Origin of the sequence: Paenibacillus sp. EZ-K15 (assembly GCF_002573715.1) — a bacterium.
Classification (GTDB): domain Bacteria; phylum Bacillota; class Bacilli; order Paenibacillales; family Paenibacillaceae; genus Paenibacillus_AQ.
Genome location: NZ_PDHM01000009.1, coordinates 138,292 through 195,962 on the forward strand (window position 1 = coordinate 138,292; position 57,671 = coordinate 195,962).

The following is a 57,671-nucleotide window of genomic DNA, read 5'->3' on the forward strand; positions in this document are numbered from 1 at the left end:
CGCTTGCAGTGGAGCCGAAATTCATCGTGTGCGATGAGCCGCTCTCCGCGCTCGACGTGTCGATTCAATCGCAGATCGTGAAGCTGCTGGAGGAGCTGCAGCATCGTCTGGGCTTGACCTATCTGTTTATTGCGCATGACCTGTCGATGGTGAAGCATATCAGCGACCGCGTTGCTGTTATGTATATGGGCAAAATCGTAGAGCTGGCTGAAAGCGAAGAGCTGTACTCCAATCCGCAGCATGATTATACGAAGTCCTTACTCGCGGCGATTCCGGTACCTGATCCGAAGATCGAATCCAAGAAGAAACGGGTACTGCTGGAAGAACGCACCGGAGAGGACAAATATAATCTCGAGCATTCGGAGCTTGTGGAAGTATCGGAAGGCCATTGGGTGGCCATGCCAACCGGAGCCTAACGAACAATAATAGAACCTGTCCCGACCAGAGTCAGGGCAGGTTTTTTGTTGAATAAGGAGTATGAAGTTCAGAAGTTTACCGTCTTGATCACGCAAAAAAACTTTCGCTAATGACTTCCGCTAGATACGGTCTGTCTTCTGGGAAAGTACGTTGATACACGTTTTTCTCATTCAACGGGACATGCCAAAAAATTTGCTCATAAATCGACGATTTCCGTGGTACATAAAAAGGAATTGAGCCTTGGACGGCAAATATTTAAATGTTAGGAAGCGTTCTCACGAGAAATGAGCCTACGAAATGCCAATTGTACGTACATTAGCAACATACCGATGAGGAGGAAGTGGAATGAATCGTTTGCAGCAAGGGGATGTCGTATTATTTCAAGGGGACAGCATTACGGATTGCGGTCGTGACCGGAACTTTTCCGGCAGCTTGGGTAACGGCTACCCGCTATTGATCGACTCGTTGTTTGGCATGAAATTTCCTGAGTTAAATGTAACCTTTTTGAATAGAGGGATCAGTGGAAACCGGGTCGTCGACTTGAATGACAGATGGCAGGAGGATTGCCTGGACCTGAAACCGGACTGGGTATCCATCTATATCGGAATCAATGACACTTGGCGCCGGTATGATAGCGGGGACCCGACAAGCACCGAGGACTACAAAGCTGGCTACCGTCGATTGATCGAACGCACCAAAGGGGCGCTGGACGCCAAGCTGATTCTGGTTGAACCGTTCGTGCTGCCGCATCCGGAGGATCGCAGAGTTTGGCGCGAGGATCTGGATCCGAAAATCACGGCGGTTCGCGAATTGGCGGTGGAATACGGGGCGCTGCTGGTTCCGCTGGACGGATTGTTCGCTGCGGCGTCGGTGCGCCGCGAAGCTGCTTTCTGGGCGCCGGACGGCGTGCATCCGTCACCGGCCGGACACGGCCTGATCGCGAAGGCTTGGCTTGAAACGATGGGCGTTCGTTTGGATTAATTCATTTATCAGCGAAAAGCGGAATGCAAGATGAAAGATAAGCTTGATGCGCTGATCGATTAAGATGAGAAAAGAGCTCGAGGGTGAATCACTGGCCTTTCGAGCTCTTTTTTTGATCATGCATTAAAGCGAGAAAATAAGGGTTGACGCCTCCTGTTAAATCCTATAGGATTACTTGTATTAATAGTCGTCCTTTTAACGGAAAACAGGGGGAGAGAGAACATGAAAGGCAGTAAACATGTAAGGAAATTAACGACGCTGGTGCTCGCGTTTATGATTGTCTTAACCGGTTGTGCCGAATCGGGCAGCGGTGGCGGTAACGGAGCCGGAAATCTGGCGGACAAGGTCGAGAACCTGCCGGCAGGCATCGCGGAGAAGGATCCTGTGAAATTGATGGTCGTCCGGAAAATCGGGGGCGATGATCATACGGCGCAATTTTTGGCAGGCGCGAAGCAGGAAGGCGAGGCTCTCGGGTTTAAGGTAGATACCTTCTCGGCGAACGGGGATTCCGCCAAATTTCATGATGCGATCGCCCAGGCCATTGACAGCGATTACGATGGATTTATCATTTCGCACGGAGACGATCCTGCATCGGTTCAAGACGTGAAGAAGATTACGGATAAAGGGATTCCTGTCGTCACCTTTGACTCCCTGCCGGAGATTGGCGACATTGCAGGGGTAACCCAGACATCGCAAGATGATGAGCAGCTGGCGAAGCTGGCACTGGACAAGCTGGTTGAAGAGCAAGGGCCGGAAGCCAACATCGTCTATCTCTGGGTAGACGGATTCCCGCCGATGGTACGACGCAATGCCGTATATCAGGAAACGCTGAAGAACAACCCGGGCATCAAGGAATTGGAGCGTTTTGGTGTAGCGAGTAACCAGACTTCACTGGAAACGCAAAATGCAGTATCCGCCATCCTGACGAAATATCCGAAGGGCGAGCTCGATGCGATCTTCGCTACCTGGGATGCCTTCGCCATCGGTGCAGCCAGAGCGCTGGAGGAAGCGGGACGCACCGAGGTTAAGATTTACGGCATCGACGTATCCAATGCAGATTTGGAGCTGATTCAGAAGCAAGACAGCCCATGGGTGGCAACGGCTGCCGTGGATCCGAAAACGATCGGCGCGATCAACGTCCGTTTGCTTGCTAAAAAGATCGCCGGCGAGGAAACGCCTGCTACGGTCAATCTGGAGCCTGTATTGATCGAGCGCTCCGGCCTTGCGGGTGCAACCGAAGCGGTCAACATGGTCAACCTGGCGGACATTATCCCTAGCTGGGGAACAAGCACCGAATTCGAAGAGGACTGGATGAAGGCGTTGAAAGAAGCAGGCGGCAAATAAACAGCACGTTTCATACAGGCGCTCTTGTCGGTCATCGATAAGGGCGCCCTATCCTATTTGAAGGGAAGAATGCACTTGCGAAGCGTTATGGAGCCAACAACTGCCACATTGACCGACGTGTCGGGTGTGGCACCCTTACTTCAAATGAAGCATATCTCGATTTTCTTTCCGGGTGTTAAGGCGTTGACCGACGTTGATTTTCAGACGAGCGCGGGAACGGCCCATGCGTTGATCGGCGCGAATGGCGCAGGGAAATCTACATTAATGAAGATTCTATCGGGAGCTTACAACCATTACGAGGGTGAGATCTGGATCAATGGGAGCAAGGTGCACATTCGTTCCCCGAAGGAAGCGAAGGACTTGGGCATTCAGATCGTCTATCAAGAGGTGGATACGGCGCTCATTCCGAACCTGACGGTCGGGGAGAACATTATGCTCGACCGGACGGTTCACGATATGGGCAAACGGCACTTGATCCGCTGGAAAGAACTCCATCAGGAAGCCGAATCGATTCTTGCACGGATGAATATCCGTGTTCCCGGCAAGAAGCTGATCTCGGAGCTGACGCTGGCGGAGAAGCAGATGGTGCTGATCGCAAGAGCCGTCTCCAAGCAGTGCCGGATTCTGGTGCTGGACGAGCCGACCGCGCCGCTCAGCCACAGCGAGACGGATCAGCTGTTCAAGCTGGTGCGCAAGCTGAAGCAGGATGGGGTCGGCATTATATTCATATCGCACCGGCTGCCGGAGCTGTATGAAATTTGCGATGATATTACGATCATGCGGGATGGTCAGCTGGTGAAGAGTGACCGCATTGCGAATATCGATCAGCCGAAAGTGGTGGAGTATATGCTGGGCTCCAAGATGGAGCAGCAATTTCCCCACGTCGAGCGGGACATCGGATCCACCAGGTTCGAAGTGAAGAACATGTTTGACCCGGGCAAAATAAACGGCGTTGACCTGCACATTCGCAAGGGGGAGATCGTCGGCCTGGCCGGGCTGGTCGGGGCCGGGAAAACCGAGCTGTGCCGAGCGATATTCGGAGCATCCGACACATCGACCGGCGAGATCGCGCTGAACGGGAAAAAGCTGCGCATCCGCTCGCCGCATGATGCCGTTTCGCAGGGCATTGCGCTGGTCCCCGAGGAGCGCCGCCGCGAGGGCGTGTTCGTGGAAGAGCAGGTGTCCGTCAATCTAACGGCTGCGGTGCTGTCCCGTTTTTCCAGATGGGGATCCTGGCTCAGCTTCGGCAAGGAAAAGCAGGCGGCAAGGGAGATCATCCAGTCGCTCGGCATTAAGACCCCGAATGAGCGGGCCAGAGTGAAAAACCTGTCCGGGGGCAACCAGCAGAAGGTGGCGATCGGCAAATGGCTGCTGGTCGACGCGGATGTGTATATTTTTGATGAGCCGACCAAAGGGGTTGACGTTGGCGCGAAGCGGGACATCTTCCATCTGGTGGCCGAGCTGGCCAAGCGGGGGAAATGCGTGCTGTACGCCTCAAGCGAGCTGTCCGAAATCGTTGGCATCACGGATCGGGTGTATGTGATGTATGACGGCGGCATCACGAAGGAGCTAACGACGCAGTCATCCAACGAAGAGGAACTATTGCTTTATTGCACAGGAGGCGGGTTGACATGAATACAGTAAGACCTGTTAAGGAGAAGCCGGCGGCTAGTTTCGCTTTTGATTTTCTATATAAATACGGCACGTTGATTACGGTATTCGTACTTATTCTCGTATTCGGGACCGTCGCCGACAATTTTTTGAATACAAGCAACATTATTAACATACTCCGTTCGATCTCGATCGTGACGATTATTGCCGTGGGACTGACCGTATCGTTGGCCGTTGGCGGCTTTGACCTGTCTGTCGGCTCGACGGCTTCTCTGGCGAACGCTCTGGTTATTTCCATGTTCGTCTGGCATGGGCAAAATATCGGCATCGGGATTGGGCTCACGCTGCTGTTCTGCCTGGTTGTGGGATTGATCAACGCCTTCCTGGTCATCAATTTCAAAATTGACGATATGCTGATGACGTTGGCCACGATGTTTATCTTTCAGGGCGTTGCACTCACGTATACCCGCGGCGCTACCATTTCCCAGAATATGATCCTGCCGAGCGGAGACTTTGCCACCGGTAAAATTCCGGCGGTGTTTGAGAAGATCGGGCAAGTGCCATGGATCATTATCATCATGGTTCTCGTGGTCCTCGTGGTCCATCTGTTCCTGACCTATACGAAACACGGACGGTATATGTATATGATCGGAGGCAACCGTGAAGCGGCGGCTTTATCCGGGATTCCGGTGAGCAAATACCGTTTGATTGCTTACCTGGTCTCCGCATTGTTTGCCGCCATCGGCGGTATTATCCTTGGAGCTCGCGTCATGACGGCTGAGGTTAACTCCGGCGGACCTTATCTGATGGATGCCGTCGCCGCGACTTTCATCGGATACTCCGTATTCGGTGCCGGCAAGCCCAACGCGCTCGGGACCTTTGTCGGCGCAGTGCTGATCGGTATATTGCAAAATGGCCTGATCATGCTGTCCGTGCCGTATTATGCGATGGATATCGTGAAGGGCGCCGTGCTGGCGTTGGCGCTTGCTTTAACCTACTATAAGAAGCGACATTGATCGCTTAAGCTGCGCTTTCTGTAACCGAACCTTGTTCCATTCATACTTATCGAGACCATCCCTCCAGTGACCCAACTTCGGAGTGGGTGGTCTTTTTTCATAGCCAGCTGCATTTAGACAACGTATGGGATAAGCAAAATTTCAAGCCTTATTCTACGGGCGAATTCGGCGGATTATCCATGATTTGGTTATTTAGTTGACGGACTCAACTTGTATTCATTATCCTTGTAGAAGACTGATTATAATTGTACATACATTTGCCTCATACAGTGCGTGTTCAAAAAGTCGGGTTTTCAGCACCGAGAAGGTTGGATGAAGCTAGGGACTGAGGAGCGGAGCGTAGGCAAAACCTACGTGAGCACCGGAAGGCCCGGCAGAATTCAATATTCGATGTCGATTAAGCTTCTTGTACTGCTTCGTGATCAAAAGATGACTTTTTGAACAACCTCCTATAAAGAGAAAGGGGACTCATCATGAAAAAAACAACCTTCATACAACCGGATCCCAAGACTTGGCTGGACACATTTCACTTTGAAATTCCGATAAAGATAAGGTATTGCGAAACGGATATGCTGGGTCATGTCAATAACGTCAGTTATTTCATGTATTTTGAGCAAGGACGCATTGAGTACTTCGAGAACCTGGGATTGACTGAGGATCTGTTCAGCGACAAAAAGGTGTCGGTGGTTGCGGATCTGGAATGCCAGTATCTTGCTCAAATGTATCTGAAGGACCCGCTTAAGCTTCATGTCCGGGTGGCTGAGATCGGGCGTTCCTCGATGGACGTCCAGTATGCGATCGTGGTGGATGGCACCTTAAAAGCGGCCGGTCGCGGAACCATTGTCCTCATCGATACCGCGTCAGGCAAGAGCACACCGATTCCGGATTCGGCACGCGAGCGAATTTCGACTTTTGAAGGATGGATGTAACGAAAAGCGAAAGATCAATCATAATCAGATAAGAAGGGAAGGGATTAGGGATGAACATCCGTTTTGCCGTTATCGGCACAAACTGGATTACCGAGCGGTTTCTCCAAGCTGCTCTGGAGACAGAAGAATTTATTCTTACTGCCGTATACTCTCGTACAGAAGAGAAGGGCAAGGCTTTTGCGGCCAAATACGCGGATCCCAAAGTGTACACGGATCTTGTGACGATGCTGCAGGATGACGAGATTGACGCGGTGTACATTGCGAGCCCGAATTCCTATCACGTAGATCAGGCGATATTATGCATGAACCACGGGAAGCATGTTCTCTGCGAGAAGCCGATGGCTTCTAACGCAGTCGAAGTGTCCGCCATGATTGAAGCTGCGAAGAATAACAACGTTCTGTTAATGGAAGCCCTGAAGTCGACGTTGATGCCGAATTTCAAGACCGTCAGGGACAACCTGTACAAGCTGGGTCCGATTCGGCGTTATTTTGCAAGCTATTGCCAATACTCCTCCCGTTATGATGCGTACAAGCAGGGGACGGTACTCAATGCATTTAATCCCGAATATTCCAACGGTTCACTCATGGATCTGGGAATTTATTGCCTGTACCCGATGGTCACCCTGTTCGGTAAACCGGACTCCGTTAAAGCTTCCGGTTATATGCTATCCTCCGGGGTTGATGGCGAGGGCAGCCTGTTGTTGTCCTATCCCGAGATGGATGCCGTTATCATGCACTCCAAGATCAGTGATTCCTATGCCCCTGCCGAAATCCAGGGCGAGAACGGCACGATGATTATCGACAAGATCAATCAGCCTTACGATGTGAAGATCCATTACAGAGACGGCACGATTGAGAACGTCACCCAGCTGCAGACCCATGAATCGATGTATTATGAAGCCCGGGAATTTATCGATTTAATCCAATGCGGCGAAAGGGAAAGTGCAATCAATACCCATGCCAACTCACTCATTACGGCTGAAATCATGCAGGAAGCCAGACGCCAGGTAGGACTGCGGTTTCCGGCCGATTTCCGCACCGATATATGATATTTGTCATACTCCCGAAATGACGTTTATGACTACGACACGCGTGACATTCTAACTATAATTAAGTTAGACAAGTGCGTGATACATGTATTACGTCCTTGCGCCATTTCGAGGAGGAAGACAACTATGGCTAAACCCGATAACAAACTATCCAGCTTAAAAAAGAACGTTGCCCCTTATGAGGAAATTGACACAAAGGCGAGTATTGGTCAGCTTTTCAATACACTGGTTCCCTTGATATTGCTATGGTATGCAGCTTATTTAAGCCTATCCGTATCGTACTGGCTTACCATTCCCATAGCGGTTATTGCATCGGGGTTTGTTGTCCGGACGTTTATCATATTCCATGACTGCTGTCACGGATCTTTCTTCAAAAGCCGCAAGGCGAACAAAATTCTCGGCACGATTACAGGCGTAATTACATTGTGCCCTTACGAGCAATGGAAGAACACGCACGCGATTCATCACGCGACGAGCAGCAATCTCGATAAGCGGGGAATCGGTGATATGTGGGTATTAACCGTTGAAGAGTATGGAGCGGCTTCTTTTTGGCAGCGTTTATACTACCGGGTATACCGCAATCCGATCGTGATGTTCGGACTGGGTCCTATTGCTATTTTTCTGATAACCTACCGTTTTAACCGTAAAGGTGCGAGACGCAAGGAGAAGATCAGTAACTATATAACCAATATTTCGATTGTTGCGCTGTATGCATTGCTGTGCTGGGCGATTGGATGGCAGGCATTCCTGCTCGTTCAAGCTCCTATATTCATGGTATCAGGGATGCTTGGCATTTGGTTGTTCTATGTACAGCATCAATTCGAAGAAACGTACTATGAGCATGATGAAGAGTGGAGTTATATCAATGCAGCCGTAGAAGGCAGCTCTTATTACAAACTTCCGAAGGTCCTACAATGGATCACGGGTAACATCGGCTTCCATCACGTTCACCATCTTAGCCCGAAGGTTCCTAATTACAACCTGGAGAAGGCGCATGAAGCCGCTCCTCCGCTGCAAAAGGCAACAACGATTACACTGAAGACCAGTTTGAAGTCTATACGTTTCCGTCTGTGGGATGAAGAGAAAAAGGTGTTCGTCACGTTTAGGGAAGCAAAGAAGTCGCTCCGTAAACCGCAGGAATCGGTATTGGCGAAAGCCGAGAAGAGCCTGGCGAGCAGCAGACGCAGAGTGCAGGGCGAGTAATTCCTTGCGGCTACGAGGTTATAATAGGAAAATAAGAATACGCGTTAGGCAGAAATAAGGACGAAGCTTGAACCGACAGAAGGTGGGACTCCATGCAGAAATGGTATCAGATATTTCATAAAAGTACGGGGCTGAGCCCTTATGTATGGGTCGTCTTCTACATCCTTCCGTTCTATTTCATCTTCCGGTCGACCTCTACCTATCAGGTCGTCTTCGGCACTCTGATGATTGTGATGTTCTTTGCCTTCTATGTACTTTCATTTCTGGCCAAAGGCTGGCTCGTCTACTTCTGGACGAGTCTGCAAATTCTGATATCGATTACGATGTCAGTGGTGTTCGGGTATGTTTATTTCTCGTTGTTCCTCGCATTTTTCATCGGGAACATCAAGAATAAGGCCGGGTTTATCACGCTGTATTCGATCCATCTGGTCACGACCATTATAACGGTCAATTATGGATTGTTAACGCGGAATCCGTTCTTTATCACACAGCTGCCATTTATGCTAGTCAGTGTAGTAGGGGTTATTCTGCTGCCCGTGACCAACTATAACCGGAATAAGAATGATCAGCTGCAGGGTCAACTGGAGGATGCCAACAAACGGATTTCGGAACTGGTGAAGCTGGAGGAACGTCAGCGGATTGCCCGCGATTTGCATGATACGCTCGGACAAAAGCTGTCTCTCATTGGCCTCAAAAGCGATTTGGCCGGTAAATTGATGACGCAAGATACGGAAAGAGCCCAGGCCGAGATCAACGATGTGCGCCAGACAGCCAGAACCGCACTCAAGGAAGTGCGCGAGATGGTGACGCAGATGCGGGGGACCCGGCTTACGGACGAGATTTTCCGTATTCAGCAAATTCTAAAGGCTGCCCAGATTGAATTAACCTTTGAGGGAACTCTGGAGCCGGAAAATCTGTCGTTAATGAATGAAAATGTGATCAGCATGTGCCTGAAAGAGGCCGTGAATAACATAGTGAAACATAGCAATGCCACGGCTTGTTCCATTGTGATCGAATCCACGGAAACGGATCTGGTTGCGAGGGTGAAGGACAATGGAACAGGGTTCGTGACCGATGCGAGAAACCGCGGAAATGGACTGCGGGGAATGAGAGAGCGGCTTGAATTCGTAAACGGAAGCATGGAGCTCACTTCCGGCGAGGGAACTACGCTGGTCCTTCGTGTACCTAATGTGCTTAGAATGCCGGATAAGGAGGCGGGAATATGATCCGAATTGTCATTGCCGAAGATCAGCGGTTGCTGCTTGGAGCCCTGGCCTCTCTGCTTGATTTGGAAGAAGATATGCAGGTGGTCGGGACGGCAGGTAATGGGAAGGATGCCGTACAGCTTGTCAAACTTCATAAACCGGATATCTGTATCATGGATATTGAGATGCCGATGATGAACGGACTTGAGGCTGCCGAAGAGCTTAAGGGCTATGGCTGCAAGGTAATGATCTTGACGACCTTTGCCCGGCCGGGGTATTTCGAGCGTGCCGTGAAGGCCGGCGCCAACGCCTACCTCCTTAAGGACAGCCCGAGCGAGGAACTGGCTGCGTCCATTCGGAGCATTATGGCAGGCAGACGAATATACGCCTCGGAGCTTGTGGATGAAGCGTATTCCGGTGAAGAGAATCCGCTGACGGAGCGGGAAAAGGAAGTGCTGGGCCTGATTGCGGACGGTAAGAATACGAAGGAAATTGCCAATCAGCTGTTCATTACGACGGGTACTGTACGGAATTATATTTCCGTTATTCTTGATAAGCTCGGCGTCAGCAACCGGATCGAAGCGATCACGCGTTTTAAAGAAAAAGGTTGGTTTAAATAATCAAATAAATATAGCCAGAAGCCCCGTGGTTGCAGCCACCGGGCTTCTTTTTCGTGTGGATAAAGAGAAAGGAGATAGGCTCGAAAAGTTCGCGATATATGTATTTTTTTACCTGATATAGTATTCGTTTTTGTGCATAAATATTCATAATCTTTTGTGTGGTAAAGTATTTGGATATAATTTATATTTTTTGGAAATGATAAAATCACTAATAAAATTAAGCCTGTACTTTATGTAAATAATTTAGTATCTATTGGGCTATCAAGCAAGAATATTGCTGTTGCTTTGTAAATGTATGCATTTTTATGTATAATAGTAATGATTGCCAGAAGTCAAATTTGAGGAGGAGGAGGTCTTCTATGGACCATATGATGTTTGAGGTTGGAACTGCTCTGATCCTGGTTGCTATAGCCTCCATAATTGCAGGAAAGCTCAAGTTCTCGATTATACCGTTCTTGATTGTACTCGGGATGCTTGTAGGTCCGCATGCACCAACGATAGGAATTCTTGACTTTAAGTTTATTGAGAGCCAGGGAATCATCGATTTTCTGGGACAGATCGGTATTTTATTCCTGCTCTTTTACCTAGGTCTAGAATTCTCTGTTCAAAAATTAATCAAGTCCGGACGAAACATTGTGGTAGGCGGAACCATATATGTCATACTAAACTTTGCCCTGGGCCTGGCTTACGGATTTGTGATCAACATGCCGCTGTATGAGACGTTAATCATTGCAGGGATGTTGTCCGTTTCATCTACTGCGATTGTGGCGAAAGTGCTGGTTGATCTGCGGCGAACCGGTAATGCGGAGACGGAGCTTATTCTTGGCATGATTTTGTTCGATGATATATTCCTTGCCGTGTTCTTATCGATTATGTCGGGACTGCTGTTAGGCGGGGCCACATCGGTAGGGGCAACGATTATCTCCGTGGGTATATCCATAGGTTATATGCTGTTGTTCTTTGTTATTGCGAGAAAAGGTCCACCTATACTTAACAAATTGCTGAATATTACGTCCAGCGAAATTTTCATTATCGTTGTTTTCTCGTCGATGTTCTTTATTGCTGGATTTTCAGAGACGCTGCACGTAGCCGAAGCGATTGGCGCGCTGCTGTTCGGACTAGCCTTATCCGAGACAGATCATAGCGAACGGATCGAGCAGTTGGTTATTCCTTTCCGTGATTTCTTTGGAGCGATCTTCTTCTTCAGTTTCGGTCTCGGTATCGACCCGACCACGCTGGGGAATGCGTTATGGCTGGCACTCGGTGCCGTGGGACTGACCATTATTGGTAACCTTGTAGCAGGCATGATCGCGGGACGCAAGGCCGGACTATCGCATAAGTCGTCGCTTAACATCGGATTGACTATTATGGCGCGCGGGGAGTTCACGATCATTGTTGCGAATCTGGGACTCGCTGGCGGACTGTCCGCCGTGCTGAAACCATTCTCGGCGCTCTATGTTCTGATTCTCGCGATTCTCGGGCCTCTTCTGGCCAAGGAATCGAAACGCGTGTACCGTGGCGTGAATAAAATATTCAAATGGAGCGATCCAGTGGAGAAAGTGAAAAAAAGGAAAGCATAGGGATCCCCAAGATGATTTACTTTCTTCCAACTAATCTATATAATCTAGAGATTGAATTAACCCCAGAACGGAGGATTTTCACATGAGTATTATTCGCGAATCTGATCTGCCGGGTATCGGGAAGAAGTTCCTTATTCAGGCGAGATCAGGGGATAAGCTGGTTATTGTTATTCATGACGATGGCCGTAGAGAGCTGTATCATTTTGAAGATGACGATCCTGAGGAGACCATCTCCCAGATTACATTAGAGGATGATGAGGCTAGACAAATTGCCGGCATCATCGGCGGCATGACGTATAAGCCGAAAGCGCTCGAGACGATCGAGGTGACACTCGAAGACCTGATCATCGAGTGGGCACGCATCGAGCCGCATTATAAATGCGTGGATAAGTCCATTGCTGAGCTTGGAGTTCGCCAAAGAACAGGTGCAAATGTACTGGCGATCGTAAAGCGGAACGAACAGAAAATCAATCCCGGTCCGGACGACATCCTGACAGCGGGATCGACGCTGGTTCTTGCGGGCGAGCGCAAGCAGATCAAGCAGCTGAAAGAACTGCTGGTCAACGGTTAATAGCGCTCCTTGGTTGATACGATGATAAACCATACCGAAAGCAAGCTCCTTCTTGTGGGGGCTTGCTTTTTTATGCGATGGGCAACCTATTCATCCAAGGGATAATATACGAATCTGTTTTGCATAAAAAAAGCGCCAAGGGCTTTGTCCCTTGTGCGCTTTTTCTGTTTAACAGCGGGATGCTGCGGGTTATGGAATTCCAGAGGGGCCGGTTATTTCCGGGCCACTATCATAAACCGTGCGGAATTCGTCCGAATTCCACGATCTGTGCGATGGTCTCTGATGAACTGCTGCAGGATGCGAAAATCCGATTCCTCCTGTCCAAACCCGGGGATGATGGGCGTGTGCTTGAGCAGAAAGATAAGATCCTCTTCACGCTCATAGTGCTCAATTGCATCGTATTCGGCATATTGGATATCGCGGAACCCGGCAAGCCGAAGTTCCTTCATATATTGATCCTTTAAGGCACCGTCTTCACGGGAGGATTGTCCTCTGTCAAAGGCTTGAGCCAGATTGGCTTTATCACATTCGCGAACCTGCTGCGTCAAAAACACGCCATCCTCTTCTAGTACTCTTGCCACCTCTGATGCACGAAAAGGGGAGTGTCTGCATGAGATCAAATTGAAAAACGCCAACGGGAATTGAAGCGCCTCTGCATCCATCTGCATCAAGCGTACATTGGAAGCCGATACGTTCCGTTTATTCCGCCGGGCTGTCTCTATCATCGCATGTGAAAGATCGATTCCAACCAGCAAGGCTGCTTTGTCGGCGATGGAGAACAAGCTTTCTCCGCCGCCCGTTCCGATATCGAGCACAACGTCGGATGGTTTGCATAATGTGCCGACCTGATCGTAAAAATCCCACTTCACACCTTCCGAGATACATCTGACCTGGCTGAAGTCCCAGCCGTTTAAGGCCCCTACGATATCATAAAACTGCTTGTATTCCTGTGAATTCATTTATATTGTGTTCCTTCCATATGAGATAAAATGGGATGCTGTAAACCGATTGACCCTCATTCGTTCGAACCCTTGTGTCCGGCACGCTGATTTACGATAGAAAGCAAAATGCAGCTCTATGGCTATGGGTTATAACTTTGGCATGGCCCGGTCCTCTATGAACTCGAGCCTAACTACTTCGAATGATACGGATCAAGAGCAACATCCAATTCACCCCAATTCTGAAAGATTATTTTTAAGAGATAAGAAAGTATAAGCTTCAGAGGCTTACCATCCTTATCTCGCAAGAAAAACTTCCGCTATATGCGGTCTGTCTACTGAGAAAGTACGTCGATAGACGTTTTTCTTATTGTAAGTCCAAGGATTCTTCATGATCAAGGAGAATTTTATTAGGAGGAAGGACCATAATCTTAAGCAAATGTTAAGAATTTGGAAGTATGGCGTTAAGAAATGTCTACTATACTTGATGAATCCGTTTCGGCAAGAAACGAGAATAATCGGATTTTGAGATGAGAGGGCACTGACATGAACAAAATAAACGCTTTATCAAGGGAACGTCTTCCCGAGCTGCAATTGGTACGCGCATTCGCCATCCTCGGCGTGCTGTCCGTTCACTCCACATCGTATGCCGTATCTGCGATGACAGACTCCAAATACTTTTTTATGTACAATTTCATGAACATCTTCATGAAATACGGAACGCCGACATTTATATTTTTGAGCAGTCTGGTACTCTTCTATAATTACTATGACCGTCCTACGACGAAGAAGCTGATCGGTGGATTTTACAAGAAAAGACTGCTGTATATTATCATTCCATATACGCTGTTCTCCGTGTTCTACTTCGCGCTGCTGCACTATTTATATTATCAGGGCAGGCCGTTTGGCGAGACGATGGAGAGCTTTGTTCAAAAGCTGTTGACGGGCAAAGCGTATACGCATCTATATTTCGTATTTATTAGCATTCAGTTTTATGTGCTGTTTCCGCTTGTGTTGTGGCTGTTCAAGAAGGTGCCCCAGCTTGCGAAATGGGCGATACCGATTGGACTGGTGATCCAGTGGACGTTTATACTAATGAATAAGTACTATTGGCAGGTACCGAATAAAGGAAGCTGGGCATTGTCCTACATTGCCTATTTCATGCTGGGGGCTTTTATCGGCATCTATTACCCGAAACTGAAGGCCTGGCTTATCATTAGCCGCGTGAACGCACGACCATACCGCATCGCCGCCTGGGTGGTGCTATGGATCGCATGGGCAGCTGCCGGTCTCGGCCATGTGTACATTTATTACAACAACCGTCTTCACGGAACCGGATATAATTCAACGCTGTATGAGCTGCTTTGGAATATGCATACTTATTTTGGGGCGCTTGTCCTGCTTCAGTTTGCCATTCTGTTCTATCGGGCAGGGGTGCGCGGATGGACACAAGCGCTGGAGAGACTGGGGGCTGTATCCTTCGGGATATATCTCATTCATCCATTCTTTCTGCTCGTCTACCGGGAGTTTCCGCTAACCACGGGGAGCTCAATGCTGACCCATCTGTGGTATGGGGGAGGTTTTGCGGCAGCGCTAGGTTGTTCATGGATCGTTGTGGAATTGACGGTTCGATATATACCGGGCTCATGGGTGATATTCGGTAATATTCCGAAGGCGAAGAAATCGGTTAAGCCAGTCGATTCGCCGTCTGTGCCGCTTTCCGGTTCGTAGTCGGTTTCATCGCAAACCAGGACGCATCCGAAGACGAGGGCATGGCTACGGAGAAGAGACATCAACTACCGGACTACGCGGTCTGACATCCATAAAGAAAGACGACGTAGCGGTGTTGTGCTGACGGCCGCATTCGGAACAAGGAGGAGCCATGTCTGGAGTTACGATATTAATGGTTGATGATGAAACCGAAATTTTGAAATTGATGGAGATTTACGTCAGAAATGAGGGCTACACGCTGCTCACCGCATCTCACGGCCTGGAAGCGCTGGAGATTCTAAGAACCCATAAAGTGGATTTAATCATCCTTGATGTCATGATGCCGCAGATGGATGGCATTGAGGCATGTATGAGAATTCGGGAGGAGAACAACACGCCGATCATCATGCTGTCCGCCAAGAGTCAGGAGATTGACAAGATCGCCGGGCTCAGCATCGGCGCGGATGATTATGTGACCAAGCCGTTCAGCCCGCTGGAATTGATCGCAAGAATCAAGTCACAGCTTCGCCGATACAAACAGCTGAACAGTAAATCGGTGAGGGATGAGAACGAAATCCAGATCGATGAGCTGATTATGAATGTGGCTTCCCACCGAGTAACGGTGGCAGGCGTTGAGATTAAGCTGACACCGCGCGAATTTGCCCTGCTGCATATGCTGGCCATCAATCGCGGACTCGTGCTTAGCATGGACAAGATTTATACCGAGGTGTGGAACGAACCGTTCATGGAATCGAAAAATACGGTCATGGTACATATTCGTAAGCTGCGCGAGAAGATCGAGAAGGATCCGCAGCAGCCGGAATATATTAAGACGGTGTGGGGGATTGGTTACAAAATAGAGTAAACTTAAGCAGAGGTGACTAACTTGAAAGTAATGAAGCTTCATAGCATCCGCCTGAAGATGCTGCTTATGCTGCTTAGCAGCATCGGCATCACGGCAGCCCTGCTTATCATACTCTATGCGTTAAGTACGCTGATACTCTCGATTCCGGCAATCAAGCCGCCGCTCGTCTGGATCATTAACCACATTGGCTCGGATCCGGTTATGCTGGTTACGGGCATCATTCTCTTTTTTGCCAGCTATTATATGAGCACGAAGTGGTTTGTCCTTGATCTGCAGAAAATACAGACCGGTCTTCAGGACATCACGGCTGGACGATTCGATTCCAGAATCGAGATCAAATCCCAAGATGAATTAGGCGTCGTCGCTTCCAGCATAAACCGCATGACCGAACAGCTGAACGTTTATCTGGAGGAAATCAGGAACGGGCTTCGCGAGATTGCCAAGGGGAATTTCGACACCGACATTCCGGTGCAGTCAGGCAGCCAGCTGGGTGAGGTGGCGGAGAGCATCAACCAAATGAGCAGGCAGCTTCACCAATCCATTCTGGAGGAGCGTAACGCGGAGAAAACAAAGAATGATCTGATTACGGGCGTTTCCCATGACTTGCGGACGCCGCTTACATCGATATTGGGATTTCTGGAGGTTATCGAGGAAGACCGGTACCAGGATGAAGTGGAGCTGCGATATTACGTGAATATCGCTTATGAGAAAGCGCAAAATCTAAAGAAGCTGATTGATGATTTGTTCGAATACACACGGATTAATAACGGGCTTCCGCTGGATATCCAGAAGATCGATATGGCTCAGTTCATTAGACAGCTGATCGAGGAATTCGTTCCTGCCCTGGAGAAATCCGGGATGGAATGCAAGCTTGCGGCAGAGGAAGGCCTCATTATTCGGGCAGATGGCGCCCAGCTCGTCCGAGCTTACGAGAATTTGATAACCAATGCGATCCGTTACGGGGATTCGGGCAAAAGGATCGACATCGCCGTCCGCAGCGATGGCAATCAGGTGAGCATTAGCTTCACCAACTATGGAGATCCGATTCCTGAGCGGGATTTGCCCTTCATCTTTGACCGCTTCTATCGTGTGGAGACCTCACGTTCGAAGCAGACAGGGGGGACTGGTTTGGGTCTGGCGATTACGAAGAGCATTGTGGAGATCCAAGGCGGTGAAATCCGGGTGCGGAGCGATCGGCAAAGGACGACCTTTGATACGCGGTTTCCTAAAGTCATATAACGGATGGTTCAACTTGCCTGTATGTACTATATCTTTTTTTGCACTGTAAAACACAACCCAGTACTTGCCGGTACTGGGTTTGTCGTATACTGGAAAGAAAAAAATTCTGGGGATTAAACCCACTAAAATCGAGGCCATAATTGAAATTGCAAAGCCTACTCTGTCTCATAGGTATCATTGTTCTCTCGAATCACTTCCATAAACTCCAGGACAATCGTTGATATGGCATCCTCTTGAGGCATATAGATATATTGACTAATTCTCAATATATCGTCTTTGTATAAATCAATGAGTTGCAGAATGGCTTGATCATCATTCTGCTTTGCAGCTTGCAGCAAAGTCATGAATTCGCGATCTGAAATAACTTTTGGATCATTTTTCTTTTCCATCGGTTCACCGCCTGTTGAGAGATATGGAGCTGCTTGGCTACTTCCGCTTCAGTGAGGTCTTCTATGAAGAGTTTATATATAATGGTTCTCCCTTGCGGGGGCAATGAATCCAGTAATTGACCAATCCAAATGCGGTCATCGGATCTTGCATGAAATGAGCCTGTCTGCACGGTACTAAAATCAGGGTACGGCGTTTCTCGTTTTCTAAGCTTTTTAGCCTGATATTGTATTCTCCAACCAATTCGATAAATTTCTGTTTTATAGCGTTCGTATGCTGTTATATGCTTCTTCATAACGCATCCCTCCTATGCCTGTCTATAATCGTATTCATCATTTAGGGGAAAAAGAGAAGTTAACGAACCACAAAAATAAGAACGTTTGTTCTTATTTTATTATACCATTTTTTACATCTATTGTGAAATGGTACTCTATAAGTTGAACTATTGAATCCACTCATAAAAAGGACAAAAGAAAAAGGACAGCTCCGATAAAGACCGAGCTGTCCTTTTTCATTCTCATGTTATTGGAGTGTGACCTTAGGATTGAGCGTGATCTCAAAGGCGCGCCACCAGATGAAATCAGGATTGTCATAAACCAGCGAAGCACTGCTGTATTCTGCCAATGTCCACGAACACCCCTTTATTTGTTTGACATTGCATGTCGGAGCGGAGGTGCCAATCAGGAAAGCGTCCCTTCCGGCCAGCGTTGTTTGGTGGATCTGCATTTGATCTCGGAGGATCGTGAACACTTGCTGGTAAGCTGATTCTGTGTTAAAGAGACGCATGTTTTGATCAGCGAACGAGGCTTGAAGATTATCGTATCGGATATTGCTTGGAGTTCTGGAATAGCTTCGGACATCGACGACAGCAAGCCTCTTATAATAGTAATCCTTCAAAAATCGTTTAAAGAGTAGTGACCCATGAGCGTTAACGGCCGTATTCAACTCGGAGGCAGAGGTCTCTGATACCAAATAAGCGTATCTCGCTTGCCCCATGCCAAGCGAGATGCCCATAAGGTTCCCGGCAGTGTTCCATGCACTATAACCTAATAGGCGTCCCGTATACTGGCTGTCTAGCAGCGCTTCCGTTACCGTTGGATTGGCAGAGCCTTTCCCGGTGAAATCCATAACCACAGTTGCTACGAAGTTTGTTCCATTGGCATGGATACGGCTTACGGCACTGGACACCTGTGTTTCGTCTGTGATTGCCAGAATTTCAATGTTTGGTGTGCAAGTGACATATTGGCCGCCAACAATATCAATATGACGAAGAATATTCTGATGTACAGTCATGTATTCATAGTTGTTGATGATCGTGGATCCATGAGGACCGTAATATTGCACCGAAATTTGCGTTTTGCTGCCTTCTCGATGCAATTGATTAGCCATCCGTGCTACCAGAGAATGACCCAAGCCATCTGCATCAGGCAATATAATGGCACGATTCGGATTTTGCCCCTCGCAACCGCCGAGATAACGATCGATGTAGTTCTCCACAAATTTAATTTCATTGATTTGCACACCTTCTATTTTCGCATCGTCCACTCCAACGGCCAGGAAATCAATATAGCCCTGACGTACCAGCCTGTCCAATACATAATGATTGGTTTTAAACTTATGTTGCCTTGTGTTGTAGTAATGGGTTTTATTGAATTGGACGGTATCGCCCAGCTCGGTGCCATCACTGGATACATTATAACCGTTCAAAATATCGCTGAAGTCTGTATATTTTTTGCGAGCTATACCCATGAAACTGCGAGACTCGGTGTACGCATTATAAGAGAGTCCCTCCACATAAGTGGTCGTAGCGAGTCGCAAAATGGTATCAAACACATAGATTGGCTTGCTGGGATAATGCTGTTTAATCTCGCGGATTAGGTCAAGCAAGTCTGTTGTCCCTGAATCATAATGGGGATACGTCCCTCCTGCGCTTGTTCGCAAACGTCTACTACCGATTAACCCCCCATAAACGAGCATATCGATAGAAATAATAAACCCCTGGACGGAAGAGGCATGACTCAATATGAACTGACGAATATCCTCCGGTTTACCAAAAGTAGGTGCGGAGGTGCCTATAAGTTGGCTGCCAGAAGCTTCTGCGACCGAATCGATTCGGTTACGAATATCTGCAGCAGTAGGAGTTATCAGGTTCAAGCCCGAAGCTTGTCCCAATTTGATTACATCATCAAGGTTTACCGGGCGATCATCCAAGGGTACATACAATACATTTTTCATTGGTCAACTCTCCTTATATATGGTTTGATAGGCCTTCATATATATAGGTAAATTTTCCATTCCGTTTACAACCACAAATCAATTATTTTTTTCAATCCAATCTTCCAAACCGTTCAAGCGATTGGTGGAGCACCGATATTTTTTTCAATCTATTATTATTGGCATCATCTTTTTGAACGGCGTGATCATTGTCGCCGAAACGTACAGCGCGAGTCAGTTCCTGGCCTACTTCGACAAAATCATCGACTCATTAATCCGGTCGTTGCCTGCTTTAACGGCGTGCTCGGGTTAACGCTGCTTATATGTGAGCCTATGCTTATTTAACCGCGTATGATCAAAAGGAGGAATATTACAGTTTTCGCTGCACTGAGGCATCCGAAGGTAAATTTTCAGCTTTATTTAAGTATTCGTTAAGAAATTGGACCATGGAATGGTAAGATATGTTCCTTATACTTTCCTTCAGAGAGTACATAAGGAGGCAGTCGGGATGGGATCCATACATCATGCGAAACGGAACATTAGGCTTACTATGGTATGGCCAGCAATCATAGTATTGGTTGGTGTCTTGCTACTATCGGGGTGCGCAGAGTTCAAGATTTCTGGTGAAGATACCCGGATTGAGAATCGAACCATTGGAGGGGCGGCAGCAGCCAATAGAAACTCATCGATGGCACCAGCATCCTTTCTCGAGCAATTATGGGGGGAAATATCAGACGGGGTGACGAATCGCACCAGAAAAATGACAGGCAGGCAAACGCCGGGCCATACCCTATCCGAAGCGAGTTGGCGTATGGAGGTACGATAATGTAGGGAAGACGGCTAATTGTGAAATGGCTGCAGAAATCATTTTAACGAGATCTTCTCGTGAATGTAGACGGCAATAAGAGAATTAGGATGGGCTCCTTTCCTGGAAGGGAGCTTTTTGTTTTGATTTTGGAACCTATTGTCTTATAATAGCGTTTACATGATATATGCTTGTAAGGGAGAGGATGGTTTCTGTGAGTTTACGTGTACCGATTCGAAAGCGACTAATTATCGGAATAACGGCAGCTGTCTGTATTTCACTTGTTGGGCAACCGGCTCAGGGTACACAGGTGAGCGCTCGTATCGTAGTCGCCGAAACTGCTGGAGGCTTTAAATCCGGTCAGCATGTTACGATTCAGCAGAAGACTGCTCTGTTCCCTAATGAACTTACCAAGAACAGCCATCTTGCAGATCTTAAGATAAGTTATTATGGCACGAAGGGAGAACCCTTCCGGATTAGCTCTGTGAAGGGTGATATGGCATTTATCGAATCCGAGATATGGGGGAAATTGTGGCTCCCGACATGGTATTTGACCAAGGAAGCAGCACAAAGTAAAGAGATTTCGCCGGTCTCGCTTCAAATGCGCAGTAGTGGCAGTCTATTTCTTGCCCCCGGAAGCGGGCTTAAATGGCCGGTAGCCGCAAGCGGAACGTCACTCACTGCCGTAGCGCAGTGGAAGGACTGGTACGGTGTGCTCCTGAGTCCTTCTATCTGGATGGAGGATAACCAGGGCTATCTTCCTGTAATGATGTGGGTACAGGGGAAAGACATAATAAGCAAGAAGACGATGCCTGACGACCTTCTCGATGGGAATTCCGAAGTATCAACGGACGTGGTGCGCAGCTTGACGGAATTCCTCTTCAAAAAAGGAACGACTTCCGCTTATGTGAAAAAGCTGCTCGGTGAGCCGCAGGTGAGGGAGACATCACGGAATCAGGAGTATGACTCTAATAAACCGATGATCCTCGGTGAGACCTGGAGATATGAGCTGCGGGATGTGTTTTTTACAGCCACCTTCTCACCGTCCGGAAAGCTGACGGCTAGTGAATGGGTGACTCCTGCTCGTTCCAACTTTTCCGTTATACCGCCGCTGAAGACGATCGAAGCTGAGCCAGACTGGCGAAATCAGGGCAATCTGAATTTCACCTTCCTGCTTGAGGCAAACGAGGACGTCCTGCTCCTCAAGGGGGATGATGGCGGATACAGCGGGATGCATGATAATTCATCCTTGTATGCAATAGATCGTCGTACCGGCAAGAAGCTGTGGCAGGAGGATGCGGGATTTGGCTGGTATACGGCTGTTACGGATAAGGAGCAGGAGCATGTCACGATGTTCTCGGCTTATGATCCCGTCATTAAAAAGTACCAAGCCAGGGTGCGGCATATCCGGTTATCCGATGGAAAAGTGTTATGGGAGGTTAAGCCGAAGAACGAGTTTGGCCTTACCATGACGGCTGCGCAAGACACGGTAGTTCTGGATGAACCGCTCGATCTGAACCAGACCAAAAGCGTACTGAGCGTTTTGGATCAGGAAAACGGAAAGTTGCGTTGGAAAAAGACGTTGTCCGGGGAATACCGCTTGTTAAACCAAAGTACGAATGACCCGTATGTGCTCATTGAACAGAACGGACGCCTTGATGCGTATGATCCTGTAACCGGTAAAACAGCATGGAATATCAAGTTCGGGAACAAGGTAATGGACGATCCGACCCGAAATCCGTATTTTACCGGTGGCTATCGCTACGATCCGGTATCTCCTGCGGATATGACAACAAGATGGATGCTGCTTGGCAAGGAGTGGGTTCTGCTCAATACGGAAACCGGCGAGCGCGAAGGCGTGTATCCAGCACGTGAGATGGAACGTTTCGAGGTGTTGAATGAGCGATATCTATTAGTGCAGCGTGCGCTGAATGGGGAGTATTTCAGCGGGGCGACCGCTTACGAAAGCGTGTTGTATGATCGTCTGGAAGATCGGGAATTATGGTCCGTGAAAGGCAAGGCCGCCCGCGGCGTCATCGAGGGAGAGCGAGTCTACCTTACCTTGAACGGCATGCCGGCAGCGGTGGATAAAGAGACCGGCAGCGTAATATGGAAGGTGGACACCACTTCCAAAGTCAATGACGATCTGTCCCATCTGGTTGCCAGCAGTTATGGAATACTGGATCAGTACCTGCTTCTGAGCTTGGGAAGCGATCTTGTGGTGCTGAACAAGGAAGATGGCAGAGGCTTGGGAAGATTGCATAACGTGATTACCGGCAACGTGGATTTGCGAGAGCAAAATGCCAGAAACGGTGCGCTGAACGTGACGGATCATGAGGTGTTGGTCGGAACAGTGAATGGAGCGTTCATTCGCTATGATGCGGAAGAATTAAAGGCTCGTCTGGATGAGCTGCTATAGCCTGTTTTTATCGATGGATGATGAGGTAAAGGTGTTGAACGCATGGAATAAAAAAGATGAATTAGCGATAAGCGTCCCTGGTGTGGTAACAGATGCTGGGGGCGTTTTTTGGTTTACTTTTGATGAACTTAAGAAATAACTTGTTAAAATTTACCTTGACTCCATTTGAAAATAATGTAATTATAAATATATCGAACGGATATATCAAATAGATATATAATATGGAAAGTGGTGATTACCTTGCTGGAATACATTCTCCTCGGCATGCTGATGGAAGGAACGATGAGCGGCTATGATCTTAAGAAAACAATCGACAGCACTGTGGGCACTTTCTACAAAGCGAGTTACGGAAGTCTTTATCCTGCGCTCAAGAGACTCGCAGAGAAGGACATGGTTACGCTGACCGAGACGGATAACAGTAAGAACAAGAAGCTATATACACTGCTGCCTAGCGGTCAAAAGGCTTTTCTCGACTGGTTGTCCGGACCGATGCAGACGGGGCGCAATGAGCAGCTGATCCGCATATTCTTTTTTGATTATTTGGATGAAGACCTTCGTCAAAAACGATTGGCTGAGTACATATTTAAGCTGGATCAGGAAATTCACATGCTTGAGGCGGTGCAGAACGTCGTGACTGGAGAATTGGCCGAGATCGAACATCCGGAGAATTATTACTATCGGGTATCGGTTCTGGCGTATGGATTGAACCATTTTCAGATGGAACGGCAATGGCTGAAGGATATTATGGAGAGGAAGGATCTGAACCATGTCAAACCTGAAAACTAGGGTTTCTTTTTCACAAAACCGCCCGGTTTTAACTGTTATCATTATCGAGGTACTGCTGTTATTAGCCGTATTTGCCGCCGGAGCTTACGCCACGATTAAAGAGTTGAGTTATACTTCGCCTGTGCTGATCTCATTTATCCCGATCGCGCTGGTGTTGATAGTGTACTTTACATGGAAAAAGAAGTGGAATGCGCTCGGTTTCCATAAGCTCAGCAGTATTCCAGCCAACGGTTGGGTCTACTATTCTCCCTTGCTCCTTATTTTGATTGTCATCTCGCTCAAAGGAATGCGCGATATTAGCGCTTCGGAGGTCCTGTTCTTTATCTTCTTTACCCTGCTCGTTGGTTTTGTGGAGGAGAGCATCTATCGGGGATTGATTCTGAAGACACTGCTGCCCAAAGGCATTACGACCGCGGTCATCACCTCCAGCATCCTGTTCGCAGTCACGCACGTACTGAACGTCTTATCAGGGCAGGATGCAATCCAAACGATTTTACAGATTGTATACGCTCTGCTTATAGGCGCTGTACTGGCTCTGCTGATGGTGAAGAACAAAAATATCATTCCTTTGATTCTATTCCACTTCCTTCACAACTTTATCCAGTTTGTCGGTAATGACAATAGTGATGCCTTTATCGGTTATGATTTATTGATCCTACTGGTGTTGGCCGTCCATTGTGTCTGGCTGTCTTTATCTTTGAGAAAACCTCCGGTATTAGTTGTAATGTGATTGCAGGGGTATTTAGACGGATACGGTTCTATAAAAAGTCATAAAAAAAACGGATGAAACGTTAATTAACGTTCATCCGTTTTTTTGACTTGAACTGCTGCTGGGAGAAAATTTCCCACGAAGCACATTTTGCAAGAATTTAACATTGACTTTGGTAGGGATTAGAAGTTACTATAGCAGTGAAATGTACTTAAACGTTTAAGTGATTAGAAAAGGGGGAGTATTCATGTCAAAACGTTTGTTGATTTCTACAATCATTTTAACGTTGTTCTGCCTTTCATTCCTCACTGCATGTGGAACGGATAAACAATCATCAAGCCAGCAATCACAAGGGAATGAAGCAGCAGGTAACGAACCACAAGATGGGATGAAGCCGGAGGCCGGGGCTGAATTGCTTGTATGGGAATCGAAAGGTCCTGAACTCGACTTTATGAAAGCGGTCGCAGATGATTTTGAAAAGGAATATGGAATAAAAGTAAAGGTAGAGCCGGTTCCTGCGATAGATGCCGTCAAGAAACTTACCACAGATGGACCCGCTGGAATTGGTGCCGATGTCTTCTCATCGCCACATGATCAATTGGGAAACGCTGTTATGGCAGGACTCGTATTGCAAAATGATGTGTTTACCGATTCTGAAAAAAATGATTTTATGTCTTCTGCAATCGATGGCGTTAGCTATGATGGTGTCCTGTATGGGTTTCCAACAGCCATTGACACCTATGCGCTTTTTTACAATAAGAAGTTGATGGAGAAGGCCCCGAAGACTTATGAGGAGATCATTAAGTTCGCCGAAACTTATAACGATCCGAAAAATAAGAAATATGGTTTTATGTGGGATGTAGGTCAGTTGTATTTATCTTATTCATTCCTTGGCGGTTACGGAGGATATGTATTTGGCAATCATGGGACGGATATAAATGATATCGGTCTTAATAATGATAAGTCGATTGAAGGAGCAAGATTCTTACAATCCTTTAAAAAAGTATTGCCCCTAAATATAAACGACCTCAATGATAATATTATCACTGGATTTTTCCAAGAAGGCAAAACAGCTGCCATTATTAATGGACCGTGGTTCATTTCAACTTTGGCAAGTACGGAAATGGATTATGGCGTAGCTCCTTTACCTCTATTGCCTAATGGTGAACATCCAGTAAGTTTTTCAGGTATTAGAGGTTTATATGTGAACTCATACACGAAATATCCCGTTGCTGCAAAATTGTTTGCTAGTTATGCGACAACGAAACAAAGTTTAACGAAACGTTTTGAAATGACAACTCAATTGCCTCCCAGGAAAGATCTGATGGACGATCCGCTTCTTACGAACGACCCTAATACAATGGCTTTCTTAGAGCAAGCGAAATATTCAATTCCAATGCCGTCTATTCCCGAAATGGGTAATGTATGGGTTCCTGCAAGTGCTGCTCTCTCATCCATTTGGAATGACAATCAAGACCCGGGCACAGTTTTAAATAAAGCCGTAAGTCAAATCAAAACAGCAATCAATACGAAAAAGTAGGATGATACTCCAAATCTCAGTAAGGCGGTCTCAGATATGCATTTGAACCAAAGTTCTCGTCAGCATCAGACGAAAGGCATGATTTTGTCTGCGGTTTTTATTGGATTGGGCCAACTGTACAACAAGCAGTATCTGAAGGGCTTGATTTATATGATCCTAGCCCAATTGTTCTTCTGGAACTATTATCCTGTTGCCTATAAAGGCATAGTGGGATTTATTACATTAGGCGATGTGCCTACAAAGGTTATTCAGGGGAAAGTCGTACAGGGTGACCATTCTATTTTTCTATTAATCAATGGTCTGATCACATTCATAATCATTCTGTTGTATTTGGGTTTTTATTTCATGAATATTTATGATGCTAGGAAAAACGGAGCGCTTAGAGACGAAGGAGGATGTGCTCCACGATTTACAGATTCCATTAAAACCATGAAATTTCGTAAATTGCCCTACCTTTTGTTATTGCCCGCAGCTTTTTTTGTCTTGTTTGTGACCTTAATACCTCTGCTATTTAATGTGTTGATCGCATTTACCAATTATTCTGCTCCTGGACATATTCCGGATCGGGCATTAGTGGATTGGATCGGATTTAGCGTGTTCTATGATTTATTTGCACAAGAATCATGGAGAACTACCTTCTTCGGAATATCCGTCTGGAATTTGATATGGGCTACAGTTTCGACGAGCACCGTTTTTCTGAGCGGTCTTTTATTAGCAATGATGGTGAATCACCCAAGGATTCGATTCAAAAAGTTTTGGAGAACCATCTTTATCCTGCCTTGGGCGGTTCCACAATTCATATCGATTTTGGTTTTTAGGGTATTATTGAACGGCTCATTCGGTCCGATTAACGATTTGGTGGTGAAGCTTGGTTTCTCACCAGTACCGTGGCTCTCCGATCCGACGATGGCGAAAGTGTCTATCCTTATGGTGAATTTGTGGTTCTCAACCCCTTTTCTCATGGCATTGATGTCGGGGATCTTAACGACAATGCCGCGCGACATTTACGAAGCTGCAGAGGTAGACGGCGCCTCAAAATTTCAAAACTTTTTTAAGATCACTCTTCCTCTTGTCTTATTGGCTACCGCGCCTATTTTTATTATGCAATTCGCTTTTAATTTTAATAATTTCAATCTAATTTATTTACTAACGGATGGGAAACCGGAAAATCCGGACTTTTACTACGCAGGAAGCACCGATATTCTGATCTCATGGATTTTTAAAATGACACTGAACCAAAGTCAATTTAATATGGCTTCTGCTGTGTCTATTATTATGTTCGTTTTCATTGCGTTTTTCTCCTTATGGAATTACAGGCGGATGAAGTCAAATAAAGAAGAGGATTTGGTCTAAATGTCGAAAATAAAAGACAACTTGCTGGTCATTGGCATCTACATGATTTTCATTGTGCTATTCATTACCACGATATATCCAATTATTTGGGTTATTGGAACTTCACTTAATCCCGGCAATACCTTATTGGTGAGTCAGATGTTTCCTGATCATCCCACGATTGCTCATTATGTTGATCTTATAAGGAACACGGATTTTGGACTGTGGTACAAAAATACAATAAAGATCGCCATTTCGAATGCGGTGATATCCACCTCACTTGTAGCTGCGACGGCTTATGCCTTTTCTAGATTTCGATTTAAAGGTAGACAAACAGGATTAATGACGTTATTAATCTTGCAAATGTTTCCCGGCTTCTTATCCGTCATGGCACTATTTGTTCTACTGTTACAAACGAGGTTGCTAGATACACATCTAGGGTTAATTCTGATTTATGCTGGCGGGTCCATTTCAATGGGAACATGGGTGATGAAAGGTCATTTTGACACGATTCCCAAAAGTCTAGAAGAAGCTGCTTTTATGGATGGGGCCAGTAATAAGGATTCATTTTTAAAAATTATTTTACCTTTGTCATTGCCGGCCATTACATTCGTTGCACTGAATAGTTTTATTACGCCTTTCATGGATTTTATTTTGCCGCAAATTGTTCTAAGATCATCGGAAAAAATGACGTTAGCACAAGGGTTATATAATATGGTGGCGAACGAGACAAATTCCAGCTTTACTTTATTTGCCGCCGGTGCAGTGCTCGTTGCGTTGCCAATTACGATTCTGTATATGTACTTCCAGAAATATTTGATTAACGGGATCGCTGCGGGTGCGGATAAAGGTTAAGGGATTACAAATCACATATGTCTAAGGAGAGTACCATGTTATTAGAAGCGATCTATCACCGACCTAGGAATGCCTATTGCTATGCATACGATGATAATCTCATTCATATCAGAATTCGGACCAAAAAAGATGACCTCGAAGAGGTTCAAGCCTTCTACGGTGATAAGTATGATTGGGATAATACCGCATGCGAAAAGGCTCTTCATAAAATAGCAAGTGACGAATTATTCGATTACTGGCAAGTAGAAATCGAACCTACACATTTACGACTCAGATACGCCTTTCACTTGATATCAGGGGATCAAACATATTGGTACACGGAGAAAGGTTTCTGTAAAGAAAAACCGAAGCACCCTTTAACATTTTTCGATTTTCCGTTTATTTGGCCGCATGAGGTGTTAAAACCGCCAGCGTGGGTAAAGGAGTCCGTATTTTATCAAATTTTCCCTGAAAGGTTTGCTAACGGTGATTCGAGCAATGATCCTGCATCTGTGCGTCCTTGGAAAGACAGCAATCCGGGTCCGCAAGATTATTATGGAGGAGATCTGCAAGGTGTGTTAGATCAGTTAGATTACATCAGTTCCCTAGGTGTTAATGCCATTTACTTCACCCCTATATTCGAAGCCAAAACAAATCATAAATACGATACGACAGATTACTTAAAAGTAGATCCCCATTTTGGAGATGTTAAGTTATTAAAAAAACTGGTGAATTCATGTCATGAGCGCGGTATTCGTGTCATCCTTGATGCGGTGTTTAATCACAGCGGTTATGACTTTGCACCCTTCCAGGATGTAATCGAGAACGGAGAGAAATCTAAATATCGCGATTGGTTCCATATCAAGCAATTTCCGATTACATGTGAGCCAAGGCCATCTTATCATTGTTTTGCCTTTGAATCACATATGCCTAAGCTTAATACGTCTAACCCTGAAGTGCGAAAATACTTGTTAGAAGTTGCTAAGTATTGGGTTACCGAATGTGATATTGATGGTTGGAGACTGGATGTGGCAAATGAGGTTGACCACGATTTTTGGAGAGAGTTCCGAAAAACATTAAAAGCGCTGAAGCCCGATTTATATATTCTGGGAGAGATTTGGCACGATGCCATGCCGTGGCTGGAAGGAGACCAATTTGACGCGGTTATGAACTATCCTGCAACGGATGCGATTATCGAGTTTTTTGCGAAGGATACCCTGAATGCGGAACAGTTCTCCTATCAAATCAATTGGCTCTTGGCTAATTACCCGCAGCAAGTAAACGAAGCCACCTTTAACGTTCTGGGAAGCCACGATACGCCGAGACTGCTCACAGTCTCACAGGACGAGAATAAATTAAAGCTGGCTGTACTGTTTCAATTCATACTCCTGGGAACGCCCTGCATTTACTATGGGGATGAAGTAGGGATGACAGGGGGAGCAGACCCAGATTGCAGGAAACCAATGATTTGGGAAAAGGATAAACAAAACCACATGCTTTTTAATTTTTATCGGGATATGATTGCCATTCGAAAGAAACATCGCGTAATACAAGAAGGCTCATTCCATTTTGTGTATGCCAAAAATAATCAACTTGTCGTACAAAGAAAGAATGACAATGAACGAATCTACATTTGTTTTAATAACAGCAGTCAATCGGAACAAGTTGATTTCAAAATTCATCAGGAATTTTCACCCGAACAAATGATAGGCAACGGAACATATGAAGTGGAGGGGGATGCCATTACCGTAAGTTTACCTGCATTCGGATGGATCGTATTAAATACCGCCAAGGGCACCCGTTTGACAAAAGAATAGGGATATGGTTAAATCTCTTAAACGTTTAAGTAAAGGCGGTTTATCCATGAAAAAAACAACGATTAAAGATATAGCAAAAGAAGCAAATGTATCGATCGCGACAGTTTCTTATATTTTAAACAATGTGAAGACGCAATCCATTTCGGATGAAACGCGTGTTAAAGTTCTTAAAATTGCCCAACAGCTTAAGTACGTGACAAACCGAACAGCCCAGTCTTTAAAAATCAAGAAAACCGGATTAATTGGCATCATTTTGTTCAAAGAGGAAAACCAGCATGTATGGTCTGATTTAAAATATGCGAAAGCCATTTTTAAGCTTGAGCAGTTATGCAGCGAGTTAGGTTACCATGTCCTCTTTATGCAAATCGATAGCATGACGCCATCCAACAAGATTATTATGGAAAGAAATCTAGATGGTGCGTTCTTAATAAATGTGGATCAAGACAGATTCTCGACGATATCCAATTACTTTGGATTTGGAGTTCCTGTATTTGTAATGGACAGTTACATCGATAACTCATTGTTTCATAAAGTCCTCCCAGATTTTGAGCAAAGCTTTCAATTATCTCAGCGTTTACTTGGTGAATCCCCCCAATTTCTGATTATGGATTCCTATAACAATGTTGAACTCATGGAGTTTATTAAACAAAAGTCAAATTTAGCTGAAAACCAGATTTATGTCTCAGATAACACAGCTAGTAACATGAATACGTTCTTATCCCAATTTCCAGACAGCCCGGGAATGGTCGTGAACGAATTTTTAGCTAACGAGGTATTCAAAACGCATAAAAAAATAGTTGCCATATGCACCTGCGATTGTTCGGAGATCTTGAGAGACGATATGTATCAAATCAAGTTCAATTTGAATGATTATAAAGGAGTTGTGCGCATGATGGATCGTTACATTCAGGATGTGGATTATGTAAACAAGGAGAAATTCTTTTTCTTGTCGACCCAATCCTAATAATTTTAGTTGAGGGAGTATGCCTTGTGAATTTATCGCGGTTAATCGCCATCAAGAACTTTTATTCCAGTATTCTTAATAATGAGAGAGATATGTTTATTTACTTACCCGTTAGTTATGAAAAGGATGTAGAAAAAAGATATCCCGTCCTTTATATGCATGACGGTCAGCATATGTTCTTTGAAGATCACAAAGGCGAATCTTGGGATATTCATACCACAGTGGATGCATTGGTGTCTCAGGGGAAAATGAAAGAAATTATCGTTGTTGCCATCTCTCATGTAGAAGACACTAGAATATCAGAATATATGCATGCCAATCCCGATGGCCATAATATTTTTAATACGACCAATCAAGGCGAACTTTATGAGGAATTCCTTATTAAAGAAGTTAAACCTTACATTGATAAAGAATATCGAACGCTACCTGATAAGCGTAACACGGCGTTAATGGGGTCCTCCGCGGGTGGACTTGTGTCTTACAATATAGGATTCCGCCAATCAGATACTTTTGGAATGGTAGGTGCGCTATGCCCATTCTTTGTCAGTGTCGACCCGAGCACAATGGAAGATCGATGGTTAAGCCGTGTATACACAGAAAAAAAGGATCTTAAAATATGGATAGATGTAGGAGATGCTGAGGGTTTCACCGTGATGGAGAAACATGTGAGATATGTGGCAGATATACTTATTAAAAGCGGCTACCAGCCGGGAAATGACCTGATGTATTATCTTGCTGTCAATTCTGGCCACTCTCAAAAGGATTGGGCGGCTCGGGTTCATGCGCCGTTAATTTATTTTTTTGGCGAAATAGGTACGCCAGTCCGTGTTGATTTGCATGGTCCTAAGGCTGTTGGCATAGATGGACTTAAGCGAACAATAAATTCGGTGGTACACTTTGATAGCGGATTTATGATGACGGATTTAAATGCAACATACGAAGTTGGTGATCCCGATATTTTGGAGGTAACAAAGGAAGGAAGATTAATCCCCAAAAAAGTAGGGAAGACCATCATCACATATATGAATAACAATCTAACAGCTCAATTAGAAATCGCAGTTGTGCCCTATATTTCCGATACAGTCACCGTTAATCTTTCCGTTAAAGTGCCGGCATTTACGCCAGAAACCGATAAGTTATATGCCGGTATAGAGTTACCCATGATTCAAGAAGGACTATATGGCGGAACGTTTGAGGTGCCAAGAGGCATTTCGTTTGAATTCCGTATTTCTCGTGGATTAGGCATGCATGAAACAGACATTCAAGGCAGGGAAGTTCCATATCGAAAGTTTACGACCGATGATGGATTAATCCTGAATTACGAAGTAGATCAATGGGTAGATCTCATACCTGAGAATTGTAAAAGGTGATGAAAATGACATACAAGTCAAGCATTTTGCGAATTGAGAGCTTTTACTCGGCGCATTTGGATAATAAGAGAGATATTTTTGTCTATCTTCCCCCTAGTTATGCGTACGACAAGACCAAGCTCTACCCTGTATTATACATGCATGACGGGCAAAATATCTTTCACCCCGCCTTCAATGGATATTCTTGGCATGCAGATAAAACCGTTGATCGATTGATCCGTGATCACAAATTGGAAGAAATCATCGTTGTAGGTATTCCTAATATGGGACTAGAGAGGTCCGACGAATATACCCATGATTTGGAGGGGGTGCTGTATCCACTCGATAAAGTTCCGATTCACCCCAAAGGTCATCTCTATGAAAAGTTTATCATTGAAGAAGTGAAGTCTTACGTGGATTCGGTTTTTCGAACGAAATCAGATCCTGCACACACAGCGCTAATGGGTTCATCCAGAGGCGGACAAGTTACCTATCATATCGGGTTTCGTAATCCAGATATATTCGGTAAACTAGCTATCGTTTCCCCTTATTTTTATTGTGTAGATCCCATTTCACTTGAAGAAATCAGGCTTTATCATACTTTTACAAAGAAGCAGCCAATATCCCAAATATGGATTGATTTAGGGAGCTCTGAAGGAACTTTAGTCATGGATAAGCATACCCGTGCAGTGACAGAGGAACTCGTAGATTTAGGTTACGAAGCCGACACTCAATTGATCTATTTCAATGATCCAGGGGCTGCTCATGTGGAGAAAGATTGGGCAGCAAGATTATCATCTCCACTCATTCATTTTTTTGGAAGGAAAGGCGAAGCTCGCTCATTATCGTTAATCGGTTGTGAAGAGGTTGGTATTGTAGGTCCTACTAGCCGACTGAACGCGATTCTAGAATTTGGGGATGACTTTAAAATGTCCTTATTACGAGCCGCTTATCAAGTGCAAGATCAAGAGATCGCGGAAGTAATGGTGAACGGAACCATCGTGCCTAAGAAAACAGGGGTCACCTCGGTAATCGTAAAATACAAGGACTTGGAAGCTACTACAGAGATTCGTGTTGTTGATGAGAAAAAAGAGTGTGTGACCTTGGACATGGTCGTTCATGTTCCGCCAAATACACCCGTCGATATGAACCTGTATGCTTGGTTTCCTCTGATTCAAGATCCGAGCAAGGGTATGTACTACAATCAACTGCAGGTGCCTTTATATGCTGAGTTCATCTATCAAATCAGTAGACAGGATGGAATCGTTGAGGTGGATTCAAGCGGCAAACCCGTTCAACATAAATATACAGCTTTAGAGGACACCAAGATTGAAATTTACGTCGAACATTGGATGAGGAATGAAACATGAAAAAAATAGGTGTGGGATTTATTTGCGGTGCTATATTCTTCACAGGGATTTCCGCATCTGCATCGAACTTAACAGCGGAGACAAAAGATTATCAATTATTTATTGATGATAAGGAGCAAGTCTTGCGTGACAAGCCGATTTCAATACAGGGTAGAATCGATCTTCCTGTTCGTGAAGTTGCAGACTCAAATCGGAATGTTAAAAAGAAAGAGGGAACCACTTCTAGCGGCAGGAATGTGAAATTGGAGAAAATTCCTATTACACAAGAACTGAAAGATGTTGAAGTTACCGTACATGCCATTAGGCTTACAGCTAGTACAACCGACTTTGAAGTCACGGTCAAAAACAATACAGACGATGAGAATATCACTGTTGATTTGCTCAGTACGCGAGTAGAGGCGAACAATAATGTCGCAGGCAAGCCGTCTGAAACCGTGGGAATAGCTCCTGTAAATCCGGATTTTGGCACCGTTACAATCAAGCCCAAGAAAGAAATACATGGTTGGGTGAGTACAAAAGGTTTGGTAGAAAAAAATATAGACAACATAGCCTTTCGACTTTCGCTCCGTGGAAAGAGTGAGAAGAGAACATTTACGTTCCACATCGATTGTAAGGATATGAAGTTTCGAACGCTCTAATGAGTTAATGAACTGATTAATAACAAGAATAGGGGCTGTTTCAAAAGGTCTGCAAAGATCCTTTGGGGCAGCCCTTCAGTTTTGTCTATGCATAATTCAAGGGCTTGAGGCTCCATGCACAGAAGTTGCGGCGAATAATATAACTTACATCAAAATATAGTAGACGTAAATGCAAGCCTTGTTACTTGCAATTTTAAATATCAAGGGGGGGACATTCATGGAGCGAAGGACGCCTCCTAACCGATCACCTGAGCCGGGGGATACCGATTCTCTGCCTCCCAGAAGGTACACCCTGTTTTGGAGGCTGTTCGCCAACTATTTTCTCCTCATTCTCATCCCCGTCATTGTTGCGTCGGTTCTTGCGCAGGTACTTGTCGTTCGTATCATTGAAAAGGATGCCGAGCGTTTTAACCAAGTGATGATGAATCGATTCTCCGAGCAGACGGATACCGAGCTTCAGTCCTTGAAGACCAGCATGATTAATATCCTCAGCACCTCCAGATTACGGAGCGTGCTTCTCGCTCCCATGGCTTCTTCGCCGGAAAGCCAGTTGCTTCCGGAACTGCTTCATTCCCTGCGGGAGCAGCTGCAGCAGCTGGAATCGGATGATCTCGTCGAGAGGGCGTATTATTATTTTGTTCACCAGGATTTGATGATGGATGCCGAAACCTACACGAATAAAGCGTATTATTTCCATTCCCATTATCCCTTGGATCTGAACCGCCGCCATCAGTTGGAAGCTGAATTATCCGGCAAAAAAATGATGGACTTTATGGATACCCCCGACACGTTGACGGCTTCCATGAGCTACCCGTTTAATACCGCGGCTCCTGAAGTCTATCTCCTGGTCGAAGTGAAACGAGACAAGCTTCAGGAGCAGATTCATATTCCGGAGAGCTGGGTTACGGGCACGGCGATTGTGGACGATGCGGCCAAAGTGATAGCCCAGAACGGACTGACCGAGCAGGACCAGCTTGCCCTGCAGCAGCGAATACGTACAGAGGGCATTGCTTCGCAATTCACGATATCGGACAAGACGGGACTGTCCTTCATGGCATCCGGCTTTGACGAGTCCTGGCATTATATCAGCATGATCGATTTAGGGACATTGATGAAGCCGGTCTATATGACCCGATGGATCTGTTGGTTGTTTCTTCTATTCTTTCTCATTGTTGGCGCACTCGCCTCGTATTATTTAAGCCGGCGCTTATACCGACCGATTCGGGAGATTAAGGATGGACTGAAGCTGCATCACACTCCGAACGGGGAGGTCGGCCAAGAAGGAAACGAGTTTGATGTCATCAAACGCTATTCCCAGTTCATTATGACGGAGAATAAAGAGCTGTTCCAGATGGTGAACGGGATGCTTCCGATTGTGCAGGAGCAGTTTTTTACGAAAATCCTGCTGGGGCAATACCGCGATGCTTTATCGATTGAGTACTATGCCAAGGAGATTGAGTTTGCCTACAGCCATAAGGCGGCAAGAACCGTCCTGTGCATCTCGTTCCATTATGATCCAACCGTTTACGAGTCGGCATCGGAATCCACCAAGACTTTTTTGCTGACGGAGCTGAAGGACAAGATTCATCGGCTGGCACATGGCATGGTCTGGATCTGCCAGACAAGGCCGGATCTGATAGCTTGCATCGTGGAGCATGGTCCCATTACGGAGGGCGAGGACCATCCGGAACAAATAGCGGAGCAGATAAGGCACGTTTTTCTCGAATACGGTGCTTATTATAAAGCGACCATCGGTATCGGAAAGACCGTTCATGCCATTGAAGAGCTGCACCAGTCTTATGAGCATGCGCTGGCCATGCTGAAGTACCGGGGGCTGCATTCCGCGGTGGAGATTTGCGGCAGTCAGCCTTCCCGGGAGCTGCAGCAGTGGGATTCTTTCCTATCCGTGCAGGAGGTCCAGCGGATCCTCAATCAGTACAAAACGAGGGAGTATGACAAGCTGCTTCATTCCGTGCTTGCTCTGCTGGAGGAGGGAAAGGGCAAGGATGCATCAGCCATGCAGATGAAATATCTGCTTGCCGATGTGCTCAACACCTGGATTCGGGCCGTGGAATCGGAGCGCAATGAACTCAACGTTCCGTATTACTCGGGTCTGTTCGAACGAATGAATCGCTGCATGACATGGGACGAGCTGACGTGCTGTTTCGAGGAGGTTCATGGTTTTCTGTTCCGGAAGCCGGCTTCCAGCAGCCGCAGTCAACAGTTTATGGAGATTGTGGAATACATTCATGAGCATTATGATCAAGAGCTGTCGATCGAGCATTTTGCCGGTATGTTGAATATGTCCATCGGGCATTTCAGCCGGACCTTCAAGGAGGAGGTCGGCGAGAAATACGTGGAATATATCGCGAAGTACCGGCTGATGAAGGCGAAGCAATTTTTGCTTGAAACCGATTTGAAAATTGACGAAATTGCCGAGAAGGTCGGGTATTGGGGCCGGAATTCTTTGATTCGGGCTTTCCGCCGATATGAAGGCATTACACCCGCCAAATACCGGAGTTTTCACCAATAGGAAAGAAGAGACTGCATTATTTTCTGAAGTCTCTTTTTTTGCATGGAACAAGCTGAAAGCCTTGCGGCACAGACAGTGCAAAACATGTGTCTTAAGGAAAAGATGCATGCTTTACGCGAAGTAAGCACGGCTCGTATAGTGGGGACAACAACAAACGAATGTAAATGCTTTCAATCGGAGGTGGGGATTATTGGCGCAGCTATCACGGATCGGCTATGTTCTGAGAAAACATAAAGCGTTGTACTTGCTGATGCTGCCCGGCATTTTGTACTACTTGATATTTAAGTACGCGCCGATGTACGGCATCATCATCGCCTTCCAGGACTATTCGATCGGCCGGGGCATTTTGGGAAGCAAGTTTGTCGGATTCAAGCATTTGATTGAATTTTTCTATGTCACCCCCGATGCATGGAAGCTGATTCGCAACACAATCATGCTGAATGTGTACGATCTCCTGTTTCATTTTCCGGCGCCGATCATTCTGGCGACCCTGTTCCATGAGTTGAAGAGCAAATGGTTCAAACGGTTTGTGCAAAACATCAGCTATATGCCGCATTTCCTATCCACCGTCGTGATCGCAGGCATTCTCGTGACCTTCCTGTCTCCCACCACGGGCGTGGTGAACCATCTGCTCGTCAAGCTGCTTGGCATCGAGCCGATCATGTTTCTGGGCATGCCGGAGTGGTTCCGGACGGTGTATGTGGGCTCCGAAATATGGCAGAAGGTGGGATGGGGCACCATTCTCTATCTGGCTGCGATTGCCGGAATCGATCCGACGCTGTATGAAGCGGCCAAGATGGATGGGGCGAACCGATGGCAGCAAGTGCGGCATATTACGTTCATCGGCATGGTGCCTGTCATGATTATTCTGTTCGTGCTGTCGCTCGGTAATTTCATGGAGGCCAGCTTTGAGAAAATACTGTTGATCTACAACACGATGAATTATGAAACCTCGGATGTCATTAACACCTTTGTGTACCGGCGGGGCATCCTCGATGCCGATTTCAGCTTCGCTACCGCGGTGGGCCTGTTCCAATCGGCGATTGGCTTCATTCTGGTCGTTGCGGCCAATCGGATCGTACGCAAATATTCGGAGACCAGCCTGTGGTAAGGGAGGTGCGCGATGAAAAAGCAGGAAAGCTTGGCCTCGAAGCTGTTTGACGTATTCAATGTATTGTTCATGATTGTGCTGATCATTGTAATGGCTTATCCGATGGTTTACGTATTCTCGGCTTCCATCAGCAACAATGCCATGGTCGCGAGTGGCGCCGTACTGCTATGGCCGAAGAAAATCACGCTGATCGCTTACGAACAGCTTATCTATAACTCGGACCTCTGGGTGAGTTATTGGAACACGATCCGTTATACCTTCCTGCAGACGGTACTGACGCTGATGGCGACCTCCGCGATGGCGTATCCACTTGCGAAACGATGGCTGCCCGGCCGGAGAGTGATTCTGCTGATGGCCGCGTTCACGCTACTGTTCAGCGGCGGCATGATTCCAACCTTCCTGATCGTTCAAAAGCTGGGGATGCTCGATACGATCTGGGCGATCGTGCTCCCGTCACTGATCAGCACATGGTATCTGTTTATCATGCGGACATTCTTCGAGGCGCTGCCGGAGGAGCTTGAGGACGCAGCTGCCATCGACGGATGCGGGTCCATGCAGATTCTGGTGCGGATCGTGCTGCCGCTATCCGTACCGGTGATGGTCACGATCGGCCTGTTCACGGCCGTGAATCAATGGAATTCTTTTTTCAGCGCTTTGATCTATCTGAATGACCGGGAGATGTATCCGCTGCAGATCATGATGCGCAACATCCTGATAGCTGGTACGAATGTGCAGGGCGAAGGGGACCTGACGCATCTGGAGACGTTGAAATACGCCATGATCATGATCGGTACGCTGCCGATCCTATGCGTCTATCCGTTTATCCAGAAATATTTTGTACAGGGCACGATGATTGGCGGCATTAAGGGGTAGTTATGGATTTCAAGCAGATCCGTCTCTATACGTTGTGAAGATAAAAAGGAGGTTAGGGAATGAGGCGAAAGGGGTTCAGAACAGCACTTGCCATGATCCTGCTCTGCGCGATGCTGGTTACGGGATGCACCGGCGGGGGCAAGGATGATTCGGGGACGTTAAGCCCTGACAAACCAGTTACTTTTTCTTGGCTGGTATACGACCGGGTTGAGGGCAAGGTTCGGGATGACTGGGAGATTTTCAAAGAGATCGAGGCGAAGACGGGCGTCAAAGTGAAGTTCCAGATCGTCAGTCAGGAGGGGCTTGAGGAGAAAAGGCAGATCATGATTGCCACGAATACTGCGACGGATTTTATCCAGGTGCCGACGCAGGACGGCAGGGAGCATGGACCGGAGAAGGTGTTTCTGAATCTCAATGATTACTTGGATCGGGCGCCGAATCTTAAAGCCTTTTACGACAAATATCCTGAGGCCAAAGCGCTGGCAACGGGCACGGACGGAGGCTTGTACACCGTACCCGTATTGGAAGGGGATGCGGAGGGCAAGGGCTTCAACTTTATCTGGTATGCCCGCAAGGATATCATGGATCAGCATGGGATACAGGCACCGACCACCGTGGACGAATTTTATCAGTATCTGAAAACATTGAAGGAAAAGGTTGCGGATTCCTATCCGCTCATATCCAATGCCATCGTTGGCGATACGGGGCTGTATACGACCTTCGGGCGTATCTTCACGGGGATCAGCGGTTTCTACAATCTGGATCCGACCACGGATCAATACGCGTTCGCGCCTTACCATGAGAATTATCAGGATATGCTGGTCTATCTGAATAAGCTGTATGCGGAAAAATTGCTGGATCCGGAATTCTCGCTGCTGACGCAAGCGCAGTGGGAGGAGCGAATACTAACCGGCAAATCCTTGGTGACGTTTTTCTGGAAGGCGGACCTGGAATCTTTGGTTGTCAAGGCGAGGGGGGCCGGTGCGGCCGAGTATGAGCTGGACGCGATTCCTTCCTTTGCCGCCGAAGGGATCAAGAACTATCAGTTTTCCCGTCCGGTCGTTGGCACCGTCGGTCGAGCAATCTCGGCCAAAGTGAAGGATAAGGAGCGTGCCGTTCAATTCCTTGATTATTTGGTCAGCGAAGAGGGAACGAATTATCTGTCCCTGGGAATCGAAGGCAAAACGTATACGATGGAGAACGGTAAAGCGGTATATAACAAGGAATTTGGCGAGTCTCCGTTTAATGCGCTGCGCAAGGACTGGGGCGTATGGTATGACCTGATCACGCTGAATAACGCTAAATCCCGTGAAGTGTGGGAGCGTGGTTTAAGCGAGAAGAGCAAGGATATCAATACCCGGTATGAGCAGTACATTGTCCCGGCACCGAAACAGATCGTCAAGACGGAAGAGGAGCTGGAGCTCGAGAAATCGAAGCTGAACAATCTGAACAAATTCCTTGAGCAAAAGGTGACGGAGTTCGTGACCGGCAAAACCCCGATTAACGACACCACCTATCAGCAATTTATTGACCAGGCCAAGAAACTCGGCTCCGATGAACTCCTTACTATGTACAACACCGCCTATACGCGCACGTACGGCGGTAAGTAATCCGCAATGGAGATGGAGGAATCAGGCAATGGACGATATGAAGATTATCGATGTCGACGTTCATAACGAGCAGGAAGACAGGGCGCTGCTTCCATATTTGCAGGAGCCCTGGCGCTCCCGGGTAGCCGCATCTGGCATCGGTTATGCAGGCTCAGGGTATTACTCGCCAATCGGCGTGATGAAAAAGGACTCGATCCCTCCGGGGGGTGGCAAAGCCGGTTCCGATCCCGATTATATGATCAAGCAGCTGATAGAAGGCTACAATCTTGATTATGCTGTATTGACGGGCGTCGTCTATAATATCTCTTCCACGCATGATCCGGATTATGCGGCAGCGATATGCTCGGCCTATAACGATTATCTGATCGCCGAGTGGCTCGGCAAACATAAAGCGTTCAAAGGCGCAATGGCGGTAGCGACTCAGGATCCGCTGCTGGCGGCACGCGAGATCGACCGGATCGGTAGCCATCCGGATATCGTGGAGGTGATGATCTCCAGCGCGGCGCGTTCGCCGCTGGGACAGCGCCACTATCACCCGATCTACGAAGCGGCGGAGCGGGGCGGCCTTCCAATCGCGATCCATCCGGGAGCGGAAGGCGGCGGGAGCTCGACGGCTCCCACCGCGGCCGGTTACCCGACCCGCTACATTGAGTGGCACACCTGCCTCTCCCAGATGTTCATGGCGCATCTGGTGAGCATGGTATGTGAAGGTGTATTCGTGAAGTACCCGAACCTGAAGGTAGTTCTGGTTGAAGGTGGAGTGGCTTGGCTGCCGGGCCTGATGTGGCGGCTGGATAAAAATTACAAGGCACTGCGCGCAACCGTACCCTGGCTGACGAGAATGCCGAGTGAGTACATCCGTGATCACTGCTACTTATCGACGCAACCGATCGAGGAGCCGGACAATCCGCAGCATCTCATCGATCTCTTCAACATGATTGATGCCGAGAACATGCTGCTCTATTCCAGCGACTACCCGCATTGGGACTTCGACTCGCCAAGCCATATTTTGCGGGGGCTGAAGCCGGAGGCCCGGCGGAAGATCTTTTACGAGAATGCGAAGCAGCTGTATCGGTTGGATTGAGTGGATGGAGGAAGAACGTAGAGGTAATTTGAAACTGCATCAGATAAGGAGGTGCATGCATGGCAGTGCATTACGTGATGGCGGAGGAGGACATACCGGAGGGCGGACACCAGGTCGTAAACATTGAGGGACGCGAAATCGGCATCTATCGGATCAACGGCGAGTTTCATGCCATTCTCAACTACTGTCCGCATCAGGGGGCGCCGATCTGTGCAGGACTGGTCTCCGGTACGACGCTTCCTTCGGAGGTATACGACTACGAATACGGCCGGACAGGCGAGATCGTCCGCTGTCCCTGGCATGGCTGGGAGTTTGACCTGCAGACCGGCAAGTCGCTGTTCAGCGACCGCATCCGGGTGAAGAAGTATAAGGTAGAGGTCCATGAGGGCAAGATCGGGGTGGTGATGGGGAGGAAGTAGGTGGGGAGTTGAGAGAGTATCATTAAGGACAGAGGGGCTCCATCCAATGTGAACAAACGTGGGACCATCGAGCATTGGATACTTGTTGGATGCAGGTGACGATCAAGGCACGTTCGTTGGGAGTTGGGTATAACGAGATGTCGCTAACGTTGGGATATAATCGGATGTGGCAAATTTCCTGGCCTACTCCTGGTTATTGTGACCTTGCGCCACTTCTTGGGATTACTTAATGGGAAACTGCAGGTTTCATTGCCAACCATGGGCGCCCAAGGTACTTATGTCAGCTTTTAACGGACCCTACATCCGTTATTTAAGTCCCAAACTACGTTTTTTTACAAAGTACCGGACTCCAGATCCGCTATTGTGCGAATTACGGGTGCAAATACCAATAAAAACAGCAAATAAGGTCCTCTGGGTCCGCTAAAGTTACCAAAAGGGCTGTTTTGGACAAAATAAGGTATTCTGTGTCCGTTAGGAAGCCTTCACGACGAATAAGAGGACTTTCGGACATATTAAATGATATGGCGATCATATTTTAGGCGTCCGGTTAAGGCGTCCCGTTAAACAGATGAATTTCTACTCATTGCCCTATTAGTCTAAGCGGGGTATTAGGTAAGGTGCGTGGTCCGGGGCATGGCTTGGTTGGCTGTCGACTGAAAAAAGAGCGAGTATGGTGGGAATGAGTCCCTCACACTCGCTCTTTTAGTCATGGCGATTATCCCGAACGGGTTATAGATGTTTTATACAATCCCCCTCACACCACCTGCGACAACACCAAGCCCCCGTAAGCAAACGCGGCCAGGATCACCAGCGCCGGGTGGATCTTGCGGATGTTCATGGCCCAGAAGGCGATGGCGGCGATGCCGAGGGATTGCAGAAGGCCGATGGAGATGACGGAGCTTTTGCCCATCTGCCAGGTAAGGGTCAGCATCATGATCGCGATGACCGGCTGAACTAACAGGGTCATCCCTTTGACGACTGGCGACGTACGGTATTTCTGCAGCAGATTCAAGAGCCAGATGAGAGCTACCGCCGAAGGAATAACCGTAGCCGCGAGGGCAAGGATCATGCCCATCCAGCCGGATACGTCGTACCCGACAAAAGCGGCGATTTTGGTGGCGATCGGCCCGGGAAGCGCATTGCCAAGGGCAAGCATGTTGGAGAACTCCGGGTCGGTCAGCCAGCCGTGATTCGTGACGATCTCCTTGTACATGAGCGGGATGGAAGCAGGACCGCCTCCATAACCGAGCACGTTGGTGACGAAAAAGCTGATCAACAGCTGAAGCCACTCTTCCATTAGGCGGACCCCTCCTTATCCCGTCTTTGTTTTTTTAATTTGGCTACGGTTTTGAAATGTACGGTGCCGTAGGCAAGGAACAGTATAATGACAATGGCCGGATGAATCTGGAAACTCTCCAGCAGAAGAAACGACACTGCGAAAAATCCGATCCCGGCGTAGATGCCGAGCCCCTTTACAGCCTTCTCGCCAAATTCGTAAGCCATCGTTCCCAGCATCACGGCAATGACCGGCGTAACGCCGGCAATCATGCCTGCCACCACTTTGGAGCTGCTAAGGAACGTCACCGCCGACAACAGCGCGATCATCGCAATACAGGTCGGAAGGATATGCGCGAGAATGGCGACTGTGGCGCCAAGCACCCCTTTTTCCCGGTAACCAAGATAGGCGGCCATCTTCGTGGCGATGGGACCCGGAAGCGCGTTGGCTAACGCGAGCACCTCCCCGAATTCATCGTCGCTGAGCCAGTTGTAACGAACGACGGCCTCGTGACGGATCAACGGAATAACCGAAGGACCGCCGCCGTAGCCGAGTATTCCGGTTCGGAACATGCCGAACGTTAATTCCATGTATGGGTTGCTAGTTTTATCAGGCAAGGTATGAGTCCTTTCTGTTGTAAGAGTTAAAGTCGGATGCCCATTCGGCTTTTATAACGCTTGATTAAGATCTGCGTATCCACACTTGTAATGCCCGGGAGCGGGTAAAGCTTCTCATTTAAAAACATTTCCATTTCCTTATGATCGGTAAATAGTCCGTGCATATGCAGCTTGCTGGGACCGGTCATATGATACAGACTTGTTACGTACGGCTCGTTCTCCAATGTGTCAGCTACCTGCTGTAGATGTTTGGGTTCGACCTCCACATTGAAAAAAGCAGACACCGAAATCCCCACTTTCTCCGGATTAATGACCGCCGCGAACCGTTCAATGACGCCGTCATCGATCAGGGAGTTGACCCTGGCCTGTACGGCAACGCGGGACAACCCAATCTCCTTGGCCAAATCGGTGTACGAGATTCGCCCGTTCTTGCCGAGGATCGCAATGATTTTGCGGTCCGTATCATCAATCAGGGGAGGCGCGTTTTCACCGGAAGAATGAATATTCATGGGCTGCAGCTCCTTTGGTTTTACTTATATGTAAGAGTTACCCGACATAATTATTACAAAACGTAATTAAAATGAAAGTTATAGTTGCGATACGTTTAAATATATAATCAATTTATAATGTTTTCAATCTGATTTGCAAAGTTTGAAACTTTTTGTCCGCTTTTCAAGTCTAAGACTATGGATAGAAAAAGATAGATTTGATTTATGTGGATGTTCAACCACTTTTAATCCGTTAAAAAAATCTGGGGGCAACAGGGATCGGAAGAATAATCCGCATGCATAGTGCTGAAAGGGATAACTGGTTAGAATCCATTTTTAAATTCTATTAAATGGTTCATTTTATAGAATTACCCTTTTATATCAAATTATGATAGGATAAACGTGGTAAATGACTAGCTTCTTAGAAGTCCTTATTTGGAAAGGCGGCATCGATATGAAAAGATTATTTTGCCTCATTCTGGTTATCGTTATGATTCTCCCGGTCAGCATTGTTTCGGCAGCGGGCACGAATGAGAAAGAGACTCAGAGCAAGGTACAGGAGACTAAGGATAAAGCGGGCACAACCACTCAAGCCAAGACGAAGGGCAAACCGATAGATCTTGTTTTTGCAGGTGACATTCTGTTGGACGGCTACGTGGGGAGCCAGATTGATAGATTCGGGAACCTATACCCATTTAAGAAGGTCGCCCCCATCTTGAAAAAAGCGGACATGGCGTTTGCCAATCTGGAGACACCAGTCTCCACTCGGGGTAAGGCTGCAGATAAAACCTTTGCTTTCCGTTCGAAACCGGATACGCTTGAAGGCTTGGTCTATGCAGGAATTGACGGCGTAACGCTGGCTAACAATCACATTCTGGACTATGGGCAGCATGCGATGCTGGATACGATTACACATCTGAAGCGCCAGAAGATCGGGTACACGGGAGCCGGGCGCAATATTGACGAGGCCTTCCAGCCTTACGTGCAGAACATTGATGGGAAGAAAATTGCTGTCCTGGGAGTCAGCCGGGTGCTCTCGGGTAATTCTTGGATTGCGGGCAAGAACCATCCGGGCGCTGCTTCCGCCTACACGATGGAGCCGATGTTGACCCATATTAAGAAATCGGCAAAAACAAACGATTATACAATCGTGTATATCCACTGGAATGAGGAATTTGCCGACTATCCGGAAGAATATGCACGCACGATGGCGAAGAAGATGATCGATGCGGGTGCCGACATTATTATTGGTTCCCACAGCCATACGTTGATGGGCATTGAGTATTACAAGAACAAACCGATTTATTATTCGCTGGGCAACTTCGTGTTTAATCGCTCGACCCGGGGCGGTGACAATACCTTACTGTCGATGATGGTCCATTTTGAGATCCAGGGCTCCAAGATCACGAGCCGGATTACGCCGGTGAAGATTATACAAGGTCAACCGAATCTGATGGACAAGAAGTACAACAAAGACATCATCGCGAAACTGAACAAACTCTCCTATAATGCAAAAATTGATGCCAACGGCAATGTCACCAAAAAATAAAAGGAAGTTTATAAACAACTGCGACCATAACCATAGGACGCGGTTGTTTTTTTGTGCGCTGGGGAAGACCTTCCGCGAAAAATGTCAGAAACGGGGGTGCATGGATTTTTTTTTCTCATTCTCTGCATTCGACAAAATCCGCACTTACGCCATCCAGCCAGAAATTCCTGCGCTAAAAAATAAAATAAAGTTTTACGAAATATATTGTAATTCGAAATAAAATTTCAATATGATAAGGGAAAGAAGACGGGTTAACTTCGGTCGTTCGTTGGAAGCGGTGAATAAGAAACGGAAGCATACATTTTTGCAGCCCTTCCAGCTAATGACGGAATGTAAAAGCCGATAGCGGCAGAGTTAACTTCGTCTTAACACAGATTGGAGGTGGAATTAACAAGCTAACGTTATACTCCAGAGTAGGTCTTTCATTCACGGACATGCATCCGGGAGGAACAAGAGTTCAAGCACAGAGAAGGAGGAATTAATGTACATGATAAAAAGCAAAAAGAAAATATCGTCGCTGCTCAGCGGAGTGATGTTGCTTTCGCTGCTGCTTCCCGCAGGACAAGCTGCTGCAGCCGACCCGGTCGCCGCCGCGTCATCGGTCATTGATATGCGGCAGATGGAGATTGGGCCAGGGGCTACATATACATGGGCGAATATGCAAAAGGGCGGTGGCGAGCAGAAGGTCCACATGGTGGAGTTTGATCCATCGCAAGGGAATCTGGAGCTTCAGCCCGGCCTCACCGATGGCAAGGTCTACGGCATGCAGGGAGTCAGCAAAATGGCATCCGATGCCGACAAGGCAGGCAACCGCGTCATCGCGGCAGTGAACGGGGATTTTTACGATATGTCCACCGGAATTCCGCTCGGATTGTTTATGGGGGGCGGGGAGTTATTAACGGATCCGCCCAGTGGCCGGAACGCCTTTGGCATTAAGCCGGACGGGACCAGCCTGTACGGTAGTCCGAAATTGACGAAAAACGTGACGATAGGCGGAGTGGTAAGCAGTCTATCATCCATCAACCGTCTCAGAGGGACGGACGCCCTTGTCCTTTATACCGAAAAATTCAATGCTACAACGATGACCAATAACCTTGGAGACGAGGTTATTCTGGATATCGTGAGCGGCAGGGTCGCCAGCGGGGAGATCTTGACGATGAAGGTGGCCTCCGTTCTTAAGGATCAGGGGAACTCGCCAATCGGCTCCAACCAAGTGGTTCTGTCCGCATCAGGCTCACAGCGGAGCAAGCTTGCCGGACTCCAGGCAGGGGATGAAGTGACGGCAAGTTTTGAGCTGGATAACGAGTGGAAGGATGTCACGATGGCGATTGGCGGTACGGTGATGCTGGTGCAGGATGGCGTAGTCCAGCAGCATACCGATCCGGCCGTGCATCCAAGAACGGTGGTGGGAACCAAAGCGGACGGAACCGTCGTGCTGTTCGAGGTCGATGGCCGTCAGCCCGGCTTCAGTGAAGGGCTTAACTACATTGAACTTGGCGAAATGCTGCAAGAGCTTGGTGTGGTAAACGCACTGAATCTGGATGGAGGCGGTTCGGCTACCTTCGTTGCCCGCCTGCCGGGAGAAGCCACGCGCAAGGTGCTCAACTCGCCATCGGATGGCGGCGAACGCAAGACGGCCAACGGCATTTTGCTGGTGAACAAGGCGCCTGAAGGAGCAGCGAATAAACTGGTCGTTGCGCCTACACTGGAGAGAGTGCTGACGGGCTCCTCTGCAACCTTCAAGGCGACAGCCGTGGATCAGAATTTGCATCCGGCAAAAATGACGGAGGCTGCGGTATGGAGCGTTGACCCTGCTTATGGGACGATCGACGCCAGCGGGAAGTTTACGGCAGGGAATCAACCGGGTGTGACCGAGATATCCGTGCAATCCGGTAATCTGACCGGAACAGCCGCATTGGAAGTCGTCGATGAGCTGACCGAGCTCAAATTCTCCGACGCCGTGAAGACCTTCTCCTCTGGATCGACCGAGACGCTCAAGGTCACGGCGCTTCGCAATGGACAGGTGATTCAGGCGGATAACAGTCGTTTTGAATGGGGAACCGAAGGCGATATCGGGACGATTGACGCCAATGGAACGTTTACTGCCACGAACAAGCAGGATGTCAGTGGCAAAATCCATGTGAAATACGGAAATGTTGAAACTACCATTGATGTGAATGTGGGGCTTCCTCCGGTGATGCTCGAGGATTTTGAGAACGGCCTTAGCCGTTATAAACCAAGTGCCGGAGCGCAGTATAAGTCGACCAAGGTATCCATTGAAACGGATGAGACCTACATTCGTTCGGGGAATGGCGCATTGAAGCTGGAGTATGATTTTACCGGAATGACAGGCACCTCCGGCGCTTATCTGCAGACGAATGGCGCAGCGGAAAATATCGAAATTCCGGGTTATCCGGAGAAGATCAGCATGTGGGTCTACGGGGATGGCAATGCGCACTGGCTCCGTGCCCAAATGCGTGACAGCAAGGGCGCGATCCCGCTCGATTTTACCGATCAGACGATTGGTGTTGATTTCAAGGGATGGAAGTATCTCGAAGCGTCCGTTCCCAAAGGAAGAACCCTTCCGCTGGTGATGGACATGCCTGTAAGATATATGGAAACCCAGGCCGCGAAAAAAGACGCCGGTGCCATCTACGTGGACGAAATTCGTGCATTGTACGGTCCGGCGAATGACGATATTGATCCGCCGGTTCTGAAGAAATTCTCACCAGCTGATGGTGAGGAGATCAAGGTGAATACGCCGACCATAACCGTGTATGCCGAGGATGCGGGCTATGATCCTGTCGCACACCCGGGAACGACGCTGATTGATCCGGACAAAATCCGATTCTATCTGGACGGCAGCTTGGTACAGCATACCCTTTATCCGCCGGAAGGGAAAATTCATTACACGCCGAATGTTCCGCTTGCCGATGGGGTCCATCAGGCGAAGGTAACCGTCCGTGATCTCTCAGGTAACCAAACGACCGAGGAATGGAACTTCACCGTAAATACGGGCGCAGCCAAGGTGGTGTACGATACGCCGGATACGATCTATGTTGGCGGCAGTTATACGCTCGATATCGGCGGAGTGAAGACCTCCCAAATTCGCGGCGGGCATGTCGATTTCCAATTCGATCCAAGCAAAGTGGAGAATTTGGCGCTCATACCGGGGGACAAGCTGAGCCCATCCCAGGTTAGCGCGAACATTGACGCTACAACAGGAGTAGTGAAAGTGACTTGGAAGGACATCCATACCGCATCCCTGCAGGATACGGATTGGATCGGCCAAATCCGGTACGACGTGAAAAAGAACGCAACCGGCAGCAGCATCCTATCACTCACGTCCGGAGCGGTCTCCTTCACCGATACGGGCAACACCGAATTTTCGTTCTACGGTCTTCCGATTGAATCGCAGATCGCAACGCATTATGCGCTGAGCTGGAATGAGGAAGGAACAGTACAGGGATACGAAACCGTATTTGAAGTGACCGATGCCCAAGGTCAGCCTGTGGAAGGCGTACAGATCATGGCTGACGCAGCGACGATGGGCACAACAGATGCTGCGGGTATCCTTAAGACGGCGGCGTTAACATCCCAGGTGAAGACGTATACCGTGCAGGCCGTGAAGAACAATCAATATAGTCCGGCCTTGGAATTTAAGGTATCGCCGCTTGCAGGAAGCAAGGTACCGTTCAATATCAGCGTGGGCATGGGCGAAGATCCGACCACGTCGCGGATGTTGAATTGGCATACGGACCCGGCAACGGATCATACCGTTGTGGAATTGATCAAACAGTCCGAATTTACGGATTTTGATGCGCCGAATGTCCAGAAATTTGAGGGTGCTAGCGAACTGTACCATACCTTGGATCTCGGCACCGTTCGTGTCCATAAAGCGACGGCAGCCGGACTTGAGCCAGGCACAGAGTATGTGTACCGTGTCGGTGATGGACAAGGCCATTACAGTGCCCAAGGCTCTTTTAGAACAACGGAGGTTACGGGAGATACAACGAAATTCCTGTATTTTGCCGATTCCCAGGCATCTACCGCGAAGGAGTTCGAGCTGTGGGGGAATACGATCGACAAGGCGGCAGCCGAGCATCCTGACGCCGAATTTATGGTCCATGCCGGCGATATGGTCGACAAGGGATTCCTGGAGGAGCAGTGGAACTACTGGTTCGATGAAGCCCAGAAGCATTTCCTGAATACGACGTTAGTGTCTGCCATCGGTAACCATGAAGTGATGGGGAATAAGGAGAATGGAGACTTCCTGGCTCACTTTAACCAGCCCGGTAATGGCTTGGATAGCCTGAAGGGAACCAACTTCTCTTTTGACTACAAGGACGTTCATTTCATTATGCTGAACAGCGAGTATCAGTTGGAGGATCAGAAAAAGTGGCTCCAGCAGGATCTGGCTGGCAATGACAAGGAATGGACCATCGCGATGTTCCACCGCGGGCCTTATGGAAGCATCTATGATTCCGCCGAGGTACGCAGCCTGTGGGCGCCGGTGCTTGAGGAATTCGGCGTGGATCTCGTGTTAAACGGACATGATCATATTTATATTCGTTCCTATCCGATGATGAACAACCAAATTGCTGCGGACGGTAAGGGCACAACCTACGTTGTGGCGGGATCGTCAGGACCTAAATTCTACTCCCACACCGAGCGAGGCTGGCATGAGGTGGTAGATGAAGAGAAGACTCAGATGTATGCTTCCGTGGAAGTGGAGGGAGACGAGCTTTATTATGTAGCCAAAACAGTTGACGGGCGCGTCGTGGATGAGTTTACGCTGGCGAAATCGGATACGAAGCCGGAGCCGCAGCGGATTGAAGTAACGCCAAACCAGCTGACGCTAGCTGTGGGCGAGAGCCAGAAATTGCTGGCTCAAGTGAAGCCGCGCAGGGCTGAACGAACCGTTGTGTGGTCTGTATACAGTTCCGAACCGGCAAATGATGTCGTTACCGTATCCGCAGATGGCATCGTGACGGCTCAAGGTTTGGGCAGCGCGGTTGTAAGAGCGACCAGCACGACAGCGCTGGACGTCTATGCAGATGTGAAGATTACGGTGGACCGAATTCCGAACGGCAGCATAGAGTCGATACGCTTAAGCGGCAAATCCGAGCTGAAGGTCGGGGACACCGATCAGACCGTAACGGAGGCGGTATATACCGACGGCAGCCGTATCCGCTTAATCGAGGGGGTAACCTACGAGAGCAGTAAGCCCGAGATCGCCTCGCTCGATGAGTTGGGTTCAGTCCGGGCATTGGCCGAAGGGGCGACCGTGATTTCGGCAACCTATGAAGGGTTTAAGTCGGAATATGATTTGAAGGTAATCACCCGGGGCGGGGGGAATCCCGATCCGGGACCGGAGCCACCGGTAGACCCGCCCGTAGACCCTCCGGTACAGCCGCCAGTAACACCGCCTGTGACACCGCCGTCAGGGAGTGTCACTTTATCAGTGAGCGATCTGACAGCTAAGCTGTCGAACGGGCAAGTTGTAATCACGATGGATGGAAACTTTACGGATATCACGCTGCCAGGGAATGCAGCAGACATACTCAAGGATGGTTCGATCCATATTGAAGCGAAGAATTTGGCCATAACGATCCCAGCCGAAGTGCTTCGCCAGTTGGGTGGTCTTGCAGATCCTGGTCAGCTTGAGAAGAGCACGATGAAACTGAGTGCCGCCACGTTATCGGATGCGGAGATGAAGCAGCGGATCGCGCAAGCTGCCCGCGTCTCTGGTGCGAAGCTGACTTCAGCGGGAGCCATGCTTGAGTTCCAACTTAAACTGACGACAGCGGATGGCAAAGCTTACAACTTAACTGAATTCGATCATCCGATTACGCTGGAACTGCCGTTATCTAAAGCGACGAACGGCAAAAGAATCTCCATGTACTACTTGTCTGACAATGGTGAGTTGGAGTATATAGGCGGAGTGGAAAAAGATGGCCGCATGACCTCGGGAATCCGGCATTTCAGCGCCTATGGTTTACTTGATTATGAGAAAACCTTTGCCGATGTGCCATCTTCATTCTGGGCTGCAGAAGTGATTGCCGACTTGGCAGCGAAGCAGCTCATCGAAGGCGTCAGCACGGAACGCTTCGCACCGGCTCAGCAAGTGACCCGGGCTGAATTTGCGGCGATGCTGGTTCGTCTGCTCGATCTTCAGGCAGAGAGCTCTGCGCCGTTTGCCGATGTAGTTTCAGGCAAATGGTACGCAGAAGCTGTGGCCGCAGCTGCCGGGTCGGGCATCGTGAGTGGAATAAGCAAAGACCGTTTTGATCCGGATGCCCCGATCAAGCGTCAGGAAATGGCGGCGATGCTGGTACGCGCTTATGCCCACGCGATGAAACTACAGCAGGAGAGCATTAGCGCGGGCAGCGGATTTGCCGATCTCGCCGAGTCCCCGGACTGGGTTCGGGAAGCGGTAGAAACCGCGCATGCCCTCGGATTTGTTCAGGGGCGTACACCGAGCCGCTTTGAACCGGTAGGCCTGACCACGCGTGCGGAAAGCGCGCAGGTCATCTATAATCTGCTGCACAAACTGAAGTAAAGGCTAGAAGGCAAAATACCGCTTCTCTTCTCCTGTAGATGATCATAGAGGAGAGAGGCGGTTTTTTTTTTTAAGACTAATCGAGGTCTGTCTTCACGGCATATACTTCTAAAGACATTTTTCTTACAGGTTAAAGAATGGCGGAAGTTCCGATATAATGATTACATAGTCAATGAACGAATGTGAATCGAATTAATGGCTAAACTGGAAACCGGAAAGAAGGAGAGAGAATGACGGAATACGCGAATACGCCGAAGCCACCTTACTATGCCTGCATTTTTGTGTCCAAACGAACAGAGGGTGACCGGGGTTATGGGGCGATGTCCGATAAAATGGCAGAGCTCGCCGCGCAGCAGCCCGGCTATTTGGGGGTGGAGTCTGCACGGGATGAGGGGCTTGGGATCACGGTATCGTACTGGGATTCCCTGGAGGCCATTCGTTTATGGAAGGAGAATGCCGCTCATCAGGTAGCGCAGGAACGGGGCAAGAACGAGTGGTATGAAAGCTTTGGGTTGCGAATTTGCAAGGTGGAGAGGGATAGCTTCTACAAGCTTTAGGCAAGGCCAATCCAGGAAGAGGATGAGGAGGAGTAAATGATGATACAGAATCCGGGCAAGATCAGATGGGGAATCATGGGGACAGGCTGGATTGCGGAGCAGTTTGCAGCCGATCTGGCCTATGTGGAGAACGCTCAGTTTGTGGCCGTGGGCTCTCGTACGGCAAGCAATGCAGGAGAGTTTGCGTCTAAATACGATATACCGCGGGCTTATGGCAGTTACGAGGAACTCGTGAAGGATCCCGATATTGACGTTGTGTACATAGCGACTCCGCATCCGCTGCACCGGGATCATGCCTTAATGTGTCTTCAGGCCGGCAAAGCCGTCCTGTGCGAAAAACCCTTTACGATTAACGGGGATGAACTGGAGGAATTAATGGCAGCTGCACGGGAGCAGAAGCTGTTCCTGATGGAGGCCATGTGGACGCGTTTCCTTCCCCCGATTCGGAAGGTGCGCGAATGGTTGAACGACGGGCTTATTGGCGACGTTCGGCTGCTGAAGGCCGATTTTGGTTTTCGCAGCGGCTGGAATCCGCAGGGCCGTTTGCTGAATTTGGAACTTGGCGGCGGGGCGCTGCTGGATGCGGGTATTTATCCGGTGTCGTTTGCATCCATGATTTTTGGAACCGAGCCGGAGAAGATATGGAGTACCGCGCATATCGGTGAGACGGGCGTAGATGAGCAGTTCTCGGTTATTCTATCTTATGAATCGGGCAAGACCGCTTCGTTAAACGGGGCGATCCGGCTTGGATTGACGAATGAAGCTTATATTTATGGCACCAACGGATATATTCACATTCCGTCCTTCTTGAATGCAACATCCGCTGCGCTTCATGTAGATGGCGAGGAACCGGTGGTTGTTACAGATGACCGGCAGGAGAAAGGGTATAGCTTCGAGGCATATGAAGTGGGGCGGTGTCTACTGGAAGGGCGGCTTGAGAGCGATGTGATGCCGCTCGATGAGTCGCTTGCGATTATGAGGCTGCTGGATCAGATCCGGGGGCAGTGGGGCCTGAAGTATCCTTCGGAAGGTTAAGCCGTCTTGGCGTATAAGGGAGCAGTGCGAGAGAACTTCTCGCCCTGCTTTTTTTGTTGTTGTCAGAGTTCAGGTGACGTGAGCTATATCATTATGTATTTTCAATGTCATTATTTACATAAGTTTTACGTAGGGATGACAAGCCATTAATACCCCCTTGTTATGCTGGAGCTGTTTGACAGTCTTGCTTCACACCCATCCAACATCATAAAGGAGAGAATACATGATTACTCATCTGTACAAAAGGCTATTATCCATGCTGTTATCCGCAGCGTTAGTGTTTGGATTATTTGCAGGAATCGGATCCTCATCCACTGTTGAAGCAGCAACGCAGGATCAGCCTAATATCTTACTTCAGCGCAATGCGGAGTGGAAGTATTTTGATCAGGGCCAAGATTTAACAACCGTATGGCGTTCCACCTACGATGATTCCTCATGGGAATCCGGATTCGCTCCTTTCGGTTATAAAGATAACGGAAGCGGCATAACAACCGCGGAGTTTGGTCCGCTTACCACCGAAGTAGACTACGGTGCGGATAAAAAGCTCAAGCACCGCACGACGTATTTCCGAACCAACCTTCAAGTCAGCAAGGACCAAATTGACGGTTACGGCCAGATTCTCGGCACGTTCGGCATTGATGACGGCGCCGTACTCTACGTCAATGGCCATGAAGTAAGACGCATGGGCATGCCGGAAGGCGAGATCACGTACGACATGAAGGCGACCTCGAGCAAGGACCTGCCCGTTATATATGGGGACGTGGACCTGACCGAGCCGCTGAAAACATATTTGCAGGACGGCAATAACGAAATTGCGGTCGAGATCCATCAGCAGAGCGACAGCAGCTCGGATCTATATTTCGATATGGAGCTTACCGCGTTAGCGCAGGCACCGGCACTGGATATTTCCAAGGTTACGGTAACCTTCCATGGAGACGCGACCAGCGCGAAAGGCTTTACCTGGTATACGCCGCTGGGCTCTTCCCAAAGCGATGTCCAGGTTGTGGAGAATCGCGGGGCCGCGCCGGACTTCAGTCAGGCGCTAGCATTTAGCGGTCATACTTCCGTCTCCTCGAATTCTCCGGGAGAGCATGTACATAAAGCGGAAGCGACAGGTTTAATAGCGAATACCTCCTATTATTTCAGAGTTGGGGACCAGAGCCTGAATGTGTGGAGCGAGGTTGGTACCTTTCAGACGGCACCTATCAGCGGCGCCTTCACGTTTATCGATCTGACGGATACGCAAGCGAAGGAAGAGGACGAGGCGATGCTGTCGGCAGCTACCTTGTCCAAAGCACTTGCCACTATTCCAGATGCTAAATTCGTTGTCCATAACGGAGATGTAGTGGAGAACGGCACATCGGAGCAGGAATGGAACTGGCTGCTGGGCCATTCACAATCTAGCCTTTTGAATACAACAATTGCCCCGTCCGCAGGGAATCACGAGAATAAGAACTACGCCTTCTACGAGCATTTTAATGTGAAGCAGCCAGGCAACGCTGCTACGATTACCGGCGCATACTACTCTTATGATTACAGCAATGCGCATTTCATCGTACTTAACTCCAATGAGAATTCGTCCGAGTACGCAAATTTCTCTGCAGAGCAAGTGGCGTGGATGAAGCAGGATGTGGAGCAAGCGAAGGCTGCCGGCGCAGACTGGATTATCGTCAATATCCATAAAGGGCCGTATACAACTTCGAATCACGCAACCGACAGCGACATCATTGGCGCGAACGGAGTAAGAAACAAAATTGCTCCACTGATGAACGAGCTGGGAATTGATATGGTGCTGCAGGGCCATGATCACATCTATGCGCGGACAAAGCCGATCAAGAGCGACGGAACCGCCGAGGATTTCACGAAAATTACCGAGACGCTTAATGGGCAGAACATCGAATATGCAGTTAAGCCGGATGGAACCATCTACATGATTCCTGCTACCGCAGGAGCTAAGGTTTATTTCAAGAACCAGAAGCCGGAGCTGGGTGATTCATATTTCAATTTGTTTGAGCGCGCCGAAGAGAACCACGCCCGCCAGTACGGAAATACAACCAGCCTTGCCAGAGGCCAGGTTCAGAACTTTGTCGGGTTTACGATCGACGGTGGCAAGCTGACAGCTGTGACGTATGAAATCGATCAGAATCAGAAGAACGGGCAGCCGTTTATCGTGGATCAGTTTGGAATCATGAAGGAGACGAAGCCGGATCCTGTTCAGGAAAAAGTGGGCAAAGTGACGGTTACGTTCCACGGCGATGCCAAAACATCCAAGGGTTTCACCTGGTATACATCCCAGCAGGTGACAGGCAGTGACCTTCAGATCGTGGAGAAGTCTGCTGTCGCTCCTGACTTTACGAATGGGATCACGTTCCAAGGACGTTCGGCTGCCTCTACTAATTCAGCAGCAGAACTTGTGCATAAAGCGGAAGCAACGAAGCTCAAGCCCAATACGTCCTACGATTTCCGCGTAGGGGATGCAGCGCTTGGGGTTTGGAGTGAGACGGGAACCTTCCGGACTGCACCGGAGAAAGGAGCGTTCACGTTCATTGATTTGGCCGATACGCAGGCGAAGGCAGAAGATGAAGCGGTGCTTTCATCCGAGACACTTGCCAAGGCGCTGGCTACCGTGCCGGAAGCGCAATTCGTCGTCCATAACGGCGATATTGTAGACAAGGGCGTCAAGGAAGAACAGTGGAATTGGCTGTTAGGTCATTCGCAGGAAAGCTTGCTCCATACGACGCTGGTGCCATCCGCGGGTAACCACGAGGATGAAAACTACGCTTTCATCGAACATTTCAATGTACAGCAGCCGGACAATTCGGCAACCGAGACCGGAGCGTACTACTCATACGATTACAGCAACGCGCATTTCGTTGTGTTGAATTCCAATGAGGACTCGGACGTGTACGATAATTTCTCTGTCGAGCAAGTGGAATGGCTCAAACAAGATGTACAGAAGGCTAAAAAAGCCGGAGCGGAGTGGGTGATCGTCAATATTCATAAGGGTCCGTACACCACGTCTAATCATGCCACGGACTCTGATATTATGGGTGCTAATGGCGTCCGGTCCAAGATTGCTCCGTTAATGGCAGAGCTCGGCATTGATTTTGTATTGCAGGGTCATGATCATATTTATGCCCGTACCAAACCGATCAAGGCTGACGGCAAAGCGGCAGAGCCGGAGAAGATTAAGGAGATGCTAAACGGCGAGAAGCTGGAATATTCGGTGAATCCGGACGGTACGATCTATTTGATTCCGGCAACCGCAGGACCGAAGGTTTATTATAAGAATCCAAGCGAAAAGCTTGGGGATGCTTACTACGGATTATTCGAACGCGCGGAAGAAAATCATGCGGCCAAATACGGCCCGGATCCGAGCGATAACCGGCGTCCGAAACGCAGCCAGGTACAAAATTTCGTCGGTATTACGATCGATGGAGGCAAGCTGACCGCGGTCAGCTATGAAATTGATCAGAACCTCAATGGTGCACAGCCAATTATCATTGATCAATTCG

Annotated in this window: 45 protein-coding genes (2 of these 45 only partly in view); 38 read left to right on the forward strand and 7 right to left on the reverse strand. The window is 48.1% G+C overall.

Features of this window, described 5'->3' with window-relative positions:
* From CRG97_RS06575 to CRG97_RS06630, 12 genes are all read left to right on the forward strand, one after another.
* Nucleotides 1-416: the final stretch of an ABC transporter ATP-binding protein gene (locus CRG97_RS06575; protein WP_098742317.1), read on the forward strand. Its footprint begins 1,327 nt before the window's first position; 416 of the gene's 1,743 nt are visible here — the last part of the coding sequence; its start codon lies beyond the left edge, outside the window; its stop codon occupies nucleotides 414-416.
* 346 nt (nucleotides 417-762) lie between these two features.
* On the forward strand, nucleotides 763-1,398 hold the full coding sequence (locus CRG97_RS06580; RefSeq protein WP_076322878.1) for an SGNH/GDSL hydrolase family protein: 636 nt from the start codon (nucleotides 763-765) through the stop codon (nucleotides 1,396-1,398).
* 222 nt (nucleotides 1,399-1,620) lie between these two features.
* Nucleotides 1,621-2,742: a sugar ABC transporter substrate-binding protein gene (locus tag CRG97_RS06585; RefSeq protein WP_076322879.1), complete on the forward strand. Its 1,122-nt coding sequence runs from the start codon at nucleotides 1,621-1,623 to the stop codon at nucleotides 2,740-2,742.
* A gap of 144 nt (nucleotides 2,743-2,886) precedes the next feature.
* Nucleotides 2,887-4,377, forward strand: a complete 1,491-nt coding sequence (locus tag CRG97_RS06590; protein WP_098742391.1) for a sugar ABC transporter ATP-binding protein — start codon at nucleotides 2,887-2,889, stop codon at nucleotides 4,375-4,377.
* Entirely contained in the window at nucleotides 4,374-5,369 is a 996-nt protein-coding gene (locus CRG97_RS06595; RefSeq protein ID WP_098742318.1) for an ABC transporter permease, read from the forward strand. Before CRG97_RS06590 ends, CRG97_RS06595 begins: the two co-directional genes overlap by 4 nt.
* A 473-nt stretch (nucleotides 5,370-5,842) precedes the next feature.
* A complete protein-coding gene (locus tag CRG97_RS06600) occupies nucleotides 5,843-6,298 on the forward strand; it encodes an acyl-CoA thioesterase (RefSeq protein WP_098742319.1) in 456 nt (151 codons plus the stop codon).
* Between the two features lie 50 nt (nucleotides 6,299-6,348).
* Nucleotides 6,349-7,347 carry a Gfo/Idh/MocA family protein gene (locus tag CRG97_RS06605; RefSeq protein ID WP_098742320.1) on the forward strand — a complete coding sequence of 333 codons (999 nt, stop codon included), beginning with the start codon at nucleotides 6,349-6,351 and terminating at the stop codon, nucleotides 7,345-7,347.
* Nucleotides 7,348-7,473: 126 nt separating this feature from the next.
* Nucleotides 7,474-8,550 carry a Delta(5) desaturase DesA gene (gene desA, locus CRG97_RS06610; protein ID WP_098742321.1) on the forward strand — a complete coding sequence of 359 codons (1,077 nt, stop codon included), beginning with the start codon at nucleotides 7,474-7,476 and terminating at the stop codon, nucleotides 8,548-8,550.
* 92 nt (nucleotides 8,551-8,642) lie between these two features.
* The gene (locus tag CRG97_RS06615) at nucleotides 8,643-9,776 is read left to right on the forward strand and encodes a sensor histidine kinase (RefSeq protein ID WP_098742322.1); all 1,134 of its coding nucleotides are present in this window, start codon (nucleotides 8,643-8,645) and stop codon (nucleotides 9,774-9,776) included.
* Entirely contained in the window at nucleotides 9,773-10,375 is a 603-nt protein-coding gene (locus tag CRG97_RS06620) for a response regulator transcription factor (protein WP_098742323.1), read from the forward strand. The genes CRG97_RS06615 and CRG97_RS06620 overlap by 4 nt, the downstream gene beginning before the upstream one ends.
* 359 nt (nucleotides 10,376-10,734) lie before the next feature.
* Nucleotides 10,735-11,955 (forward strand): cation:proton antiporter, encoded by a 1,221-nt coding sequence (locus CRG97_RS06625; RefSeq protein WP_098742324.1) that lies wholly within the window; start codon nucleotides 10,735-10,737, stop codon nucleotides 11,953-11,955.
* A gap of 82 nt (nucleotides 11,956-12,037) precedes the next feature.
* Nucleotides 12,038-12,526: a cation:proton antiporter regulatory subunit gene (locus CRG97_RS06630; RefSeq protein ID WP_098742325.1), complete on the forward strand. Its 489-nt coding sequence runs from the start codon at nucleotides 12,038-12,040 to the stop codon at nucleotides 12,524-12,526.
* A 212-nt stretch (nucleotides 12,527-12,738) separates the two neighbouring features.
* Here CRG97_RS06630 and CRG97_RS06635 read toward each other — a convergent pair whose 3' ends face one another.
* Entirely contained in the window at nucleotides 12,739-13,485 is a 747-nt protein-coding gene (locus CRG97_RS06635) for a class I SAM-dependent methyltransferase (protein WP_098742326.1), read from the reverse strand.
* Nucleotides 13,486-14,010: 525 nt separating this feature from the next.
* On the opposite strand from CRG97_RS06635, the gene CRG97_RS06640 reads away from it, so the two are divergent.
* The 3 genes from CRG97_RS06640 (at nucleotide 14,011) to CRG97_RS06650 (ending at nucleotide 17,278) form a co-directional block, all read left to right on the forward strand.
* The gene (locus CRG97_RS06640) at nucleotides 14,011-15,195 is read left to right on the forward strand and encodes an acyltransferase (protein ID WP_098742327.1); all 1,185 of its coding nucleotides are present in this window, start codon (nucleotides 14,011-14,013) and stop codon (nucleotides 15,193-15,195) included.
* Nucleotides 15,196-15,346: 151 nt separating this feature from the next.
* Nucleotides 15,347-16,039 carry a response regulator transcription factor gene (locus CRG97_RS06645; protein ID WP_076322890.1) on the forward strand — a complete coding sequence of 231 codons (693 nt, stop codon included), beginning with the start codon at nucleotides 15,347-15,349 and terminating at the stop codon, nucleotides 16,037-16,039.
* 30 nt (nucleotides 16,040-16,069) lie between these two features.
* Entirely contained in the window at nucleotides 16,070-17,278 is a 1,209-nt protein-coding gene (locus tag CRG97_RS06650; protein WP_481856186.1) for a sensor histidine kinase, read from the forward strand.
* A 155-nt stretch (nucleotides 17,279-17,433) separates the two neighbouring features.
* Here the strand turns inward: CRG97_RS06650 and CRG97_RS06655 are convergent, their stop codons facing one another.
* From CRG97_RS06655 to CRG97_RS06665, 3 genes are all read right to left on the reverse strand, one after another.
* Entirely contained in the window at nucleotides 17,434-17,667 is a 234-nt protein-coding gene (locus CRG97_RS06655) for a hypothetical protein (protein WP_076322892.1), read from the reverse strand.
* Complete coding sequence (locus CRG97_RS06660) at nucleotides 17,619-17,960, reverse strand: sigma factor-like helix-turn-helix DNA-binding protein (protein WP_098742329.1); 342 nt, start codon at nucleotides 17,958-17,960, stop codon at nucleotides 17,619-17,621. The genes CRG97_RS06655 and CRG97_RS06660 overlap by 49 nt, the downstream gene beginning before the upstream one ends.
* A gap of 227 nt (nucleotides 17,961-18,187) precedes the next feature.
* On the reverse strand, nucleotides 18,188-19,900 hold the full coding sequence (locus tag CRG97_RS06665; protein WP_098742330.1) for a DUF4127 family protein: 1,713 nt from the start codon (nucleotides 19,898-19,900) through the stop codon (nucleotides 18,188-18,190).
* A gap of 487 nt (nucleotides 19,901-20,387) precedes the next feature.
* Between CRG97_RS06665 and CRG97_RS06670 the strand changes: the two genes are divergently transcribed.
* The 18 genes from CRG97_RS06670 (at nucleotide 20,388) to CRG97_RS06755 (ending at nucleotide 42,072) form a co-directional block, all read left to right on the forward strand.
* On the forward strand, nucleotides 20,388-20,705 hold the full coding sequence (locus CRG97_RS06670) for a hypothetical protein (protein WP_076322895.1): 318 nt from the start codon (nucleotides 20,388-20,390) through the stop codon (nucleotides 20,703-20,705).
* A gap of 184 nt (nucleotides 20,706-20,889) precedes the next feature.
* Nucleotides 20,890-23,103, forward strand: a complete 2,214-nt coding sequence (locus tag CRG97_RS06675) for an outer membrane protein assembly factor BamB family protein (protein WP_237566320.1) — start codon at nucleotides 20,890-20,892, stop codon at nucleotides 23,101-23,103.
* A 231-nt stretch (nucleotides 23,104-23,334) separates the two neighbouring features.
* Entirely contained in the window at nucleotides 23,335-23,889 is a 555-nt protein-coding gene (locus CRG97_RS06680; protein ID WP_237566321.1) for a PadR family transcriptional regulator, read from the forward strand.
* Nucleotides 23,870-24,619 (forward strand): CPBP family intramembrane glutamic endopeptidase, encoded by a 750-nt coding sequence (locus CRG97_RS06685; protein ID WP_098742332.1) that lies wholly within the window; start codon nucleotides 23,870-23,872, stop codon nucleotides 24,617-24,619. The genes CRG97_RS06680 and CRG97_RS06685 overlap by 20 nt, the downstream gene beginning before the upstream one ends.
* A gap of 226 nt (nucleotides 24,620-24,845) precedes the next feature.
* A complete protein-coding gene (locus tag CRG97_RS06690; RefSeq protein ID WP_098742333.1) occupies nucleotides 24,846-26,138 on the forward strand; it encodes a sugar ABC transporter substrate-binding protein in 1,293 nt (430 codons plus the stop codon).
* Nucleotides 26,139-26,174: 36 nt separating this feature from the next.
* On the forward strand, nucleotides 26,175-27,491 hold the full coding sequence (locus tag CRG97_RS06695) for a sugar ABC transporter permease (protein ID WP_098742334.1): 1,317 nt from the start codon (nucleotides 26,175-26,177) through the stop codon (nucleotides 27,489-27,491).
* Nucleotides 27,492-28,325, forward strand: coding sequence for a sugar ABC transporter permease (locus CRG97_RS06700; RefSeq protein ID WP_098742335.1), 834 nt, complete (start codon nucleotides 27,492-27,494; stop codon nucleotides 28,323-28,325).
* 35 nt (nucleotides 28,326-28,360) lie between these two features.
* Nucleotides 28,361-30,121: an alpha-glycosidase gene (locus CRG97_RS06705; RefSeq protein ID WP_098742336.1), complete on the forward strand. Its 1,761-nt coding sequence runs from the start codon at nucleotides 28,361-28,363 to the stop codon at nucleotides 30,119-30,121.
* Nucleotides 30,122-30,167: 46 nt separating this feature from the next.
* The gene (locus CRG97_RS06710; RefSeq protein WP_098742337.1) at nucleotides 30,168-31,085 is read left to right on the forward strand and encodes a LacI family DNA-binding transcriptional regulator; all 918 of its coding nucleotides are present in this window, start codon (nucleotides 30,168-30,170) and stop codon (nucleotides 31,083-31,085) included.
* Between the two features lie 26 nt (nucleotides 31,086-31,111).
* Nucleotides 31,112-32,455: an alpha/beta hydrolase-fold protein gene (locus CRG97_RS06715; RefSeq protein ID WP_098742338.1), complete on the forward strand. Its 1,344-nt coding sequence runs from the start codon at nucleotides 31,112-31,114 to the stop codon at nucleotides 32,453-32,455.
* A gap of 5 nt (nucleotides 32,456-32,460) precedes the next feature.
* On the forward strand, nucleotides 32,461-33,804 hold the full coding sequence (locus CRG97_RS06720) for an alpha/beta hydrolase (RefSeq protein ID WP_098742339.1): 1,344 nt from the start codon (nucleotides 32,461-32,463) through the stop codon (nucleotides 33,802-33,804).
* Nucleotides 33,801-34,442: a hypothetical protein gene (locus CRG97_RS06725; protein WP_098742340.1), complete on the forward strand. Its 642-nt coding sequence runs from the start codon at nucleotides 33,801-33,803 to the stop codon at nucleotides 34,440-34,442. Before CRG97_RS06720 ends, CRG97_RS06725 begins: the two co-directional genes overlap by 4 nt.
* 217 nt (nucleotides 34,443-34,659) lie before the next feature.
* Nucleotides 34,660-36,975, forward strand: a complete 2,316-nt coding sequence (locus tag CRG97_RS06730; RefSeq protein WP_098742341.1) for a helix-turn-helix domain-containing protein — start codon at nucleotides 34,660-34,662, stop codon at nucleotides 36,973-36,975.
* Between the two features lie 190 nt (nucleotides 36,976-37,165).
* Nucleotides 37,166-38,086, forward strand: coding sequence for an ABC transporter permease (locus CRG97_RS06735; RefSeq protein ID WP_098742342.1), 921 nt, complete (start codon nucleotides 37,166-37,168; stop codon nucleotides 38,084-38,086).
* Nucleotides 38,087-38,098: 12 nt separating this feature from the next.
* A complete protein-coding gene (locus CRG97_RS06740) occupies nucleotides 38,099-38,959 on the forward strand; it encodes a carbohydrate ABC transporter permease (protein WP_098742343.1) in 861 nt (286 codons plus the stop codon).
* 59 nt (nucleotides 38,960-39,018) lie between these two features.
* On the forward strand, nucleotides 39,019-40,569 hold the full coding sequence (locus CRG97_RS06745) for an ABC transporter substrate-binding protein (protein ID WP_098742344.1): 1,551 nt from the start codon (nucleotides 39,019-39,021) through the stop codon (nucleotides 40,567-40,569).
* A gap of 28 nt (nucleotides 40,570-40,597) precedes the next feature.
* Nucleotides 40,598-41,653: an amidohydrolase family protein gene (locus CRG97_RS06750; RefSeq protein ID WP_098742345.1), complete on the forward strand. Its 1,056-nt coding sequence runs from the start codon at nucleotides 40,598-40,600 to the stop codon at nucleotides 41,651-41,653.
* Between the two features lie 59 nt (nucleotides 41,654-41,712).
* Nucleotides 41,713-42,072, forward strand: a complete 360-nt coding sequence (locus tag CRG97_RS06755) for a Rieske (2Fe-2S) protein (RefSeq protein ID WP_098742346.1) — start codon at nucleotides 41,713-41,715, stop codon at nucleotides 42,070-42,072.
* Nucleotides 42,073-42,826: 754 nt separating this feature from the next.
* On the opposite strand, the gene chrA is transcribed toward CRG97_RS06755, so the two are convergent.
* Genes chrA through chrS form a run of 3 tightly spaced genes read right to left on the reverse strand, consistent with a single transcriptional unit; the run spans nucleotide 42,827 to nucleotide 44,474 of the window.
* On the reverse strand, nucleotides 42,827-43,369 hold the full coding sequence (chrA, locus tag CRG97_RS06760) for a chromate efflux transporter ChrA (protein WP_076322911.1): 543 nt from the start codon (nucleotides 43,367-43,369) through the stop codon (nucleotides 42,827-42,829).
* Nucleotides 43,369-43,938 (reverse strand): chromate efflux transporter ChrB, encoded by a 570-nt coding sequence (gene chrB, locus CRG97_RS06765; RefSeq protein ID WP_098742393.1) that lies wholly within the window; start codon nucleotides 43,936-43,938, stop codon nucleotides 43,369-43,371. The genes chrA and chrB overlap by 1 nt, the downstream gene beginning before the upstream one ends.
* 53 nt (nucleotides 43,939-43,991) lie before the next feature.
* Nucleotides 43,992-44,474 carry a chromate efflux transcriptional regulator ChrS gene (gene chrS / locus CRG97_RS06770; RefSeq protein WP_098742347.1) on the reverse strand — a complete coding sequence of 161 codons (483 nt, stop codon included), beginning with the start codon at nucleotides 44,472-44,474 and terminating at the stop codon, nucleotides 43,992-43,994.
* A gap of 433 nt (nucleotides 44,475-44,907) precedes the next feature.
* Between chrS and CRG97_RS06775 the strand changes: the two genes are divergently transcribed.
* The 5 genes from CRG97_RS06775 to CRG97_RS06795 form a co-directional block, all read left to right on the forward strand.
* The gene (locus CRG97_RS06775) at nucleotides 44,908-46,002 is read left to right on the forward strand and encodes a CapA family protein (RefSeq protein ID WP_098742394.1); all 1,095 of its coding nucleotides are present in this window, start codon (nucleotides 44,908-44,910) and stop codon (nucleotides 46,000-46,002) included.
* 487 nt (nucleotides 46,003-46,489) lie between these two features.
* Nucleotides 46,490-52,564, forward strand: a complete 6,075-nt coding sequence (locus CRG97_RS06780) for a phosphodiester glycosidase family protein (RefSeq protein ID WP_098742395.1) — start codon at nucleotides 46,490-46,492, stop codon at nucleotides 52,562-52,564.
* 230 nt (nucleotides 52,565-52,794) lie between these two features.
* Nucleotides 52,795-53,121 carry an antibiotic biosynthesis monooxygenase family protein gene (locus tag CRG97_RS06785; protein WP_006208549.1) on the forward strand — a complete coding sequence of 109 codons (327 nt, stop codon included), beginning with the start codon at nucleotides 52,795-52,797 and terminating at the stop codon, nucleotides 53,119-53,121.
* Between the two features lie 39 nt (nucleotides 53,122-53,160).
* Nucleotides 53,161-54,156 (forward strand): Gfo/Idh/MocA family protein, encoded by a 996-nt coding sequence (locus CRG97_RS06790; RefSeq protein WP_098742348.1) that lies wholly within the window; start codon nucleotides 53,161-53,163, stop codon nucleotides 54,154-54,156.
* Between the two features lie 223 nt (nucleotides 54,157-54,379).
* Nucleotides 54,380-57,671: the 5' portion of an S-layer homology domain-containing protein gene (locus tag CRG97_RS06795; protein ID WP_098742349.1), read on the forward strand. The gene runs 818 nt beyond the window's last position; 3,292 of the gene's 4,110 nt are visible here — the first part of the coding sequence; it begins with the start codon at nucleotides 54,380-54,382; its stop codon lies off the right edge, out of view.

Excerpts from the sequence above, each read along its gene's own strand:
- CRG97_RS06580 (WP_076322878.1), top strand. The coding sequence starts at position 763 with ATGAATCGTTTGCAGCAAGGGGATGTCGTATTATTTCAAGGGGACAGC.
- CRG97_RS06585 (WP_076322879.1), top strand. The coding sequence starts at position 1,621 with ATGAAAGGCAGTAAACATGTAAGGAAATTAACGACGCTGGTGCTCGCG.
- CRG97_RS06590 (WP_098742391.1), top strand. The coding sequence starts at position 2,887 with ATGAAGCATATCTCGATTTTCTTTCCGGGTGTTAAGGCGTTGACCGAC.
- CRG97_RS06595 (WP_098742318.1), top strand. The coding sequence starts at position 4,374 with ATGAATACAGTAAGACCTGTTAAGGAGAAGCCGGCGGCTAGTTTCGCT.
- CRG97_RS06600 (WP_098742319.1), top strand. The coding sequence starts at position 5,843 with ATGAAAAAAACAACCTTCATACAACCGGATCCCAAGACTTGGCTGGAC.
- CRG97_RS06605 (WP_098742320.1), top strand. The coding sequence starts at position 6,349 with ATGAACATCCGTTTTGCCGTTATCGGCACAAACTGGATTACCGAGCGG.
- desA (WP_098742321.1), top strand. The coding sequence starts at position 7,474 with ATGGCTAAACCCGATAACAAACTATCCAGCTTAAAAAAGAACGTTGCC.
- CRG97_RS06615 (WP_098742322.1), top strand. The coding sequence starts at position 8,643 with ATGCAGAAATGGTATCAGATATTTCATAAAAGTACGGGGCTGAGCCCT.
- CRG97_RS06620 (WP_098742323.1), top strand. The coding sequence starts at position 9,773 with ATGATCCGAATTGTCATTGCCGAAGATCAGCGGTTGCTGCTTGGAGCC.
- CRG97_RS06625 (WP_098742324.1), top strand. The coding sequence starts at position 10,735 with ATGGACCATATGATGTTTGAGGTTGGAACTGCTCTGATCCTGGTTGCT.
- CRG97_RS06630 (WP_098742325.1), top strand. The coding sequence starts at position 12,038 with ATGAGTATTATTCGCGAATCTGATCTGCCGGGTATCGGGAAGAAGTTC.
- CRG97_RS06635 (WP_098742326.1), bottom strand. The coding sequence starts at position 13,485 with ATGAATTCACAGGAATACAAGCAGTTTTATGATATCGTAGGGGCCTTA.
- CRG97_RS06640 (WP_098742327.1), top strand. The coding sequence starts at position 14,011 with ATGAACAAAATAAACGCTTTATCAAGGGAACGTCTTCCCGAGCTGCAA.
- CRG97_RS06645 (WP_076322890.1), top strand. The coding sequence starts at position 15,347 with ATGTCTGGAGTTACGATATTAATGGTTGATGATGAAACCGAAATTTTG.
- CRG97_RS06650 (WP_481856186.1), top strand. The coding sequence starts at position 16,070 with ATGAAGCTTCATAGCATCCGCCTGAAGATGCTGCTTATGCTGCTTAGC.
- CRG97_RS06655 (WP_076322892.1), bottom strand. The coding sequence starts at position 17,667 with ATGGAAAAGAAAAATGATCCAAAAGTTATTTCAGATCGCGAATTCATG.
- CRG97_RS06660 (WP_098742329.1), bottom strand. The coding sequence starts at position 17,960 with ATGAAGAAGCATATAACAGCATACGAACGCTATAAAACAGAAATTTAT.
- CRG97_RS06665 (WP_098742330.1), bottom strand. The coding sequence starts at position 19,900 with ATGAAAAATGTATTGTATGTACCCTTGGATGATCGCCCGGTAAACCTT.
- CRG97_RS06670 (WP_076322895.1), top strand. The coding sequence starts at position 20,388 with ATGGGATCCATACATCATGCGAAACGGAACATTAGGCTTACTATGGTA.
- CRG97_RS06675 (WP_237566320.1), top strand. The coding sequence starts at position 20,890 with ATGGTTTCTGTGAGTTTACGTGTACCGATTCGAAAGCGACTAATTATC.
- CRG97_RS06685 (WP_098742332.1), top strand. The coding sequence starts at position 23,870 with ATGTCAAACCTGAAAACTAGGGTTTCTTTTTCACAAAACCGCCCGGTT.
- CRG97_RS06690 (WP_098742333.1), top strand. The coding sequence starts at position 24,846 with ATGTCAAAACGTTTGTTGATTTCTACAATCATTTTAACGTTGTTCTGC.
- CRG97_RS06695 (WP_098742334.1), top strand. The coding sequence starts at position 26,175 with ATGCATTTGAACCAAAGTTCTCGTCAGCATCAGACGAAAGGCATGATT.
- CRG97_RS06700 (WP_098742335.1), top strand. The coding sequence starts at position 27,492 with ATGTCGAAAATAAAAGACAACTTGCTGGTCATTGGCATCTACATGATT.
- CRG97_RS06705 (WP_098742336.1), top strand. The coding sequence starts at position 28,361 with ATGTTATTAGAAGCGATCTATCACCGACCTAGGAATGCCTATTGCTAT.
- CRG97_RS06710 (WP_098742337.1), top strand. The coding sequence starts at position 30,168 with ATGAAAAAAACAACGATTAAAGATATAGCAAAAGAAGCAAATGTATCG.
- CRG97_RS06720 (WP_098742339.1), top strand. The coding sequence starts at position 32,461 with ATGACATACAAGTCAAGCATTTTGCGAATTGAGAGCTTTTACTCGGCG.
- CRG97_RS06725 (WP_098742340.1), top strand. The coding sequence starts at position 33,801 with ATGAAAAAAATAGGTGTGGGATTTATTTGCGGTGCTATATTCTTCACA.
- CRG97_RS06730 (WP_098742341.1), top strand. The coding sequence starts at position 34,660 with ATGGAGCGAAGGACGCCTCCTAACCGATCACCTGAGCCGGGGGATACC.
- CRG97_RS06740 (WP_098742343.1), top strand. The coding sequence starts at position 38,099 with ATGAAAAAGCAGGAAAGCTTGGCCTCGAAGCTGTTTGACGTATTCAAT.
- CRG97_RS06745 (WP_098742344.1), top strand. The coding sequence starts at position 39,019 with ATGAGGCGAAAGGGGTTCAGAACAGCACTTGCCATGATCCTGCTCTGC.
- CRG97_RS06750 (WP_098742345.1), top strand. The coding sequence starts at position 40,598 with ATGGACGATATGAAGATTATCGATGTCGACGTTCATAACGAGCAGGAA.
- CRG97_RS06755 (WP_098742346.1), top strand. The coding sequence starts at position 41,713 with ATGGCAGTGCATTACGTGATGGCGGAGGAGGACATACCGGAGGGCGGA.
- chrA (WP_076322911.1), bottom strand. The coding sequence starts at position 43,369 with ATGGAAGAGTGGCTTCAGCTGTTGATCAGCTTTTTCGTCACCAACGTG.
- chrB (WP_098742393.1), bottom strand. The coding sequence starts at position 43,938 with ATGGAATTAACGTTCGGCATGTTCCGAACCGGAATACTCGGCTACGGC.
- chrS (WP_098742347.1), bottom strand. The coding sequence starts at position 44,474 with ATGAATATTCATTCTTCCGGTGAAAACGCGCCTCCCCTGATTGATGAT.
- CRG97_RS06775 (WP_098742394.1), top strand. The coding sequence starts at position 44,908 with ATGAAAAGATTATTTTGCCTCATTCTGGTTATCGTTATGATTCTCCCG.
- CRG97_RS06780 (WP_098742395.1), top strand. The coding sequence starts at position 46,490 with ATGATAAAAAGCAAAAAGAAAATATCGTCGCTGCTCAGCGGAGTGATG.
- CRG97_RS06785 (WP_006208549.1), top strand. The coding sequence starts at position 52,795 with ATGACGGAATACGCGAATACGCCGAAGCCACCTTACTATGCCTGCATT.
- CRG97_RS06790 (WP_098742348.1), top strand. The coding sequence starts at position 53,161 with ATGATACAGAATCCGGGCAAGATCAGATGGGGAATCATGGGGACAGGC.